Raw genomic sequence first — 40,972 nt, forward strand, 5'->3', positions numbered from 1 at the left:
GGCCGCGCGGCTTCCCGACGCCGCTCCTCGACGGCGGGCGCCGACGGAACCGGTCCGCGACCGGCCCGCCACGCCGCGCTCCGCTACGCGCCAGTCGCCATCGTCCTTGGGGCCGGCCTCGCGATCGGTGGAGCGGTTCCCGCGCAGGCCGAACCGACGGTAGACGTCATCGCCGGTGAGGCGGTCGTCCTCACCTCGATCGGCGACCCGTCGGCCATGCGGTCCCTCACCCCTGGTCGATCGACGCCGTGGGAGGTCGGCATCAGGACCAAGCCGGAAGCCACACCGGGGTCCATCGACGTGACCATGGTCGGCTCCGGCTCTCCCGAGCTCGGGCTCGTCATGGTGGTCGACGCCTGTTCCGTCCGGTGGACAGCGGCCGGATGCGTCGGCACCGTCGCCCACCTGTTCGACGAGATGGCGGTGCCCGTCGACGGCGTCGAGCGCGCGGTCCTCTCGATGCGCAGCTCGGAGGCGTGGTGGCTGAAGTTCGACGTGCGGATGCCGTCCGGCGCAGCAGTTGCGAACGCCTCGGTCGCCCTCACGGTCACGGCCGAGGGCATCGGTGACGACGTCTCGGTCTCGCCCGGGCCGATCACCACGCTCCCCCGGACCGGTGCGAGCATCGAGTTCGCCGTGTGGACCGCTGCCGGCGCGATCCTCATCGGCCTCGTCGGCGCGTGGTTCGGCGCGCTGCGTCAGCACTCCCGCTCGGCGAGGGGCGCTTGATGAAACCAGGTCGGTCGAGACACGTCGCGGCGGTCGTCCTCGCGACCGCTGTCGCGCTCGTCGCGGCTCCTGCTCCGCAACCGGTGGAGGCCGCATGGCAGGACGCCGAGTCGGGTGCCGCGACGTTCGCCGCACTGAGCATCCCCAAGCCCGCCTACCTCGCCGGAGCAAACGGGTGCTCCATCTCGACGACGTCGGTGCTCGGCGTTGGACTGGTCATCAACTCCTACACCCTGACGTTCACCATGCCGGAGGGGTATGGCGCGGCGGACATCCAAGTCGGCGGCGGGAACACGTCGACCACGATCGCCCTCGCCTCGGCGGCGGTCACACCGGCCGCGACCTCGCCGACGCCGAACCCGACGAGGCAGTACTCCGTCACGTTCAACCGCGGTCTCCTCGACGGACTGCTCACCGGGCTACTCGGCGGAACCGGCTATCTCGGCGTCCGCGTAGCTCCATCGAGCCTGATCGTTCCGCCGCTCGCCCGAGACACGATCTGGACGTCGCCGTGGGCCGTCGTGCAGGTGGGGACGGGCCTCCTCGGCACGAACCCGACGTGCGCCGTCATCGGGTGAGTCGCGCCGGACCGGACGATTCTCTGACGATCAGCTCGAACCCGGCGCGCACCCGCCGCCCCGGACCGATGTGCCCGGCCACGCGTTCGACCAGCATCGCGACGGCCTCGCGGGCGATGGCCTCCTTGTCGGGCGCGACCGTCGTCAGTGACCGCATCGCGTACCGGCCGTCCTCGATGTCGTCGAAGCCCACCACCGCCAGGTCGCGCGGGATGTCGACGCCGCGATCCCACGCGGCGCGCATCGCGCCCAGCGCCATGAGGTCGTTGAAGCAGAACACGCCGTCGGGAGGATCGCCGGCGTCGAGCATCCCGCCCATGACGGCCGCCCCGCTCGCGCGATCGTATTCCCCTTCGGCCATATACCGGTTCGGGTCGAGTCCGGCCTCCTGCATCGCGCGAGTAAACCCGTCCACGCGCTGCTTCGCGGTGCCCGTGGAATGGGCCTGCCGACCGATGGCGCCGATGCGCGTGCATCCCTGTTCGATCAGGTGCCTGGTCGCCACGTAGGCCGCCTCGGTACCGTCGATGGCGACGTGGTCCGCGCTCGCGCCGTAGTCGCGCTCGCCGAGCAGGACGATGGGCTGGGTCGCGGCGGCTGCCTCGACGTCGGCGGCCGTGAGGTTGAGCGCGTTGAGCAGCACGCCGTCGAAGGTCGAGGACACCGCTCCCCCGGTGAGCACGGCACGCTCGCGTTCCGGGTCGCCGTTCGTCTGATCGACGACGAGGGTGAGCGAGCGCTTCGTGAGTTCAGGGATGAGGCAGCGGGCGAGGTCGGAGAAGTACGGAACGTCGAGCTCGGGGACGACGAGCGCGATGAGTCCACTGCGGTTGTTGCGGAGTCCTCTCGCGTGCGGATTGGGCCGATAGCCGAGTTCGTCGATGACCGCCTGCACGCGTTTGCGGGTCTCGGCACCGACCCGTCCCGGCAGGTTCACGACGTCCGACACCGTGCGCTGGGAGACGCCGGCCGCCTGCGCGACATCCCGTGCGGTCACTGCCATCCGTGCCTCCCCGTCGGTCGCGCGCGCTCCACCGTGCGTCGGTCCTGACGCAAGCGTACCGACTCCACGCCCGTCGGACACCGGCGGCAACCGATTTCCAAGTCCGTCTTGTGCTACGTAGCACAAGCGGTTAGCGTGTCTCCCTGTCAGCACGGTCGCAGCGAGTCGAAGGAGATGCGCAGCATGTTCGAGAGCCCACCACCCATCATCCGAGCCGCCACATGAGCGCGCTCAACGAGCTGCGAGCGCTGCGGACGCCGAAGGGGGCGGTGAAGCATCGCGACGCCTCCGAGTTCCGCGACAACCGCGCGGCACTCCTCTTCCTCGGCCCCTGGATCATCGGTTTCCTCGTCATCACGCTCGGGCCCGTGCTCGTCTCGCTCTACCTGTCGTTCACCGACTACAACCTCCTCCAGAACCCGAACTTCACCGGGCTGGAGAACGCGCAGCGGATGGTGGAGGACCCCCGCCTGCACCAGTCCCTCGGGGTGACCATCACCTACGTCCTGGTCTCGGTGCCATTGCAGCTCATGGTCGCCCTCGCGATCGCGGTCCTCCTGGATCGCGGCCTGCGCGGGCTCTCGTTCTACCGGTCGGTGCTGTACCTACCGTCGCTCCTCGGCGGCAGCGTCGCGATCGCCGTCCTGTGGCGCCTCGTCTTCGGTTCGAGCGGCCTCGTCAACGCGCTGCTCGCCGTCTTCGGCATTCAGGGGCCCGGTTGGATCTCGGAACCCGACACCGCGCTGTCGACGCTGATCATCCTGCACGTATGGACGTTCGGCGCGCCGATGGTGATCTTCCTCGCGGGCCTCCGGCAGATCCCGCGGCAGTACTACGAGGCGGCGTCGACGGACGGTGCCGGCCGGTGGACCCAGTTCCGGTCGATCACCCTCCCGCTGCTCAGCCCGATCATCTTCTTCAACCTCGTGCTCGGCATCATCGGCGCGTTCCAGTCGTTCACGCAGGCCTACGTGGTGTCGAACGGATCGGGCGGGCCGTCCGACTCGACGCTGTTCATCACGCTGTACCTGTACCAGAAGGGCTTCGGCAGCTTCCAGATGGGGTACGCGTCGGCGATCGCGTGGCTCCTGCTCATCATCATCGCCGCCGCCACGGCCATCAACTTCTGGGCCTCGAAGTATTGGGTGTTCTACGATGACTGATCTCAAGACCCGCCCCTCGTCCGAGGACGGCCTCTCGCCCGATGCGGCCGCCCGTCGCGAGCGGGGCGACGCACAACGCGCCAAGCTCCTGCGCCGACAGCGGATCTCGAGCATCGGCAAGCACGCGCTGCTGATCCTGCTCGGGCTGCTGATGCTCTACCCCGTGCTGTGGATGGTGGTGTCCTCACTCCGTCCGAACGGGTACATCTTCGACAACCCGGGCCTCGTGCTCGACACCTTCGAGGCGTCGAACTACACGAACGGCTGGAACGCTCTGGCGCAGCCGTTCGGCAGCTACCTGGCGAACTCGGCGATCGTGGTCGTCGGGTCGATCATCGGCAACCTGCTCACCTGCTCACTCGCCGCGTACGGCTTCGCCCGGCTGCGGTTCCGGTTCAAGCGCTTCGCCTTCGCGGCCATGCTGCTCACGATGATGCTGCCGATCCACGTGCTGATCATCCCGCAGTACGTCATCTTCGCCCAGCTCGACTGGATCAACACCTACCTGCCGCTCATCGTGCCGAAGTTCCTCGCGACGGACGCGTTCTTCATCTTCCTCATGGTGCAGTTCATCCGCGGCATCCCCCGCGAGCTCGACGAGGCGGCGCGCATCGACGGCGCCGGACACCTGCGGATCTTCGTGCAGATCATGCTCCCGCTCATGACCCCGGCCCTTGCGACGACGGCGATCTTCACGTTCATCTGGACGTGGAACGACTTCTTCGGCCAGCTGATCTTCGTGACCGACCCCGACAAGTACACCTCGTCGGTCGCCCTCCGCTCGTTCGTCGACACCCAGTCGCAATCGGACTACGGCGCCCTCTTCGCCATGAGCGTCGTCACCCTGTTGCCGGTGTTCCTCGCCTTCCTGTTCGGTCAGCGCTTCCTCCTCCGAGGCATCGCGACCACCGGAGGCAAGTAGCCCCGGGGCCTGAGCCACAACCCGTTCCCCCGGTCCCTAAGTCCCCAACCCGGTCCCCGAGTCCCCAACCGGTCCCTGAGCTTGTCGAAGGGCCAACCGATCCACCCCATGCAAAGGAGCATCATGCAACGCCAACCACGATCCCGGTCCCGCCTCCTCGGCTTCGCAGCCGCAACCGCCATCTCGGCGCTCGCCCTCAGCGGCTGCGCCGTCGGCGGTGGGAACGGCGATGCCGCGCTGAGCGACGAGGACGTCACCATCACCTTCAACTGGTGGGGCGCCACGGCCCGCGACGAGCGCACCCGCGCGGCCATCGACCTCTTCGAGAAGAAGTACCCCAACATCACCGTGAAGGGCCAGTCCACCGAGTGGGGCGGCTACTGGGACAAGCTCGCCACGACGGTCGCCGGCGGAGACGCCCCCGATGTCATGCAGTTCGACCAGCTCTACCTCGCCTCCTACGCCCAGCGCGGCGCCCTCGCCGACCTCGGTGCACTCGACGAGTTCCTCGACACCTCCGACCTCAGCGCCGAGGTGCTCGACCAGGGCAAGGTCAAGGACGAGCTGTACGGCGTGCCGATCGGCGTCGGCACCGTCGGCCTCATGGTCAACCGGTCCATCTTCGAGCAGTACGGGATCCAGCTGCCCGACGCGACGACCTGGACGTGGGACGACCTCAACGAGGTCGCCCTGCAGGTGACCGAGGCCTCGGGCGGCGCCGTCCACGGGATGTCCCCCTTCGGCGGCGACATGCCGACCCTCACGCTCTGGGCGCGTCAGCACGGCAACGACATCTACGACAAGGACGGCAAGGTCATCCTGAAGCCCGAGGTCGTGGAGAGCTACTGGCAGTACGCGCTCGACCAGATCGAGAGCGGCGCGGCCCCGAGCGCTTCGCAGCTGGCCGAGGGCAACGGTGTGGCGATCGACCTCATGGACATGAGTACGGGCAAGGTCGCGATGACCTTCCAGCCGTCCTCCGTGCTCACCGCCTTCCAGGCCGCTGCACCCGACCACCAGCTCGACCTGCTGCCGTTCCCGGCGAGCGAGGATTCGTCCGAAGGGTTCCAGTACCTGAAGCCGTCGATGTACTGGTCGGTCTCGTCGAAGTCCGAGCACCCCGCTGAGGCGGCGTTGCTGGTGGACTTCCTCACGACGGACACCGAGGTCGCGAAGCTGTTCGGCACCGAGCGCGGCATGCCCGCGAACCCGGACTTCCAGCAGGCGATCGACCCCGACCTGACGCCGACGGACCGCATCGTGGCGGGCGTCGTCGACGCCGCGCGCGAGGAGTCGGGCACCCCGCCGGCGATCACGCCCGTCGGTGGTGGCGACAGCGAGAAGATCCTCGGCCGCTACAACCAGGACGTCCAGTTCGGCAAGACCACCCCCAAGGAGGCCGCCGAGGCCTTCGTCGCCGAGCTGACGAAGGCGGTCGACGACGCCCGGTAGTAACTCCCCCGCCCTTCGACAGGCTCAGCCCCCTCGGTCCCTGAGCTCACCCCCGGTCCCTGAGCCCCACCCCCGGTCCCTGAGCCTGTCGAAGGGCCCCGACGACACCTCCACCCATCACGACGCATCGGAACGACACCCATGACGCACCCTCTCCTCTTCCCCACCCCGTTGCCGAGCGGCCGCGCCGACTCCACGCCGCAGCCACGCCCGGAGTACCCGCGGCCACAGCTCGTCCGTGACGGCTGGGTCAATCTCAACGGCCTGTGGGAGTTCGAGATCGACGCCGGCGACAGCGGGCTCGAGCGCGGGCTCCTCGGCCGCGAACTGACCGACCGCATCCTCGTCCCGTTCGCGCCGGAGTCGGCTGCGTCGGGCGTCGAGCACACGGACTTCATGGAGGCCGTCTGGTACCGCACGCGTTTCACCGTGCCGGCCGGCTGGCAGGGGAAGCACGGCGTGCTGCACTTCGGCGCCGTCGACCACGACACGACCGTGTGGGTGGACGGGGTCGAGGCGATGCGGCATCGCGGCGGCTTCACGCCGATCCGGGTGCCGCTCGGCGCGGTCGAGCCGGGGCAGGAACTGGAGATCGTGGTGCGCGCCCGCGACACCCGCCACGAGCCGAAAGCCGGTGGGAAGCAGGCGACCTGGTACGGCAACACCGACTGCTACTACACCCGCACAACGGGGATCTGGCAGACGGTCTGGGTGGAGGCCGTCGACGAGCTGCACCTCCGTCGGTTCACCGTGGTCCCCGATGCGGACGCCGCGCGCTTCGACTGCACGCTCATCCCCAGTCGGAATGCCGCGGGGGCGATTGCGACGGTGACCCTGTCCGCAGACGGCGTCGTCGTCGGGAGCGAGACGGCGCAGCTCGGGTCGACGATGTCGCCGTCGGTGCGGCTCGAGGTCCCGGCGGACCAGCAGCGGCTCTGGAGCCCTGCCGACCCGTTCCTCTATACCCTCGACATCGAGATCCGCGATGGTGCAGGCGATGTCACCGACCGCGTCTCGAGCTACGCGGGGCTGCGCAGTGTCGCGATCGACGGCACCGCGGTGCTGATCAACGGCGAGCACGTCTTCCAGCGGCTCGTGCTCGACCAGGGGTACTGGCCGTCCTCGCTCATGACCGCGCCGGACGACGACGCGCTCGTGGCCGACATCACGCTCGGGATGGACGCCGGGTTCAACGGTGCGCGGCTCCACCAGAAGGTGTTCGAGGAGCGGTACCTCTATCACGCGGACCGGCTCGGGTACCTGGTGTGGGGCGAGTTCGGCGATTGGGGGGTGTCCGGCGCGGGCACGGTCGGTCACAACCAGGGCCCGACGGCGTCGTTCATCACGCAGTGGGTCGAAGCGTTGGAGCGCGACGTCAACCATCCGTCGATCATCGGCTGGTGCCCGCTGAATGAGACGCACCAGACGCTGCACGACCGGGTGACCGTCCTCGACGACGTCACGCGGGGCATGTTCCTCGCGACGAAGCTCATCGACCCGAGTCGACCGGTGATCGACGCCTCGGGCTACGCGCACCGGGTGCGGGAGACGGACGTGTGGGACGCGCACTCCTACGAGCAGGACCCGGCGGCGTTCGCCGTCGAGCAGGGCGGGATCGCGGACGGTGAGCCGTTCACGAACCTCGAGGATGGACGCACCATCTCCCTGCCGTACGAGGGGCAGCCGTTCTTCGTGTCGGAGTTCGGCGGCATCTGGTGGAACGCGAAGCTCGCGGCGGCGGACACCGGCGGTGACTCCTGGGGCTATGGCGCGCGGGTGGCGTCGGTCGAGGAGTTCCACGAGCGCTTCGCAGGGCTCGTCCGGGTACTGACCGACGACGAGAACATGTTCGGCTACTGCTACACGCAGCTCACCGACACGTTCCAGGAGCAGAACGGCATCTACGACTTCGATCGCAGGCCGAAGTTCGACCTCGCCCGCGTGCGTGCGGTGCTCGCGGCCGACGCCGCCTACGAGCGCCGAGTCCGACCCTCCGCCTCCTGACCGATCGTCCGGTCCCAGAACCTGTCGAAGGGCCCATATCCCCAACCAGCCGACCCCCGCCGGTCCCTGAGCCTGTCGAAGGGCCCACGGGCTCCCCGCTTCGCCCAGGGACCGGTGCCCGGGTCAGCTCCCGCTGCGTGCCAGCGTCAGCAGGACCGTGAAGGTGTTGAACCACACGTGCGTCCAGATGCCCGGTCCGAGGCGACGGGTCGTCGCGGCGTAGACACCGTTCACCGTGCCGAGCACGAGGATGGTGAGCCCGAGCGTGACCATGGTGACCGGGCTGCCCCAGCCCTCATAGAGGTGGACGATCGCGAAGATCAGCGCGCTCGCTCCCACCGAGACGATGGCCGCCGTGCGGCGCCGGGCGGTCGTGGGCGTCGCCGCACCTCGACGCACGCCGTTCGTCGTCCGCCCGCGGAGGATCGAGTTCCGGAATCCGCGCAGCAGGAGCCCGCGGAAGAGGAGTTCTTCACAGAACGGCGCGACGATCGCCGTGGCGAACACGGTGTTGACCAGCACCCAGACGAGCTCTGGCGACGGCGGGGCGATGTTCGACTTCGGCGTCTCGCCGGTGAGGGCGATGACGAACTGGCCGATCATGCCACCGATCAGCTGGATGCCGACGGCTGAACCGAGCCCGATGAACACGTCGAACCAGCGGAAGCGGAGTCCGAAGTCCTTCGCCCAAGACCCGCTTCCCCAGGTGCGGCAGACGATCGCGAGGGCGACGAGGATGCCGCCGTCGAAGATGATCCACATGATCATCGTGCCGACCTCGCCGGACAGGACGCCGAAGGTCCGCGCGAGTTCGACGACGACGAGGAGCGCGATGATCGCGACGAAGGTCACCAGCGCGGTCGGGGTACCCCACCGGGTGTCAGGCGAGGGGGCGTAGGGCAGGCGCGCCTCGGCGCGGCGGGCTTCGGCACGTTCCTGGCGCGAGCCCGGGCGCAGGGCGGTCTCCGCCGGTGCAGCGGAGTGGTCGCTCATCGCTTGTTCGCGGCGAAGTACTCGCGTGCTGCCGGCACGTACATCTGGACGATCGCGACGATGGTCACGATGACGAAGATGAAGGAGAGCGGGTTGAGGGCGATCAGCCCGGTGATCGAGCCGAGGACGGAGAGGATGCCGACCACGGTGAGGACGATCCGAGCCCAGTTGCGACCCCGGAGCATGAAGAAGGCGAACAGCACGTGGAGTGCGCCGACGATGAACGCGCCGACGGCGGTCGAGATCAGGAGCACGCTCGAGGAGAGCACGCCTCCCGAGGCCGACTGTTCGGCTGCGGCCTCGGCGACGGTTCCGGCCGACATCGCGGCGGTGACGCCGGAGATGACGGAGAGGACGGCGGAGACGACCCACAGCCAGAAGGAGATGACGATCGGCGTGGGGGCGGTCTTGGTACCAGCGGTCATGGCCATGATGCTCGTTTCGGTCGTGGAGGATCCGACGACCGGACCCTGGTTGCTCGAAGGGTATTGCCGCACCCCTGTCCCCCGGAAGGGAGGTATGTCCCGGCCTATCCGTTTTCCGCAAGAACCGCCGCGCCACCGGTCCCTGAGCCTGTCGAAGGGCCCCGCTCCCCGGGCACTCCTCCCGGTCCCTGAGCCGCCCCACCGGTCCCTGAGCCTGTCGAAGGGCCCGGTCCCAGAGCCAACCCACCGGCCCCTGAGCCTGTCGAAGGCCCCGCTCCCTGAGCACTCCTCCCGGTCCCTGAGCTTGTCGAAGGGCCCGAAACCGCCGCCCAGGCACCCTGTCAAGCCCGCTCACCCGCGATCCCGTACCTCTTAACCTGTTCCCCATGACGAACGACACGAACGACACCGACCAGAACAGCAGCGAGGGAACGCCGAAGCCGGGCGGCCTGGGCGAGAACCAGACCATCCCCAACAGCGAGGACGGCCTCGCCGTCGGTCACGACCCCGACGCCTCGAACTTCAACCAGGAGGAGGACCCCGACCACCCGAGCGACGACGCGTAGGGTTCGGGAACGACGAAACGGCGGCCGGTGCAGAAGCACCGGCCGCCGTTTCGTGTGCGGCGTGAGCCGCTATGTGACTAGGCCGCGAGCGAAGCGCGCTGGCGGCGAACCATGACGAGGACTGCGATGAGCGCTGCGCCGAGGGCGACTGCGCCGGCTGCACCCCAGACGACGAACGCCGGAGCGCCGAAGCCGGTGTCAGCGAGGTCGTTGTCGTTGTCGCCCGAACCGCCCGCGCCAGCAGCGGTGACGGTAAGGGTTGCGGTGCCGGGCGTGCCGGAGGTCAGGCCGACTGCTGTGACGGTGTAGGTACCGGTGGCGTTGCTCGGAAGCGTCACGTTGAGGTTGACGGCGCCAGCGGCGGACGCCGCCTTCTCAAGTGACTTCGAGTCAACGGCGGCGAGCGTGGCGCCGGAGGCATTCTCGCCAGTCAGCGTGAAGGAGACGGTCTCTCCAGGCTGGAAGGCCCCGTCACCGAAGGCGACAGTGCTCGTCCCGCCGGGCGTAACACTGCCACTGACGGAGGTTGAGCTGTTCGGAACGTAGGAAGCGTTGGCGGCAACAGGTGCGACGAACAGGCCTGCGAGGGCCAGCGCGAAGACCGCGGTGATTTTCTTGATCATGTGATGTCCCCTTGAAGGCTCTGCAGGTGTGCTCGTGCAATGACAGTGCTGTAACCGACCGCCTTGACGATGTCGTCGAGCGGCGGAAGTAGAGCGTGCCTCCCCGACACCCCCCGAAAACGGGTCAAGAGCGACAACAGTCCTTACTGTAGAGCAAATTCACAGTTAATGGACGCCTGTTGTGTTTCAGAGAGATGAACTTTCGGCGTGGCCACGACTTCCGGGGCTCCCGATGCGTCATATGCCGTCACGCCGAGGTCGACGGTCGTGCTCTCCCCCGGAGCCAGCTCGATCTTGAACTGCGTTACCGGAAACTCGCCGTCGGTGGCCAACTGCGACGGAAGGTCGACACCGTCCCTCTGGACCCCGCCGGGCATGGAACCAGGTGGGGCGTACACGGCAATGTTGAAGCGGAAGTTGCCTGGCGTAACGCCATGATCTCCGCGTCCGGTGACATAGTCGCTCAGTGTCGAGGCCGCATCCAAGGGTGCCGTGTTTGTCAGCGTGAGCTGCAACCCGAGCAACCGCCCACTTGCACCACACGTGGCGACACCAGTCGCCGCCTGCAAGTCGAGGTAGTAGCCCATCTTGCTGCCGGTGGCGTCGTTGACGTACACGCCGAATGCATCATGCGCCTGCTCAGCCGTCGGGAGCAGATCGGTCAGCGTGGTTCCCTCGAGCACCGCCTGCTCCGCCTCGGCCGCATTCCAAATCAGCACACGCCGCTCAGTGCCGGCCTTCGCCAGTGCACCGATGAGCTTGGCCGGATCGAAGCTTCCGGATGCCACCCGGTCGAACACCGCCCCGGATGCCGCCGCGAAGAACGCGTCCTGGTCGACCGGGCTCGGATAGCGGTTGTAGACCTCGCTCAGCAGCAGCGCGCTGGCGTTCTTGCCGGTCAGTTGGTCACCGGTCGGAAGGTCGATCGGCCCGGTGGCGTCGAGCAGGTATCCGAGAGCGATGGGATCGATGCTGAGCACACCGTCCACGCGCGTCCCGAAGCGTTGGAGCCACATCTCCGAAGCGAGTTGCGCCGTCTGCTGGAACCGAGGCGTCAACGTGACGTCCTGCATGAATCGTCCGGTGATGTTGCCGTAGATGCCTGCCGTCTCCACCGGCAGCGGGAGCACGGGCTCGGGGAACCGCGGGAAGTCCGCGGTCGACGCCTGCTGCAACAACGAGATGCGTCCGCTATCGGTCCCGATGAGCGCGAGCGCGCCGGGGTTCCCGCCGCTCGCCCGCGGCTCGGCAGGGTTCTGGAACATCACGAGGTAGGTACGGGGTCCTTCGGCGCCGAGCATCGCGGGCATCAGGTCGATCGCGCGCCTCGCGGCGTCGACCGTGTCGGCGGTCTCGGTGAGGACGGGGCGGAGCTGATCGACGGCTCCGCGGACCTGGCTGATGAGTGGGCCTTGATCGATCGTCCGCACGCGTTCGGCGGCACCTTCCAGCGCGTCGTCTGCCTTGCGCACGTCCTCCTGTGCATCAACGATCGGTTGCAATGGCACCGCGCCGTCGACCGGCTTGAAAAGTTCCGGGCGAAGAGACCCGGCGAGGTTCACGAGCGGCGTGATGGCGCCGACGGCGACGTCTTCGGTCGCCCCGGCCAGCTCACGGACGGCGGTGAGGTTCGGCCCGACCCATGGGACGACCTCGGCGGCTCGCCATATCGGATCACTCGTCAGGCCGGCGGCCGATCGAGCATGCGCAGCCAGCTCGCGTGCGGTCTTGCCGGCCGCGCCGGGATCATCGGCGACGACCTGCTCGCGAACCGTCTGCGCCAACGGGACCGCCGCCTCGAGCTCGCCCTTGGCGAGGAAGGCGCGCACGCCGATCCAAGCCACGGCGGCGACGAGGACGAGGACGAGACCACCAACGATGAGCAGCGTCCTGCGACGGCGCACCTTCAGGCGTTCGTCACGCGCGCCCTCCCGACGACGGGCCCGCGAACTGGCGCTCGACCTCCGGCGGGAGCCGTCAATGCGGCTCGATCCCTCGGACCGTCGGGCGGCGGGGCGATCGCCGGAAGATGAACGACGGTCGTCGGATGGGGACGGCATGGGCGCTATTCAATCACGACGCCTGTTCCACCGGTCACTGCGGTCACACCGAGCACGAGGACCGAGGCGTTGAAGACGATGTGCGTCACGATGGCCGGACCGAGTCGCCCGGTGAGCACTGCGGCTGTGCCGGTTCCGAGGCCGACGAGGAACGTCCCGACACCGGTGACGAGTGCTTCCGACGGCCCGCTGGCGACCACCAGGTGGAGCGACGCGAACAGCGCTGCGGAGATCACGACGGCGATCCAAGCGGCCCGGCCGGGCAGACTTCCGCGCACCGATCGCAGCACGAGCCCCCGGAAGAACAGCTCCTCGACGACGGGGGCGATCACCGTCGCCGCGAGCACCGCGACGATGAACGAGGCCACGATGAGCGCACTCCCGGCCGGCACTCCGCCACCGGCCGTCGACGGCAGTGAGCCGTAGACGACCACCTCGAGGACACTGACGAGGATGCGGAGGAGGAGCCCCGCGGCCAGCCCCCAGAGGAGGTCGATCGGTCGGAAGGAGAGGCCGAGCACGGGCGCACTTCCACGAGGGGACGAGACGGCGAACCGGGCGAGGAGCACCGCACCGAGAAGCGGGACCCACACGAGTACGTAGCCACCGAGGGCGTCGAACGGCTGCGGGATCTGCACCCCGGCACGGATGGTCGCGGCCAGGAGCGCTGCGACCGCGAGCCCGATGAGCGCGATGGTCACCCTCGTCCTGGCGCGTCGCGTGTCCGTGCTCGAAGGGGTTCCTGGGTCGTCCGTCACGGTCGCAAAGCTACGCCACGCGTCGACCCGCTCGATCACGACGCTCGGGAACAGCTGACGGTTTGTGGCACCATGGCTCACAACCCCCTCTTCGGGGCCGCCTCCAACCGAGGTGCCATGCTCTCCCCTCTGACTGATCGGATGCCACCGCGTGGAGCTTCGTGACTATCTCCGTGTCCTTCGCAAGTACTGGGTGCTGATCGTCGCGCTCTCGCTCCTCGGGGTCGCGATCGCGGCGACCTACTCGCTCATCAAGACGCCCGAGTACAGCTCATCGGCCAAGGTGTTCGTCTCGACGCAGTCCAGCGAAAACGTGCAGGAACTGGCTCAGGGCAACACCTTCACGCAGCAGCGCGTGAAGACCTATGCGGACCTCGTCACCACGCCGATCGTGCTCCTCCCGGTCATCGGCAGCCTGCAGCTCAACATCACCTCGGCCCAACTCGCCGAACAGGTGACGGCCTCAGCGCCGCTCGACACCACCTTGATCGAGATCACCGTGTTGAGCCCGGACCCGGTGCTTGCGGCCGAGATCGCGAACACCACCGCCGAGAGCCTCACGAACGTGGTGTCCAAGATCGAGACCCCGGAGGACGGCGCGTCCAGTCCGGTCAAACTCACCCGCGTGCAGGAAGCCGACGTTCCGAACGTTCCAATGAGCCCGAACGTTCCGCTCAACATCGCGCTCGGCCTGCTCGTCGGTCTCGCGCTCGGTGTCGGTTTCGCGGTGTTGAAGGAGACGCTCGACACGCGCATCCGCAACGAGCGCGACGTCGAGGGCGTTACGGACATCCCGCTCATGGGCGGCATCGCCTGGGACCCGAAAGCGAAGCAGCGTCCGCTCATCGTGCAGGCCGACCCGAAGAGCCCGCGCGCCGAGTCGTTCCGCAGCCTCCGCACGAACCTGCAGTTCCTCGACGTGACCGACCAGCCACGCAGCTACGTCATCACGTCCTCCATTCAGAGCGAGGGCAAGAGTACGACCGCAGCGAACCTGGCGATCGCCCTCGCCGATGCCGGCCACAAGGTTGTACTGATCGACGCGGACCTCCGCCGCCCCAAGCTCGCGAACTACTTCGACATCGAGGGCGCCGTCGGCCTGAGCGACGTCCTCATCCGGCGCGCCACCCTCGACGACACGATGCAGCCATGGGGTCGTGGGTTGCTGCAGATCCTGCCGGCAGGCGCCATCCCGCCGAACCCGAGCGAGCTGCTCGGTTCCGTCGTGATGCAGAAGCTGATCCGTGGGCTGGAGCAGCAGTTCGACTACGTCCTCATCGACGCACCGCCGCTCCTGCCGGTCACCGACGGCGCGCTCCTTGCACGTCACACCGGCGGCGCCCTGGTCGTCGTCGCAGCGGGTCGCACCCACAAGAACCAGTTGAAGGGCGCCATCGAGTCGCTCGCCCATGTGAACGCCTCCATCGCCGGCCTCGTGATGACGATGGTGCCCACCAAGGGCCCTGACGCCTACGGGTATGCCCGGTATGGCTACGGCGCCGGCTACGGCTACGCCGAGGACGTGAAGAAGTGACCGGTTCCTCCGGAACCCACGATCGACCGTTCTCGGTCCTCTTCGTCTGCACGGGGAACATCTGCCGCTCGGCACTCGGTGCGCAGATCCTCACCGCGAGGCTCGCGGCCGCCGGCGTCACCGCGGGTGGGCGGCCGATCGCCGTGTCGAGCGCTGGGACGGGCGTCGGCCAGGGCCTCGAGATGCCTCATGAGGTCGTCGAACAGTCGCGCCGCTTCGGTGGCTCACCCGAGGGCCACATCCCCACGCCGCTCGACCGCGACCTCGTGGCCGAAGCCGACCTGATCCTGACGGCGACCCGCGAGCACCGCAGCGTCGTGGCACGGCTCCTCCCCCGCGCCTCCCGCGTCACGTTCACCGTGCCGCAGTTCGCGAGGCTCGTCGCAGAGACCCACGTCGTCTCCGACCCCTGGACACTCGTCGACGAGGTCGCCGCGCAGCGCGGCTCCGTCCCGCCGCCCGAGGACCCGGAGGACGACGACATCGAAGACCCCTACCGCCGGAGCGCGTCCACCTACGCGCGGGTCGGCGACCAGATCCACGACCACGTGTCCGTCATCGCGGAGCGACTCGCTCAGGCAGGCGACCGAGCGTGACGCCCAAGCAGAGCAGGTCGACCTATCGCGCGGGCGATCGCAAGGAGACCTTCTGGGATCGGCTCGGCTCCAAACGTCGGACGCTGGCGATCATCGGGCTGCTGCTGTTCCTCATCGCCGACGTCGTCCTCGTGGGGCTCGCCCTCACGGCCAACGGCCGCAGCACTGATGAGCCCACGCAGCGCCCGATTCCGACGTTCGGCGGGACGCCGTCGGACACTGCCTCGCCGGAGGTCACCGAGGAGCCCGTTGCCGCTCAGTCGACCGAGCGGTTCATGGCTGCTGGGAACGCCTCGGTCCTGTGGCGTGCGACGCAGGGCACCTGCGAAGCGCCCGCCGTCGTCGAGCGCAGCGAGGACGCGGGGGTCACCTGGGCGGCGATCCCGACCGCCCAGGCGTTCGACCTCCGCGTCGTCTACGCCCTCACGGCGACGAGCGAGGACGAGGTGCAGCTCGTCGGATCAGCCGGCGCGGAGTGCGCGGTCGGCGGATTCTCGTCGACCGACGCCGGCGACACCTGGGACTCCTCGCCCGAGTTGCTCTCGACCGTCGCGTACCAGACACCGGCTGCAGCCGATGGCTCGAGCGCTGTTGTGCTGGCTGGTCAACCAGTCGCCGCACCGTGTCCAGGGGTCGAGGCCATGGCGACGGGGTCCGAGCGCACCGTAGCCGCCTGTTCAGCTGTGCTCGCAGAGTGGGACGCGACGACCGGATCATGGTCGGCGATCCCGTTCGCCGGTATCCACGCCCTCGATGTCCAGGCCGAGCAGATCGTGTTCGCCGCCCGAGGCGTTCCGGGGTGCGTAGGACTTGGCGTGCTTCGCGTGTCGGGCGCCACGCTCACCTCGGCATCCTCAACTGAGAGCATCGGCTGCGTTTCCGACGCCGACCTCGCGGCACCGGCGGCACTCGCCTCCAGCGACGGCGCGAGCTGGCTCTGGGTAGGCGACGCGCTGTTCACCACGAGCGACGGCGGGGTCACCTGGACAGCGCTCGCGCCCTGACCCACTCTTCAGAAGCCAGTCGCCGTAGGGTTTTCCCTACATTTGTCGCTCTCGTGGCCCAAATGGGTGACATCCACCAAAAAGGGGACAGATGTTGCGTATCTTGACCGCTAGTCTCAACAACACCGATACAGCCGCGTATCGAAACAGCGATTCCGCCCATCGTCATCAGTACTAACTACGTGTTCCACCACGGAGACCGCATGCTGTCGCAGCCTTCCGTGCCGCTGCCAACTACGGCTGCGAGCACTGCCCCCGCCCCAGCTCCTGTCGCCGTGCGCGATTGGCGCCGGGTGTATGCGAACCGTCTCGCCTTGACGGATGCGTTAGTGCTCATCTGGGTCGTCTTTGGTACGCAGATGGTGTGGTTCGACTTCGAACAAGCAACAACTTCTGTCGACTTCGATGCAGCTCGCGTAGCGGTGAGTTACACCGTCATCTCAGTGGCATTGATCGGCGCGTGGATGATCGTCCTGCGGGTCTTCGGAACCAGGGAGGCGCGCCTAGTCGGTAGCGGGAACGCGGAGTACAAGCTCATAGCGGACGCCAGCATTCGATTGTTCGGGCTCGTCGCCATCGTGGCATTTCTCGTGAAGATAGATATCGCCCGCGGATACATTCTGATCGCATTTCCCGTCGGTATCCTTGTGCTCCTGCTATCGCGCTGGATGTGGCGGCAGTGGTTGTCGGTGCAGCGCGCTCGCGGAAAGTACTCCTCGCTCGTCCTACTCGTCGGGTCCGTGGACTCAGCCGAGCACATCGCGGCCGAGCTGGGTCGATCGACGGATGCCGGCTACCGCGTCGTCGGTGCCTGCGTTCCGACCGGCAAGGTCGGCGGCACGCTCGGGTCGACGACGATCCCGGTGTCCGGCACCGTCGACACCGTGCTGCAGGCGCTCGAAGCGACAGGTGCGGACACGGTGATCATCACGAGTTCCGACGAGCTCACGCCGGTACGGGTCAGGCAGCTCAGCTGGAGCCTCGAGCCCGGTCGCCAGCACCTCATCGTCGCGCCGAGCCTCACCGACATCGGTGGACCGCGCATCCACACGCGGCCGGTGGCCGGCCTGCCGCTGATCCATGTGGAGACCCCGCGTTACGAGGGCCGGAAGCGGTTCTCGAAGCGGTTCTTCGACATCCTCGGTTCCGGCGCGATCTTGCTCGTCGCGTCGCCGATCCTCCTCGTGGTCGCACTCCTCGTGAAGCTCACCAGCCCCGGACCGGTGCTGTACCGCCAGGAGCGGGTCGGGCTCAACGGCGAGCCGTTCAACATGCTGAAGTTCCGCTCCATGCGGGTCAACGCCGACGCTGAGCTCGCCACGCTGCTCGCAGCGCAGGGCACCAGCGACCGGCCGTTGTTCAAGGTGCAGAACGATCCGCGCCTGACGCGCGTCGGCGCCACTCTGCGAAAGTTCTCGCTCGATGAGTTTCCGCAATTGTTCAATGTCTTTCGCGGCGACATGAGCCTCGTCGGCCCACGCCCGCAGCGTGAGGAAGAGGTTGCGCTCTACGACTCTGCAGCGAAGCGTCGCCTCATCGTGCAGCCCGGTATGACCGGGTTGTGGCAGGTGAGCGGTCGCTCGGCCCTCAGCTGGGAGGACGCGATCCGTCTGGACCTGTACTACGTCGAGAACTGGTCGCTCATGGGTGACGTCGTCATTCTTTCGAGGACGATTCGAGCAGTAGTCGCACCCGGAAACGAGGCGCATTGACCGCTCATCACCAGCTGCTGCCGACTAGGTCACCAGCGTCGCCCAAGTGAAACCTCATGAGAGTGCAGCAACCATGACTGACAAATCCGTGCCGTGTTCGGCGATCGTGGTCGCATACGACCATGGTGAAAGTATCCTTCCAACCCTTAGGGCATTAGCCACAGCCGACATCGACGAGGTCATTGTATGGGACAACTCCACTAACCCAGCTACCCGAAAAGCAATTGAAACCGACTCAGTAAACGCCTCAGTGAGGATCGAAACCGATGGCCAGAATCATGGCTTCGGGGGTGGCATCAACCGTGCATCTTTATTGGCCAACCCTGAAGCAGACCTTCTGCTCATTAATCCCGACTGCATCATTGATACCGATACACTCCTTTCACTAAGACAGACGCTGTCGAGCGACTCGAATATCGGCGTTGTAGCACCCCTCATGCGATACCCTAGCGGCGAACTTGGTATCTCGGGCGGACAGAGGCCATCGAGCGCAAAGGAGCTGCTCGCCTTCATCAACGTGGACGCTCTGATCCCAACGCGCCTTCGACCTAGAGCCATGCGCGCGTTCGAGCGACTGAGACGGAGGCCGGGAGCAGGTATGTCGTCTAGTCTCTCCTTTGGAGAGCCTGTGGACGTTGAATGGGTTTCCGGGTTCTGCATGCTACTTCGCCGCGAGGCAGTGGCGGAGGGGAATCTTTTCAATGAAGCCTTCTTTATGTACTTCGAGGATGTGGATATCTGTCGGCGACTTGCAGACCAGGCATGGAGATGCGTCCTCGATAGACGCACCTCGGCGCTCCATTTTGAAAGTACCAGTATGACCAGTTCGGGCAAGAACCGTCACTACTACGACGGACTTGCGACATACATGACGATTCACGGAAACCGAGCCGATAGGGCAGTTGCCAACATTCTGAAGAAAGCGGCGCGTTGAGGATACTAGCGGTAGCACCATGGGTACCAACGGAACGTCGGCCTCGATCCAGAGGGCTCCTGAGGCTACTCGCCAAGAACCATGAGGTCCGGCTGCTATGCGTAGCGTGGACAACTGCCGAAGCCGCTGAAGCGGTGTCTCTCGATGGCATAGATATCCGGGTCATCAGAGTGTCTAAAGCTGAAGGCCTGCTCGGGGTTGCTCTCGCATTGGCTACTGGGAGATCCCTTCAACAAGGATACGTTCCCACTCGCATTCGTCGGATTGTTTCTGAAGAGATTCAACGTTACCGCCCGGATATCTGCTATTTCAACGTGATTCGATCTGCGCACCTAGTCCCGGCACGTCGTCGCGACGAGCCACGGATGATTCTCGACATTGACGAGCGGAGGAGCGACTACTACGGCCTACTTGCCGCGGAATCCAAGAGCCGACTCTGGCGCCTAATCTCCCGCATAGAGAAACCGCGGATGCGCCGTGCGGAGGTTCAGGCAATGGACCGTTATGAGACAGTGATCGTCTCATCGCCAGACGATCGAGTAAAACTTCCGGACACCACCCTGGTGCGCAGCCCTACTCTGCAAGCGATCTCCAGCCAGTCGAGCCTAGTTGCGAGAAAAGGCTATCGACACGGGGTCGTCTTTGTCGGTCGACTCAGCTACTACGCTAATATCGAGGCGATTGAGTGGTTTGCACTCAGAGTTTGGCCGCTTGTCCGAGCTCGCGAACCTGAGGCAATCCTCACGATCGTCGGCGAGGATCCGCCGGAGAGCCTCAAAAGGCTGGCGGACGAATCGATAGTAGTGACAGGGAGAGTTGAGCGGGTCGCTCCGTACTATCAAAGCGCACTAGTTTCGGTAGTTCCAGTCGAGTACGCCACAGGGGCCCAGATGAAACTAATCGAGTCAATGCAGCTCGGAGCGGCAAGTATTATCACTCCGCGGGTCGCAACAGGCATGGGCCTTCTCAATGGCACACACGCCTTGGTCATAGAGCGAGATCCAGCCGCATGGGCCACCGCCGTTTTCTCTTTGCTCCGCGACCATCGGAAAACTGATCAACTGAGAATGGCCGCGGCTCATTGGGTTAAGGAGAACTACTCTGACGACGCGATCCTTTCCTCTATCTCGCGGATCGTCGACCGAAATCAACCATAGGAAAAAGATGCTATCCACCCTAGACCGTGATTCGTTGTCTCAGTGGCTGAGGCGTTCAACTACGAACTTGGTGCTATCGCCCAGAATTGTACCGCGCCGGGTTCGCGCCCAGGGACTGCGCCTCCTCGGCGTGCCGTTGGGACAATCACTCATCCAACATCGCGTCTACATCGAAAACTTTAACCTCGAAGTCGGCGACAATGTCAAAATCGGGCACGGAGTGCGAATCCTTGGAGCGGGGCGAATAGAAATCTCTGACAACGCCTCGATCAGCGATTATGTCACTATTGACACGGATCGCCACCTCGGTGAGAACAGCGTTTGGTCAGCACCTCTTAGAATTAGCGGCACGATTCCTCCAGGTTCGACGATCGGTCCACGCTATGCATCCTGGCCGCAGCTATCCGTATCTCTTGGGCCCGAAAGTTGAGAGAAGCTTCCGTCAATCGCGGCATAATCTCGAACCTTTCGGCCGGATCGGTACTGATCGGGGTCAACCTCGCAGCGATTCCGGTTTCGATTCTGATCGCGGGAGCGAGTGACTACGGGGCTTGGGCCGTCTCGTATGGCCTTATTACATTGCTTGTTCAGACGGACCTCGGACTGGCCTCCGGTCTAGTCAGGCAATTGGCGCACGCCCGACACAAGGACGGCGCGGAAGAGGAAGGCAGATTAGCGACCGCGGGCCTGCTTCTCTTTATCGCACTTGCCGTCACCCTTGGTCTGCTATCCCTTTTTGTTCTGCCCATCTATTACTCGATGGCGGTGGATCCAATACCACACGAGTTGGCCCAGCAGATGACTCTCACTGCCGCAGCTTCAGTCGTAGTCGGGCTTGCAGGACGCTACTACATCGCGATAGCCCAGAGCTACGGGCAGTTCGGAACGGAGCGGCTTGCGGCGGTTATCGGTCAGATAGCACGACTCGCCATATTACTAGTCGCTGTCGCAGCTTCGGGAAATATTTTCGTGGTGCTCATCGCGGACTTGATCGGGCTCACACTGTTACCGCTGGTGCTTGCGCCCATCCTGTATATCCGGCGGTATCTATCTCGACCGCGAATTGCGGATCGGGCGCTCGGTGATTCAGGTAGATCTCTGGTTAGATTTAGCATTCCGACATTCATTTCGAGCTTCAGCACTCTTGGTGCGATCCAAGCACCTTTGTATATCGTTGGCGCCATTCTCGGATTTAGCCAAGCTGCTGGCTTCTCCGCAATCATGCGACTATACCAGAGCGCTCGAACTATGACTGGGTGGATTACTGGGCCCTCCCTACCTGCGGCTTCTAAAGCATCCGCGCGCTCCGACCGCGAGGCCTTGAGGAGTCTTCATTGGGACAGCCTGTCTACCTCATACCTCTTCGCGCTCGTAATCGCGGCTCCATTGCCATTCGTAGCTCAGAAAGTGCTAACTCTATGGTTAGGTGAAGGCTTCTCGGACCAGAGTATGGCTCTAATGCTGGTGGGACTCACCATTCTGATCAATTCTGTTTACGCACCTGGGGTAGTCGTTGCGACAGGAGCCGGACGTCCTGGGATTGTCGCCGGCAACAACGTCATCGTGCTCGTGCTCACCGTCGCTCTGTCCTGGTTGGGAGCAACATTGGCTGGCGTGACCGGGGGTGCTGCTGGATTGCTTCTCGGGACAGCGTTAGTCTTCCCATTCAGCCAGGTCCGTACCACCCGGGTCACTGGTCTGAAGATGACACGCGTCTACCTTCTTTTGGCGCCCCTCACCGCGATCAGCCTGGTGCCGGGCTGGGTTCTCTCGTTCACGCCGCTCGATCGAGCTCCAACGGTCTCCGTTGCAGCTTCCTACGGATTGACCGGCATCATTATTTGCGCCCTCGCGCTACTGCTTCGTCGGAGAGCCAAGGCTTGGGTGCTAAAGACACCCTGAGCCGCGGACGCGATACCTACGACAAGCCAGAAGAACGAACTGTACTGCGTAATCATCGCGACCGTCATGATTGTAGGTACCTGACCAACGAGGGCAATAAGGGCGGGGTTGCGAGAACCCCTGAACACCCCGATAGCGATGAACAGAATGGCCATGACAGCTAGGCCAACCGCCAACCATCCCATGTTAAGTCCCAAGAGAACAAAACTGTTATCGACAGACCGAGCCGCTCCACCTGCGTACGCACTTGATAGATACCCCATTTGTCCATCGTACAATTGGACATATGTTCCTGAAGAGCCGAATATCCTGATCGTCGGCAAGAGTGACAACATAAGCAACCTGTAGTTGCTACTATCAGATACTTCGTCTCCGGCCGCGGAAAAGGACTCTGCTATCATCGGCAACACCAGAATAGACGCTAGTACCATCACGGAAACGACCAGGATTCGCAACCCGGTGCGTATTGTGTGAGCTCGGAGAATGAGAATAGACAGACCTAGGGAAAGCACAGCCGCGAGAAGCGCGTTACGGGACAGCGTGGCGCCGGTCCCGATTAACATGAGGCCCACGAGTGCAGCCGTGGCCGGAGTGCGGAATCCCGCGAAAATGGCGAATGGTATTCCCATAGCCAATATGTTCCCAAGAGCAATCGAATGCCCGAACACCCACTCGCTACGCGGAGTTCCCCCTCTGTATTGGATCCACGCCCAAGTTCTGAATGTGAATGAGTCCGCGAATGTAAGAGCGGTGAATGGGTGCCAATCCAAGGCAAGCTCCACCACGGCGCACGCCGCCACTAGCCCGACCGCGATAGCAACCATTCTTGCGATCTGCGCCATGCCGAGATCCAAGAAGAGAGCACGCCCTACAAAATAGGGAACAACCCACTGTCCAAGCAATACCAGCGCGTCGTTGAGGTCCGCAGCACCGGTCGCCGCTGCTACTCCCGCGACAACCCCCAACCCAATCAGGCACCAGTCTGAAGGTCGAAACCGAACATGACGTCTGCGTAGTGTTGACAATGCGACGACACCTGTCACGATGACGAGGAGTGGTACAAATGGAGTGGTAGGCGCAGAAAGCCAGTAGGGAACGAAGCAAGCCACGGCGAGCCAGAAGGTGAGCGCGGCCTGGGAACGATGGCGAAAGATTGAAATCGCGGCCAGTACGAAACATATCCCGAGGAACGCTGCGGTGGCGAGGACGACGGAGTCCACGGCTAGATCGTTTTCACTCGCACGGCATTGTTCATTGAACGATCCATCCATAAAGAATTCGACTCGTACGCCGCCTGCCACGCATTCGAGAAGTCCGTTGGCTTCGATAGACGTCGCAGGACGTCCTCCGTATCCGCATCTTCCATTAGGACATCACTTACGCCGATTTGCTCCAGCGAAGGTCGCACCTTTCCGCAGTAGGGAACACTAACCGTTGGTATACCCAAGGCTGTGCCTAACAAAGCGGGATGCATGCGCACGCTAAGTATGGCGTCAGCGGATCCGATCGTTGACACCAGATCTCCGACTGAATGGGGTGTCACAAGCTCCATAGGCGGTAGCGTTTTCATGAAACGATAGTCTCCTCCGCCGATCACGAGACCCACTGCTCTGCCGTCGAGATGTTCTATCAATTCGCGGCAGAAATCTGCCCATCTAGATATATCAACCTCGGCCTCGTGAGCATCGTTTCGACTATTGATGTCCAGAAGATTGAGAAGAACTTTCCCTCTCAATTCAGGTAGCTCAGTTCGGTATTTCGCGAGGCGTGGATAGAGAAACGAGATGCCGTCTGGCTGAACATCGGGCCTAGGCAGGCCCAATCTCTCCAGCTCAGTGGCCGACTTGTCATCGCGGACGGCAACGATCGCATCGCGCAGCAGCCGTTTTGCCAGCTCGCTGTATCGCCCGCCTGCCAAGCGGCGTACCTCTACTCCATGAACTACCAAAGGCGCATTGCCTCGAGCAGCGATGAGGCGTCGAAGTTTGCCACCAATCTCACGTCGCCAGTTTCCGTTGAGAAAGCCGCCGCCGGCGAGCACGGTCAGGTCAGCAGTTCGAGCCCGCGACTCGGTCCGTCGCTCCGACACGTAGTCGATGCCCGAATCGACTTGAGCCGATCGCGTGCGAGCAGGATCAACACTCAGCACCCGATCGACGCGCCGCGCCGCAAGCTCTTCCAAGTAACCAGCCAAGATCGCCTCGTCGCCGAGGTTGTTGTAACCCCAACCGCCCGCAAGCTGCAACATCGAGTCCCCAGTCCAGACGTACAGTGTGTGATGCGACGTCTCCAGGAGGAGACTATCGCGAAAGTGGCGAACTGTACGCTGCGCTGCAGTCGAGCGGGTCAGACGCGGCCTTGGTTCACAAGCGTTCGACTGGTTCTAGGAGGCCGCGGCTCGCATCCTCTCTCGATCTCGCATCTCGCTATGCTTCAGTCCGGAACGGTCATTCCTTCGCCTCCCCCAGGCCGCCGAGAGAGATGGCCCGACGTTGCCCGCGGAATCTCCATTTTGTTAGCAGTCCTGTTACATATGCACATCTAGAACTTCGTTACCGTGGTGGATGACCCCGCGGTCTCCATCTGGGATGTCGTCATTCGGGGCACTGCGTCGGCGCGAATGCCGCGATTTTGCCATTTCTGGCGTTCTGACGGCTCGTGCAATATTACGGCCGTGGCGTACACTCTGAGATCGCAGATTGTCGGACGCTACTATCCCTATGCTATCTGGCTACTGATCTTCAGAATGTTCTTCGTCATGATACCCCTGGGAGACCAGCCGCGTCGCATGGCCAGCTTCAGCGATGGATTTTCTCAACTAATGTGGCCCGATCCGACTATTTGGTACCTCTTCGCGTTAGTGCTCTTTTTCGTTATGGCGAAAGTGCTACTCCGCGTCCTCGGACATTGGTCCTCGCGTCCGTCCTAGTATTGAGCATCGTGTCTCGCATGCTGGAACTGGACCTGGCTACGGAGTCGATGACCAGAAGTTCTTTCTATCTGGCCGGAGCACACTACCCACAGGTAGTCTTATTGTTCGCGAAGCGCACAAGTTGGGACAACGCTGCTGTATGCTTGTTGATTTACCTCGCCTCGATCTCACGAATGCTCCTTTTAGGAGAAGATCGTCCCGGTGTTTTTGTGCCCGCCAGTATTTCCGCGGTCGCAGCAGGGGTCACTTTAGCCAAACTCGTCGGCGCGAGGAGGTTCGCGCATCCCATTGGTTTCCTCGTCGACACACATTGCCTGTATTTCTCCTGCAACCCTTGCTCGTGATCGGTCTGAATCTCGTGCGCGCGCCAATGAACCTCCCGACTTCACCGGTGTGGTCCTTCTACCCAGCACTTGCTAGCATCATCATTGCGCCAGTCTCTTTCGTGACGCTTTACGCCGCCCGCGTCACGCACCTAGGCTGGCTGTTCGGAGTGCCACCCGGAATAGGGCGAGGCCGGCGGATATCGTTTGGGTCAGGTCTGGCGGGAAGTTAGCTAGTTGTCGCCCGGCGCAGGAACCCAATCCGGTGGAAATTCTGTATCCCTGAAGTTAGGCGCCGGTGGTGTCGCTCCGATTGCAACGGACCTGATCTAGGTCCGCCGCCTCGAACTCGTCGACGAGGCGAGCGAAAATGTGGAAGCGCCGCAAGTCTGACAGGATCAGTCCAACTGTGGTGTGAACGGCGTGACGCGATCTACATCGTTTCGGCGAGTATCCAGCTACTGTGCGAGGAGCAATGTGGTGCGTCCTGGCAGTGCTCTCCAGCGCAAGTGCGACAGCAGGCGAGTACACCATACGCGCTTCAGGCGATTGCCGGCGCGATGTACGGAATTCGTCTCGCGTCATCATCAGACTCCGATTCCGATTCCGTCGAGATCGTTCCGGGCGCATCGGCAATCATCCGGAACCGCGTCGAATAGCCTGGTCTGAGTGTTCCTGACCTGCAATAATCGTTAGCCCTGAGTGGATCGTCGGATCGCCGCTCGGGCAGATACTGCTGATGCTCGTCCGCACGCGCTCGGTCCGCGCGGCTCGCGCCGCAGCGAACACCGCCGCACCGCGCGCCTGGTCACCGTCACGGCAGCTGCCGGCAGGCTCGCGTCACTCGGAGCAGCCCGCCGGCTTCGTCGTTTGCGGGGGTGGTCCCGCACACCGGTGCAGCTCGCCCAGAGCAGCACGGCGAGGCGGGAGCAATCCCCCACTCACCCACAGCACGACATCCGTCGCGCGTCTACGCTAGGCAGCACAGCGGCGACCCTCGACCAGGTGTCGCCGCCGATCAGGGGGAGACTCGAGTGGCACGCAACGAGGAATCACGTCCGGATTCCGGTCATGAGGCTGAACCCATTCCCGGACCCAAACGCCCCACCTCCCGCCGCGACTTCTTCCGCGCCGCGGGCTTCGGCGTCGCGGGTCTCGCTGCCGGCGGTGCGGTCGCCGGCGGGATCGCAGCCGCCACCGCGTCCAACCCGCAGGAGGACTACGGCTTCACGCCGCTCCCCAAGCGCAGCGAACCGGGGTTCGACCACGTCGTGGTCGTGATGTTCGAGAACCGCTCCTTCGACCACATGCTCGGCTGGCTGTACCCCGCGGGTGGAGAGCCCGCCGGCCAGACCTTCGACGGCCTCGCCCAGGGCGACTACAGCAACCCCGGCGAGTCCGGCGAGGCCGTCCCCGCCCACGTCTACACGGGTCCCACCGACCAGATCATGGCCCAACCCGATCCGGACCCCGGCGAGTTCTACCCACACGTCAACACGCAGCTCTTCGGCACCATCGACCCCGAGAGCAACGGCGACCTCCGCAACCCGCTGCAGCCGCCGTGGAACCTTCCGGCTGACACCTCCTCCCCCAAGAACGACGGCTTCGTCAAGGACTACATCGTCAACTCGACGCTCGCCCGCGGCCGCAAGCCGACGCCCGAGGAGTACTCCACCGTCATGGGCGGCTTCTCCCCCGAGATGCTGCCGGTGCTGTCCACGCTCGCCAAGAACTTCGGCGTCTACGACCACTGGTACGCGGCGGTCCCCTCCCAGACCTTCTGCAACCGCTCCTTCTTCCACGCGAGCACCTCCCACGGGTACGTCACCAACATCGAGGGCGACGGCATCGGCAAGTGGCTGAGCGCACCGGCCGTCCCCACTGTGTTCAACCGCCTCGAGGAAACCGGCAAGACCTGGCGTGTGTACTACGACGCCCAACAGGTCGTCTCCCTCACCGGTCTCCTGAGCGCGCCGTCGATCGAGCAGTACTGGAAGAGCAACTTCCGCAGCATGGAGCAGTTCCACGAGGACGCGGCGAACGGTGATCTGCCCGACTACGCCTTCGTCGAACCACGCATGGTGTTCGACCACAACGACATGCACCCGCCGGTCGTCCGTCCCGACAACCCGGGCCGCGATGACGTCGACCCGGAGCTCGACTCGGCCTACTCCGACATGCGCGCCGGCGAGCAACTCCTCGGCGAGGTCTACACGGCGATCAAGCACGGGGCGTCGACCACCGGCTCCAACGCGATGAACACGGTCATGCTCGTCACCTTCGACGAGCACGGCGGCATCTACGACCACGTCGCACCACCAAAGGCGACCCCGCCGTCAGGCAAGCCGGAGGCCGGCGAGATGGGCTTCACCTTCGACCGCCTCGGCCTGCGGGTGCCGACCATCGTCATCTCCGCTTACACGAAGGCCGGCAGCGTCATCAACGAGGAGATGCACCACGGCTCACTCATGAAGACCCTCGCCGAACTGCACGGACTCGACCCGCTGACCGAACGAGACCGCACCGCCACGAGCATCTTCAACGCCGTGAACCTCACGTCCCCACGGCAACCGGTGCTGTGGCCGACGGTGACGCCCGCCTACGTGCCGCCGAACCCCGAGGCGAACGCGCGGGCCGACAAGGACAAGGACCGCAAGCGACCACTCACGCCGCCGGCGCTCGGACTCATCGGGATCCTCCTCGCGAAGTACGAGCCAGGAGCGCCGCTGCCGGACAACTACGCCGACGCCTACGAGGTGCTGACGAGGCACGGTGAAGGGCTGTTCGGCACGCGGGACTGAGGGGGCGGGGCTGCCCTTCGACAAGCTCAGGGACCGAACCGGACCGCGACGGATGCGAACGCTTCGGTTCTTCGCACCGCTCCCGCCCCCTGAGCACCCCGACGGCCGCTGAGTACCCCGCCGGTCCCTGAGCGCCGCCCCCGGTCCCTGAGCACCCCCACCGGTCCCTGAGCCTGTCGAAGGGCTGCCACCTCCGTCGAGGTGCGACCTCAGAACTCGACGTCCGCCACCAGCGGGAACTCGGTGATCGGCTCATCGCCGAACGGGGCGAGTTCCAGGTACGTCGGCCGGTCGTCCTCGATGAAGAGGAGCAGGAACGCGTTCGCGGTACTCGCCTCGAGGACCGTCTGACGCGTCGGGGCCGGCCGGCCGCCGCTGTCGCCAATCAGGTCGATCGACGGACAGGTACCGCACCCGCACGTCCCGTGCACCATGACGCCCGGGAGTTGTCCCGCCCACCGTTCTCGATCGGAGGCGGCGATGGCCCGGTCGGCACCCGGCTCCGTACCGCGGGCGATCAGGGCGACGATGAGGTCGCGCTCGCGGTCGGACAGGGGGCGCATATGGCGAGTGTACGCGGGCGACGCGAGAACTCCCTCGCTGCTCGCAGAGCCCGGCGAGGCATTTGCGCGCAACAGATGTTGGCTAAATATCCCAGGTCAGCGGAAAAATCGGTCGGCGTTCGAATGTCAGAGGCTCATGTTTGGATGGTCCCATGTCCAGCAGCCCACGCGTTCCCCTCGGTCCGGTCTCCGCCGACCCCTTGGGCACGCTCGGCGAGACGGTGTCCGAGCTCCTGCGCACCTGGTCGGGTGCGCTCGACCCGATCCGGCCGGGCGACGACGCCATCGAGCAGCTCGCCGGCATGAACGACGCGGGCGTGGTCCGCGTCCTCGACCAGCTGGGTGCGGTGCAGCACGTGGTCGAGGTCCTGGCAGCACGTGTCATGGGCTCGGTGTCCGAGCGCTCCCGCGGCGGCATCGTCGGCCACGACCCGTTGGCCCGCAGCCACGGGTATGCGACGCCGGCCGTCATGCTCTCGGAGCGGTGGCGCATCCCTCGCGGACGCGCCGCCACCATCACCTCGGTCGCCCAGGCGATCACCCCCAAGCGCGCCCTCACCGGCGACGTCATCGAATGCGACCGCCCCGAGATCGCCGCGGCCATCGAACCCCGGCCCGCCGCCGACGCCCCCTGCCTGCCGCTGTCCGAAGGCGACAACTCGACCTGCACCGTCGACCACGACGAGGCGGCCGCCCCATCCGGCTTCGTCCGATCCGCACTCAGCGTCGAGGGCGCGGGCATCCTGCTGCGCGAGCTGCGACTGGTGGGCTCCGGTGTCGACGACGAACGCGTCCACCGCGCCGTCAGCGCCGGCATCGAGCACTGCGACGGTGCACCGCTCGCCGAGGTCAGCAGCCTCGCCAAGCTCGTCCGCACCAGCCTCGACCAAGACGGCCCCGTGCCGCGCGAGATCGCGCTCCGGAAGCAGCAGCGCTGCACCCTCCGCGAACTCCCCGACGGTATGACCGAGCTCCGCGCCTTCCTCGCGCCCGAGGCGGCGGGATGGGTCCGCGCGACGATGGACGCCGTCGTCGGCAAACAGCTGCGGCAGGTCCGGTTCGTCGATCCCTCCGATGAAACGGCCGCGGCGGCAGCAACCAACAGTGAGCTGCCCTCAGCCGATCCCCTCGACGACGCCTACGTTCCGGCCGCAGAGATGCCAGACACCCGCACGATGGACGAACGCCGGGTCGAGGCCCTCGTCGGGGTCTTCCGTCACGCCGCGGGTTGCGAGTCGGCCGTCATGGAACTGGCGCCCGTCTCCCTCATCATCCGCATGGACGAACCCGATCTGGCCGACGACGGCCAATGGTCCGACGGCAAGGCCTACATCGACGGCGTCTCTGAACCGATCTCCGCCGGCACCGCACGGTGCATGGCGGCCGATGGCCGGGTCATCCCGATGGTGCTCGGCGGGCCTTCGCAGGTACTCGACCTCGGAGTTGGCACACGGTTGTTCACCAAGGGGCAGAAGATGGCCCTCGCCGAGCGCGATGGCGGGTGTGCCTGGACCGGCTGTACCCATCCACCGTCGTATACCGAGGCCCATCACCTCGTCTGGTGGTCACGAGGCGGACCGACCGACCTGTCCAACGGCATCCTGCTGTGCAGCTTCCATCACCATCGCATCCACAACGACGGATGGGAGGTCATCGTGCGCGACCACGTGCCCTGGTTCATCCCGCCCGCGCACATCGATCCGCATCGCATTCCACGACGCGGCGGCAAGCCGAGGCTGCGCGCTGCGTGACGTGCTCAGCACGACCGGACGATTATCTTGACGTCAACCCAATCCACGCGGCCGGACGCTCCGAAGCACTGTTTCCGGTCATTTTCGTTACCCGAACGCGCAAATGGCCGGCGCGCATGGCCTGGGCCAAGCGGTCCCGGCACGTGCGACCGGGCGGAGTGCAGCAATGGAGCTGCCGCTCCGCCTTCCTCTCCCGCTGGGCTCGAACGAAGAACTCTCCCGTAAGCCCTTCGACGAGCTCAGGGACCGGCGGGGCGGTATCGGTCACTGAGCCTGTCGAAGTGCACACGAGAAACCTTGCCCTTCGACAAGCTCAGGGACCGGGGAAGCGCTCAGGGACCGGGGGAAGCGTTCCGGAACGGAGACCGGTCATTGAGCTTGTCGAAATGCACCACGGACGACCTTCCCGATCGGACCAGTCACCCGGAAGACTCTTCGACAAGCTCAGGCGCGTCAGGGCACCCGGCGGCAGCACGAAGCCCCGCCCTCGACCGGAGTCGAGGACGGGGCTTCGCAGGGTGAGACTAGGCCGTGACCTGCGCGCCCTTGCGGCGAGCAGCTGCGAACAGCATGCCCGCAGCACCGAGGAGCAGCAGTGCGGCGGCGCCACCGACGAGGACACCCGAGTCCGAGCCGGTGTCAGCCAGCGTCGGGACCGGAGCGCCAGCGGCGACCGGGTCAGCGATGACGGCGATCGCGTCCTCGGCGAAGACACCCGCGCTGTCAGTTACGCGGAAGGTGTACGTACCGACCTGGATGCCCTCGCCCACGAAGGTGAGGTTCTCAGCGGCAAAGCCACCGTCTGCGCCGGCGATGACCGTGTCGCCACCGTCAGCGGAGCCGAAGACCTCGCCGTTGGGGTCGATGACGGCGATCGTCAGGGTGTCACCCGGGGTGAAGCCCGTGACGGTCACCTTGAAGCCTGCACCACCGGGACGGACGTCGGAGAAGTAGATCGTGTCGGGGTCGACGACCACCAGGGGGTCGAAGACCGGAGCGACGACCGGAGCGGCGAAGTTGTAGTTGTCGCCGTTGAAGGAGATCGTCTGGACGACGTCGTCGCCACCTGCGATGACGAGCACACCGAAGGCGAGCAGGTCGAAGCTTCCGAGCGCGGTGCTCAGGTCAGCGATGGACGTCGGCGTGTTCGCGGCGATGCCCGCGATGTCATCGCTGCTCGCGACCCAGTTGCCGGTGAGGCCCGCTGCGCCCGGGTTCTCGGGACGAAGCGTGGTGAAGCTCGTGGTCACACCGGTCTCGGCGTAGACCGGGATCTGGAAGTAGGCCAGGTTGTTCGTCGACACGACTCCAGCCGTCGCCGCGATCGTCGCGAAGGTGGCGGTCGTCCCGTTGACGGCCAGCGGAGCTGCGAGGCCGTTGATGATCTGTGACGGACCGGTCATGTCGAGCCCGGCCTCGGTGACGACTGCGTCAGCGCCGGGCGGGGTGGTCGAGCCGGGAAGGCCGTAGCCTTCGTGCCAGCCGGTGTACACCGTCTCGTTGGCAGCGACCTGGTCATCGGTGACCTGGATCTCAGCTGCGGACGCGGGTCCGGCGAGGAGGAGGGTGGATCCGGCGACAACTGCGAGGCCGGTGGCGAGAGCCGCAGCGCGGCGTGACGTCTTCAAATTCACTGAGGTGAGTACTTTCGTCTAGGGGTCCGACAGGCGCGACGTACCTGTTGGTTTTCTGAGACTAAGTGGATTCTCAGGGAAAGTTAATAGGGGGAACCACTCATTCTTTTGTCCTCAGGAGGGGGGACATGAGAACGAGAGTTCCTCGACCGCCCTTCGACAAGCTCAGGGACCGGGAGAGGGACTCGCGGAACAGGAGCGGGCGACGAACACCGGTCACTGAGCCTGTCGAAGTGCACACGAGAGCCCCTCCCTTCGACAAGCTCAGGGACCGGCGAGGGTGGCTCAGGGACCGGCGGAAGGACCCAGGGAACAGCTTCGGTCACTGAGCCTGTCGAAGTGCGCGCGCGGAAGTCCGCCGATCGAACAGGTCGCCCGTGGGCCCTTCGACAAGCTCAGGGACCAGCGGGGTCGCTCAGGGACCAGCGAGGTCGCTCAGGGACCGGAGGCGGGACTCAGCGACGAGACGAGTCGGAGCGCCGGGACTACGCCAGGGCGGCGACCGTCTGGCGGGCGATCTCGAGTTCCTCGTTCGTGGGGACGACGAGGACGGTCACCGGGGAGTCGTCCGTCGAGATCACCCGGATGCCACGCGCACGCTCAGCGTTGCGGTCCTCGTCAAGGATGATGCCGAGCCCCTCGAGCCCCTGCACCGCACCCGCACGGATCAACGGCGCGTTCTCACCGACACCGGCGGTGAACACGACGACGTCGAGACCACCGAGGACCGCGAGGTATGCGCCGAGGTAGTGCCGCAAGCGGTGGACGGTCACGTCGAGCGCGAGCTGCGCCGCTTCATCACCCTTCGACGCCGACTCGGTGACGTCGCGCATGTCTCCGGTCCCCGACAGCCCCAGCAGACCACTGCGGCGGTTGAGCAGCGTGTCGAGCTCGTCGAACCCGAGCCCAGCCTTGCGATGCAGGTGGAACAGCACCGCGGGGTCGAGGTCGCCGGAGCGCGTCCCCATGACGAGTCCTTCGAGCGGCGTCATGCCCATCGACGTGTCGACCGAGCGGCCGCCGTCGATCGCGCACGCCGACGCACCGTTGCCGAGGTGGAAGACGATCTGCTTCAGCTCACCGAGCGGACGGTCGAGGAACGCCGCAGCCGCCTCCGACACGAACTTGTGCGACGTGCCATGGAAGCCGTACCGACGCACGCGGTGCTTCGCGGCGAGCTCCGCATCGATGGCGTACGTGTACGCCGCTGCCGGGATGGTCTGGTGGAACGCCGTGTCGAACACCGCCACGTGCGGGACGTCGGGGAACGCGACCTGTGCCGCGTTGATGCCCTGCAGGTTCGCCGGGTTGTGCAGCGGAGCGAGCTCGGAGATGTCCTCGATGTTGATCTTCACGAGGTCCGTCACGACGGTCGGCTCGAAGAAGCGCTTCCCACCGTGCACCACCCGGTGGCCGACCGCGATCGGCGCATGCTCGTCGAGCGACGGCCCGTGCTCGGCGAACGCGTCGAGCATGACCCGGAACCCGGCCGTGTGGTCGGGGATCTCACGCTCGATGACCCAGCGTTCCTCGATGGGCGGCGCCGTCGCGCCGGCCGCGTCCGGGAGGTAGGACCGGTGCTCGGCGGCACCCGTCGCGTCGCCGATGCGTTCGACGAGTCCGCTGGCGAGCGTCCGCTCCGTCTCGACATCGATGAGCTGGTACTTGAACGACGAGGAACCGGAGTTCACCACGAGGACGGTGGGCATGTGTGTCTGAACCTATTCCTGTTCCTGCGCCTGGATGGCGGTGATCGCGACGGTGTTGACGATGTCCTGCACGAGCGCACCGCGCGACAGGTCGTTGATCGGCTTGTTGAGCCCCTGCAGCACCGGACCGATCGCGACGGCACCCGCGGAACGCTGCACCGCCTTGTACGTGTTGTTGCCGGTGTTGAGGTCGGGGAAGATGAACACCGTCGCGCGGCCGGCGACCTGCGAGTCGGGCATCTTCGTCGCGGCGACCGCGGCATCGGCGGCGGCGTCGTACTGGATCGGCCCCTCGACGAGGAGGTCAGGCCGACGCTCGCGCACCTGCCGGGTCGCTGAGCGGACCTTCTCGACGTCGGCGCCCGCACCGGAGTCACCGGTGGAGTACGACAGCATCGCGATGCGCTGCTCGATCCCGAACTGCTCCGCCGTCTCGGCCGAGGAGATCGCGATGTCGGCGAGCTGGGCGTCGGTCGGGTCGGGGTTGACCGCGCAGTCGCCGTAGACGAGCACGCGGTCGGCGAGCGCCATGAGGAACACGCTCGACACCACGGAGACGCCGGGCTTCGTCTTGATGATCTCGAACGACGGCCGGATGGTGTGCGCCGTCGTGTGGGCGGCGCCCGAGACCATGCCGTCGGCGAGCCCGAGGTGCACCATCATCGTGCCGAAGTAGGAGACGTCGGTGACGGCGTCGCTCGCCATGTCGATCGTGACGCCCTTGTGGGCCCGCAACCGGGCGTACTCCTCGGCGAACTTGAGGCGCAGGACCGCGTCGAAGGGGCTGACGATGGTCGCCTTGCTGAGGTCGATGCCGAGCTCGATGGCGCGTGACCGCACCTCGATCTCCTCACCGAGGATGGTGAGGTCGGCGACCTCGCGGGCGAGGAGGGTGCCGGCCGCGCGGAGGATGCGGTCATCGTCGCCCTCGGGCAGCACGATGTGCTTGCGGTTCGACCGCGCACGCTCCAGCAGCCCGTACTCGAACATGAGGGGCGTCACGACGTCGGCACGCGCCACGTTGAGCAGCTCGAGCAGGAGCGGTGCGTCGACGTTCTGCTCGAACAGCGCGAGCGCGGTGTCGTACTTCCGCTGCGAGTCGGCGGCGAGACGGCCACGGGTGTTCATGACCCGGACCGCGGTGTCGTAGGTGCCGAGGTCGGTGCTGACGATCGGCGGGATCTCACCGAGACCGGAGATGAGTTCCTCCACGACCTCGGGGAGCGGGAACCCGCCGTTGAGCACGATGCCCGCGATGGACGGGAACGTGCCGGAGGCGTTGGCCATGAGCGCGGCGAGCAGCACCTCCGTGCGGTCTGCCGGGATCACGATGACGGATCCCTCGGTGATGCGCGGGAGCACGTTCACCATGGACATGCCCGCCACGACGACGCCGAGCGCCTCGCGTGTGAGCAGCTCCTCGCTGCCCTTCACGAGGGTGCCGTCGACGGCCTCGAGGATGCTGTCCATCGTCGGGGCGATGAGGAAGGTGTCTTCGGGGATCGCCCAGACGGGGACCATCGCGGCACCGGCGGCGTGGCCGGCCGGGGCGACAACGGACCCGTTCGCGGAGCCGTTCGGGTGGATCGCGTCGCTGATCGCGGCGGTGATCTCGAGGAGCTTGTCGGGATCGGCGCGGTTCGCGACCACGGCGAGCAACTGGGCGTGCGCGTCGGCGAGCTCCCCCAGGGCGAGTTCGGCGATGTTGCGCATGTCGTCGGGGGTGCGCGCGACGGACTGGCCGAGCTGCTCCCCCGCACCCTGACCGGCCCGACCACCGAGCACGAGCAGGACGGGTGCGCCGAGGTTGGTGGCGATCCGCGCGTTGTAGCCGAGTTCCGTCGGGCTGCCGACGTCGGTGTAGTCGGACCCGAGGATCACGACCGCGTCGCACTGCGCCTCGATGTGCTTGTACCGCTGGACGATGCGCGAGAGCGCCGCCTCGGGATCGGTGTGCACGTCGTCGTAGCTGACGCCGATGCAGTCTTCGTAGGCGAGGTCGACGCCGTCGTGCTCGAGCAGCAGCTGGAGCACGTAGTCGGGTTTCGTGGTGGACCGTGCGATGGGGCGGAACACCCCGATCCGCTCGATCTGATGGCTCAGGGTGTCGAGGACCCCGAGGGCCACCGTCGACTTCCCGGAGTGTCCTTCGGCAGAGATGATGTAAATGCTTCGCGCCACGGTTTCCAGCCTACGGGGGCGGGCTCTGCGGGGGCTGGGTAAGCGCACAATGTCGTGGTGCTCTGGCGGACGGGCGCGAGAGCAGGAGATCGGCGCGAGCGCAGGAGGATCCGGCGCCGGACGTCCTGCTGCCGGGCGGATGTCCTGCTGCGGCGGCGCGGGGCCGATCGTGCAGGGCCGGAGACAGACACCGCAGGCACCGCGGGCACGAAAAGACTCCCCGCGCACCCGCCAGAGCCCGGTTACCCTTGCTGCGTTTCCGCCCTGGGGGAGTTGGCCTGGATGGCGCCACGCGGGGAGCCGTCACCTAGTGTACCCGAGCCGCGACCGGGTTGCGTACGCCCCGGTTGAGGCGTTGACTGGCGGATCTGGGACCACTGGCCCCAGACCACCGATCGACCGCCGTCCCCACGAACGGGCGGCGCTTCGACCAGGACCGCATCGAACGAGAGGACTCACATGACCGACGTCGTCATCGCCGGAGGACACGGACAGATCGCCCTGCACCTGCAGCGACTGCTCGCCGAAGCAGGACACTCCCCCGCCGGCATCATCCGCAACCCCGAGCAGGTGGGCGAGCTCCAGGGCATCGGCTCCCGCGCCATCGTCCTCGACCTCGAGCACTCCTCGGCAGCCGAACTCGCCGACGAACTCGCCGGAGCCGACGTCGTCGTGTTCGCGGCGGGAGCCGGCCCGAACAGCGGCGCCGACCGCAAGCTCACCCTCGACCGCGACGGCGCCATCCTCCTCGCCGAGGCCGCCGAGCTCGCCAAGGTCCCGCGCTACATCATGGTGTCCGCGATGAGCACCGACGACTTCGACCCGGAGTCGGACGACGTGTTCCAGGTCTACCTGCGGGCGAAGTCCGAGGCCGACGCCGACCTCCGCGGGCGCGACCTCGACTGGACGATCGTCCGTCCGGGCGGCCTGACCGACGACGCCCCGACCGGCACGATCACCGCCGCGACGACCACCGACCGCGGCTCGATCCCGCGCGCCGACGTCGCCGCCGTGCTGTTCGCGTTGATCGAGTCGGGCGCTGCGTCCCGCACGCAGTTCGAGGTCATCGGTGGCGAGACCCCGATCCGCGAGGCGCTCGCGTCGCTGTAGGTCCCTGTACCTCGACAGGCTCGGTGAACGGATCCCCGTTCCCGGGCCTGTCGTCGTCTCCGTCAGACCCGGTCCCTGAGCCTGTCGAAGTGCACACGGGACACCCCACCCTTCGACAAGCTCAGGGACCGTGGAGGGCTTCAGGGACCGGAACGGGGACGGGCAACGAACACCGGTCACTGAGCCTGTCGAAGTGCACACGGGACACCCCACCCTTCGACAAGCTCAGGGACCGGACAGGGTTTCAGGGACCGGAACGGAGCCGGGCAACGAACACCGGTCACTGAGCCTGTCGAAGTGCACACGGGACGCCCTGCCCTTCGACAAGCTCAGGGACCGGAGAGGGTTTCAGGGACCGGAACGGAGCCGGGCAACGAACACCGGTCACTGAGCCTGTCGAAGTGCACACGGGACGCCCTGCCCTTCGACAAGCTCAGGGACCGGAGAGGGTTTCAGGGACCTGAGAGGGTTTCAGGGACCGGAGAGGGTTTCAGGGACCGGAAGACGTCTCACCGACCGGGTACGTGCTCAGTGCTCGGGCCCACACAACCGATGCGGGTGCGGGCTCCGAAGAGTTCCCTGACCCGCACCGGCACCGTGTGCGCGCGACCTGGCGCACATATGGAGTTCCTGTGGGCGACACGTCCAGGGGTGTTACCTGTTCGTTATCAGTCCTAGGATCGGGCAACGGGTTCCGGCCCGGACGATGTACGCAGCGCGACGGAGGCCGACGATGGACCAACGCTACGACCCCGCGTTCCAACGCGGACACACCGACGAGCGCACGCGCCCGAACGTCGGTGACAGCGGCCGCCGCAGCCACCTCGCCTCGCTCGAGGAGATCGCCCCGCAGCTCATCCAGCCGCCCACCGACGGTCGCCCCGTCCGCCCGCCGACCGACGACCGGTTCGACGACGGCCCGCGCGCCCAGCCGTCCCGCGGCATGCCCTCGCAGACCGACCGTCGCGTCCACCCGTTCGAAGCCCGGACCGGCGACGCCGCCGCGGTCGCCGATCAGCCTGGGGTGGCAGGTCCCGACGCGCAGCAGACCCAGCTCGACCAGCAGCGGTACGAGGAGTACCTCGACGCCGTCGACGCCCATCGCGTCCGCGCCGTCGTCTGGGAACGGGTCCTCTGGATCGTCGGTGTCGTCTTCACGCTCGGCGGCGGCGTGGGGCTGTGGCAGTCGTTCACCCTGCTCTACCGCGGGTTCGTCGGCGACAGCGGCCCGACCGACAACTACCTCTGGATGCAGTTCCTCGGAGCACTCGCCCCGACCCTCATCACGATCGGCCTCGCCACCATCGTCGCGCTGCTGTTCAAGCGCATGCTCGACCACGACCGCAGGAGCCGACCATGACCGAGCAGAGCAACACGAGCCGCGCCCCACGGGACACCGTCGCCGAACTGAAGCCGGCACTGAACGCCGAGGAGTTCCAGGTGCTGGCCGAGCGCATCCTCGACAACGTCGAGCGCGTACTCGACGGCAAGCCGTTCGCCGCGAGGATGGCCCTCATCGTCATGCTCGCCGAGGGTCACCTGCTCATCGAGGACGTGCCCGGCGTCGGCAAGACCGTCCTCGCGAAGGCCCTCGCCGCGTCCGTCGGCAGCACCGTCCGCCGCATCCAGTTCACGCCCGACCTGCTCCCGTCCGACGTCACGGGCGTCTCGATCTTCAACCAGGTCGACCGCGAGTTCGAGTTCAAGCCCGGCGCGGTGTTCGCCAACATCGTCATCGCCGACGAGATCAACCGCTCCTCGCCGAAGACCCAGTCGGCGTTGCTCGAGTCGATGGAGGAGCGTCAGGTCACGGTCGACGGCGAGACGCACGCCCTGCCGTCGCCGTTCACGGTCGTCGCCACGCAGAACCCGCTCGAGATGGAGGGCACCTACGCCCTGCCGGAGGCCCAACGCGACCGCTTCATGGCGCGCATCTCGATGGGATACCCCGACGCGTCAGCGGAACTCGCGATGCTCCGCCAGCGTGACACGGTCAACCCGCTCGACACCATCGGACCGGTCGCCTCACGCGGCGACGTCGAGCGCCTCATCGCCTGGGCCCGCGGTGTCTTCGTGTCGCCGATCGTCGAGCAGTACTGCGTCTCGCTCGTGCAGGCGACCCGCGTGCACCCCGAACTCCGGCTCGGCGCGAGCCCGCGCGCCACCCTGCAGCTCGTCCGCGCGGCCAAGGTGCTCGCCGCGCTCGACGGCCGCGAGTTCGTCCTGCCCGACGACATCGACCAGCTGCTCGCACCGGTCCTCGCCCACCGGCTCATCCCCACCCGCCGCGCGGTGAGCGCCCACGACCGCTCAGGCGTCCAGGCGGTCTCCGAGGTGCTCGTCGAGCTGCTGGAGCGGACGCCCGTGCCGCACTCCGGACGCACCGAGCTGAGGTCCTGATCCGATGGCCCCGCACCGCGACCGCCGGATCGCCGTGATCCGGCACCGGAGGTCCTGAGCCCATGAAGCGTCGCGTGCCGTTGACGAGACGCGCGGTCGGCGTGCTCATCGCGGCCGGCATGTGCCTGATCTTCGCGCGCGGGATCGGCTCGCCGGAGTTGCTCGCAGCGGCCGGCCTGCTCGTCGCGCTCGTCGCCGCCAGCTTCGGCGCGGTCTACCTCGAGCGACCGTCGCTCCGGGTCGATCGCACCACCCGGCCCGACCTCGTCGCGGTCGGCGGCCGGATCTCCGTCGAGGTCACGATCGCCGAGACGAGCGCGCTCCCCCACGTCCACACGGAGTGGAAGGACCGCGTGCCGGCCGGGCTCGCCGGCAGCCCCGAGGGGACCCTGCCGAGTACCGGCGTCGCGGGCATCGGATCGCGCCGTCGGACGGCCGAGTACACCGTGACGGCGCTGCGTCGAGGAGAACACGACCTCGGCCCGCTCGGGCTGACCGTGAGCGACCCGTTCGGACTCGTCGTCCGTCGTCGCGACGTGGGCGGGACGCATGCGGTCGTCGTCCTGCCGGAGGTCGTGGTCCTGCCGGAGATCCCCGCACTCACGGCCAGCCGCGACGGTTCCACGCGCCCGTCGTCGCTGCACGTCGGCGCCGGCGAGGACGACATCATCGCCCGTCCCTACCTGCCGGGGGACGCGATCCGCCGACTGCACTGGCGGGCGAGCGCGCACCACGGTGAGCTGATGGTGCGGCAGGAGGAGCAGCGCAACGACCCCGAGGCGACCGTCCTCCTCGACACCGCCGCAGCCCACTGGGCCTGGCCCGACGACGATCCGTCGTACCTGCCGGCGTTCGAGCAGGCCGTGTCGCTGGCGGCCTCGATCACCGCCCACCTCGTCGACGCCGACTACCGCGTCAATCTGGTCGGTGCCGGCACCGAGGAGCTCTCACGCGAGATCAGTGCGAGATCCACGGCTGGTGGACTGCGGTCCACTCCGGTGGGCGACATGGGCGACGCACTCGCCCGCGGCGGACAGCACCTCGAGGAGGACGACCTCGACGCCGCCCTGCTCGACCTGGCCCTCCTGCGTCCGTCGGTCCGGCCCGATCGGTTCCTCGACCTCTCACCCGTCATCGCCGCGCGCCGGTCGCAACCGGTCATCGCGATCCTCGGCGACGTCGAGGAGGGCGACCTCGGCGAGCTGACCGCGGTCGCGCACCTGTCACCACTCCCCGTCGCACTCCTCCCGGCCGGCGCGCGGCGTCGGTCCATCGAGCTCCTGAAGTCCGCGGGCTGGCGCTGCCACGTCGGCGAGCGCGGCGCATCGTTCCAGGCGCTGTGGTCCGGCACGAGCGGTCCGGCGACCACCACGCTGGCTCCGCAGTCGGCCGGCCGTGGTGGTCGGGGCGGCCAGGGCGGCCGCCGGGGTGCCGGAGGTGCGTATGTCCGTCG

General features: G+C 66.2%; 33 protein-coding genes and 1 other RNA gene. 21 read left to right on the plus strand and 13 right to left on the minus strand.

Annotation, left to right across the window (positions count from 1 at the left end; all coding sequences use genetic code 11):
* The coding region (locus tag IFT89_RS12525; protein WP_202939105.1) for a hypothetical protein at nt 1-729 on the plus strand (729 nt) is incomplete at its 5' end.
* Nucleotides 729-1,307: a hypothetical protein gene (locus IFT89_RS12530; protein WP_191941662.1), complete on the plus strand. Its 579-nt coding sequence runs from the start codon at nt 729-731 to the stop codon at nt 1,305-1,307. The genes IFT89_RS12525 and IFT89_RS12530, both read left to right, overlap by 1 nt.
* On the opposite strand, the gene IFT89_RS12535 is transcribed toward IFT89_RS12530, so the two are convergent.
* Nucleotides 1,297-2,310 (minus strand): LacI family DNA-binding transcriptional regulator, encoded by a 1,014-nt coding sequence (locus IFT89_RS12535; RefSeq protein WP_202939106.1) that lies wholly within the window; start codon nt 2,308-2,310, stop codon nt 1,297-1,299. The genes IFT89_RS12530 and IFT89_RS12535 overlap by 11 nt on opposite strands.
* A gap of 221 nt (nt 2,311-2,531) precedes the next feature.
* Between IFT89_RS12535 and IFT89_RS12540 the strand changes: the two genes are divergently transcribed.
* The 4 genes from IFT89_RS12540 to IFT89_RS12555 all read left to right on the plus strand — a co-directional run bounded on the left by IFT89_RS12540 (nt 2,532) and on the right by IFT89_RS12555 (nt 7,851).
* Entirely contained in the window at nt 2,532-3,473 is a 942-nt protein-coding gene (locus tag IFT89_RS12540; protein ID WP_085512502.1) for a carbohydrate ABC transporter permease, read from the plus strand.
* Nucleotides 3,466-4,395 (plus strand): carbohydrate ABC transporter permease, encoded by a 930-nt coding sequence (locus IFT89_RS12545; protein ID WP_085512504.1) that lies wholly within the window; start codon nt 3,466-3,468, stop codon nt 4,393-4,395. The genes IFT89_RS12540 and IFT89_RS12545 overlap by 8 nt, the downstream gene beginning before the upstream one ends.
* 123 nt (nt 4,396-4,518) lie before the next feature.
* On the plus strand, nt 4,519-5,847 hold the full coding sequence (locus tag IFT89_RS12550) for an ABC transporter substrate-binding protein (RefSeq protein ID WP_202939107.1): 1,329 nt from the start codon (nt 4,519-4,521) through the stop codon (nt 5,845-5,847).
* Nucleotides 5,848-5,988: 141 nt separating this feature from the next.
* Nucleotides 5,989-7,851, plus strand: a complete 1,863-nt coding sequence (locus IFT89_RS12555) for a glycoside hydrolase family 2 protein (RefSeq protein ID WP_202939108.1) — start codon at nt 5,989-5,991, stop codon at nt 7,849-7,851.
* Between the two features lie 123 nt (nt 7,852-7,974).
* Here the strand turns inward: IFT89_RS12555 and IFT89_RS12560 are convergent, their stop codons facing one another.
* Together IFT89_RS12560 and IFT89_RS12565 are read right to left on the minus strand one after the other, a co-directional pair.
* Nucleotides 7,975-8,844 (minus strand): CPBP family glutamic-type intramembrane protease, encoded by an 870-nt coding sequence (locus tag IFT89_RS12560; RefSeq protein ID WP_202939109.1) that lies wholly within the window; start codon nt 8,842-8,844, stop codon nt 7,975-7,977.
* Nucleotides 8,841-9,269: a hypothetical protein gene (locus IFT89_RS12565; RefSeq protein WP_202939110.1), complete on the minus strand. Its 429-nt coding sequence runs from the start codon at nt 9,267-9,269 to the stop codon at nt 8,841-8,843. The genes IFT89_RS12560 and IFT89_RS12565 overlap by 4 nt, the downstream gene beginning before the upstream one ends.
* A gap of 386 nt (nt 9,270-9,655) precedes the next feature.
* Here IFT89_RS12565 and IFT89_RS12570 point away from each other — a divergent pair, with 386 nt between their 5' ends.
* Complete coding sequence (locus tag IFT89_RS12570; protein ID WP_064296076.1) at nt 9,656-9,835, plus strand: hypothetical protein; 180 nt, start codon at nt 9,656-9,658, stop codon at nt 9,833-9,835.
* Nucleotides 9,836-9,912: 77 nt separating this feature from the next.
* On the opposite strand, the gene IFT89_RS12575 is transcribed toward IFT89_RS12570, so the two are convergent.
* Both IFT89_RS12575 and IFT89_RS12580 read right to left on the minus strand, forming a co-directional pair.
* Complete coding sequence (locus IFT89_RS12575; protein ID WP_202939111.1) at nt 9,913-10,458, minus strand: hypothetical protein; 546 nt, start codon at nt 10,456-10,458, stop codon at nt 9,913-9,915.
* A 143-nt stretch (nt 10,459-10,601) separates the two neighbouring features.
* Nucleotides 10,602-12,020: a DUF4012 domain-containing protein gene (locus IFT89_RS12580; protein WP_202939112.1), complete on the minus strand. Its 1,419-nt coding sequence runs from the start codon at nt 12,018-12,020 to the stop codon at nt 10,602-10,604.
* 141 nt (nt 12,021-12,161) lie between these two features.
* Here IFT89_RS12580 and IFT89_RS12585 point away from each other — a divergent pair, with 141 nt between their 5' ends.
* Complete coding sequence (locus tag IFT89_RS12585) at nt 12,162-12,491, plus strand: hypothetical protein (RefSeq protein ID WP_202939113.1); 330 nt, start codon at nt 12,162-12,164, stop codon at nt 12,489-12,491.
* 32 nt (nt 12,492-12,523) lie between these two features.
* Here IFT89_RS12585 and IFT89_RS20795 read toward each other — a convergent pair whose 3' ends face one another.
* Nucleotides 12,524-13,276, minus strand: a complete 753-nt coding sequence (locus tag IFT89_RS20795; RefSeq protein ID WP_202939114.1) for a CPBP family intramembrane glutamic endopeptidase — start codon at nt 13,274-13,276, stop codon at nt 12,524-12,526.
* Nucleotides 13,277-13,427: 151 nt separating this feature from the next.
* Here IFT89_RS20795 and IFT89_RS12595 point away from each other — a divergent pair, with 151 nt between their 5' ends.
* From IFT89_RS12595 to IFT89_RS12625, 7 genes are all read left to right on the plus strand, one after another.
* Nucleotides 13,428-14,810 carry a polysaccharide biosynthesis tyrosine autokinase gene (locus IFT89_RS12595; protein WP_202939115.1) on the plus strand — a complete coding sequence of 461 codons (1,383 nt, stop codon included), beginning with the start codon at nt 13,428-13,430 and terminating at the stop codon, nt 14,808-14,810.
* On the plus strand, nt 14,807-15,406 hold the full coding sequence (locus tag IFT89_RS12600) for an arsenate reductase/protein-tyrosine-phosphatase family protein (protein WP_202939116.1): 600 nt from the start codon (nt 14,807-14,809) through the stop codon (nt 15,404-15,406). Before IFT89_RS12595 ends, IFT89_RS12600 begins: the two co-directional genes overlap by 4 nt.
* Nucleotides 15,403-16,410, plus strand: a complete 1,008-nt coding sequence (locus IFT89_RS12605; protein ID WP_202939117.1) for a hypothetical protein — start codon at nt 15,403-15,405, stop codon at nt 16,408-16,410. Before IFT89_RS12600 ends, IFT89_RS12605 begins: the two co-directional genes overlap by 4 nt.
* A 314-nt stretch (nt 16,411-16,724) precedes the next feature.
* Nucleotides 16,725-18,122, plus strand: a complete 1,398-nt coding sequence (locus IFT89_RS12610; protein ID WP_307783501.1) for a sugar transferase — start codon at nt 16,725-16,727, stop codon at nt 18,120-18,122.
* Between the two features lie 73 nt (nt 18,123-18,195).
* Nucleotides 18,196-19,056: a glycosyltransferase gene (locus IFT89_RS12615; RefSeq protein WP_202939119.1), complete on the plus strand. Its 861-nt coding sequence runs from the start codon at nt 18,196-18,198 to the stop codon at nt 19,054-19,056.
* Nucleotides 19,057-19,421: 365 nt separating this feature from the next.
* Entirely contained in the window at nt 19,422-20,213 is a 792-nt protein-coding gene (locus IFT89_RS12620) for a glycosyltransferase family 4 protein (RefSeq protein WP_202939120.1), read from the plus strand.
* 426 nt (nt 20,214-20,639) lie between these two features.
* Nucleotides 20,640-22,115, plus strand: a complete 1,476-nt coding sequence (locus tag IFT89_RS12625; protein WP_202939121.1) for a lipopolysaccharide biosynthesis protein — start codon at nt 20,640-20,642, stop codon at nt 22,113-22,115.
* Here the strand turns inward: IFT89_RS12625 and IFT89_RS12630 are convergent.
* Both IFT89_RS12630 and IFT89_RS12635 read right to left on the minus strand, forming a co-directional pair.
* Entirely contained in the window at nt 22,031-23,335 is a 1,305-nt protein-coding gene (locus tag IFT89_RS12630) for a hypothetical protein (protein ID WP_202939122.1), read from the minus strand. The two genes, IFT89_RS12625 and IFT89_RS12630, sit on opposite strands and share 85 nt — an antisense overlap.
* Before the next feature lie 2 nt (nt 23,336-23,337).
* Complete coding sequence (locus tag IFT89_RS12635; RefSeq protein ID WP_202939123.1) at nt 23,338-24,363, minus strand: polysaccharide pyruvyl transferase family protein; 1,026 nt, start codon at nt 24,361-24,363, stop codon at nt 23,338-23,340.
* A 2,041-nt stretch (nt 24,364-26,404) separates the two neighbouring features.
* Here IFT89_RS12635 and IFT89_RS12645 point away from each other — a divergent pair.
* Nucleotides 26,405-28,171 (plus strand): alkaline phosphatase family protein, encoded by a 1,767-nt coding sequence (locus IFT89_RS12645; protein WP_202939125.1) that lies wholly within the window; start codon nt 26,405-26,407, stop codon nt 28,169-28,171.
* 209 nt (nt 28,172-28,380) lie between these two features.
* Here IFT89_RS12645 and IFT89_RS12650 read toward each other — a convergent pair whose 3' ends face one another.
* Nucleotides 28,381-28,734, minus strand: coding sequence for a hypothetical protein (locus IFT89_RS12650; RefSeq protein ID WP_192019518.1), 354 nt, complete (start codon nt 28,732-28,734; stop codon nt 28,381-28,383).
* Nucleotides 28,735-28,886: 152 nt separating this feature from the next.
* Between IFT89_RS12650 and IFT89_RS12655 the strand changes: the two genes are divergently transcribed.
* Nucleotides 28,887-30,485 carry an HNH endonuclease signature motif containing protein gene (locus IFT89_RS12655; RefSeq protein WP_202939126.1) on the plus strand — a complete coding sequence of 533 codons (1,599 nt, stop codon included), beginning with the start codon at nt 28,887-28,889 and terminating at the stop codon, nt 30,483-30,485.
* A gap of 524 nt (nt 30,486-31,009) precedes the next feature.
* Here IFT89_RS12655 and IFT89_RS12660 read toward each other — a convergent pair.
* From IFT89_RS12660 to ffs, 4 genes are all read right to left on the minus strand, one after another.
* Nucleotides 31,010-32,113, minus strand: a complete 1,104-nt coding sequence (locus tag IFT89_RS12660; RefSeq protein WP_213014265.1) for a hypothetical protein — start codon at nt 32,111-32,113, stop codon at nt 31,010-31,012.
* A 491-nt stretch (nt 32,114-32,604) separates the two neighbouring features.
* Nucleotides 32,605-33,828 (minus strand): acetate/propionate family kinase, encoded by a 1,224-nt coding sequence (locus IFT89_RS12665; RefSeq protein WP_202939128.1) that lies wholly within the window; start codon nt 33,826-33,828, stop codon nt 32,605-32,607.
* Between the two features lie 12 nt (nt 33,829-33,840).
* Nucleotides 33,841-36,009 carry a phosphate acetyltransferase gene (gene pta / locus IFT89_RS12670; RefSeq protein WP_064296374.1) on the minus strand — a complete coding sequence of 723 codons (2,169 nt, stop codon included), beginning with the start codon at nt 36,007-36,009 and terminating at the stop codon, nt 33,841-33,843.
* A gap of 208 nt (nt 36,010-36,217) precedes the next feature.
* Nucleotides 36,218-36,314: signal recognition particle sRNA small type (gene ffs / locus IFT89_RS12675), an RNA gene on the minus strand.
* Between the two features lie 154 nt (nt 36,315-36,468).
* Between ffs and IFT89_RS12680 the strand changes: the two genes are divergently transcribed.
* The 4 genes from IFT89_RS12680 to IFT89_RS12695 all read left to right on the plus strand — a co-directional run.
* A complete protein-coding gene (locus IFT89_RS12680; RefSeq protein WP_202939129.1) occupies nt 36,469-37,119 on the plus strand; it encodes an SDR family oxidoreductase in 651 nt (216 codons plus the stop codon).
* Between the two features lie 733 nt (nt 37,120-37,852).
* Complete coding sequence (locus IFT89_RS12685) at nt 37,853-38,479, plus strand: hypothetical protein (protein WP_137243760.1); 627 nt, start codon at nt 37,853-37,855, stop codon at nt 38,477-38,479.
* Nucleotides 38,476-39,519, plus strand: coding sequence for an AAA family ATPase (locus IFT89_RS12690; protein WP_086475010.1), 1,044 nt, complete (start codon nt 38,476-38,478; stop codon nt 39,517-39,519). Before IFT89_RS12685 ends, IFT89_RS12690 begins: the two co-directional genes overlap by 4 nt.
* 62 nt (nt 39,520-39,581) lie before the next feature.
* The coding region (locus tag IFT89_RS12695) for a DUF58 domain-containing protein (RefSeq protein WP_202939130.1) at nt 39,582-40,972 on the plus strand (1,391 nt) is incomplete at its 3' end.

This window comes from Plantibacter sp. CFBP 13570 (assembly GCF_014841395.1).
GTDB classification, from domain to species: domain Bacteria; phylum Actinomycetota; class Actinomycetes; order Actinomycetales; family Microbacteriaceae; genus Plantibacter; species Plantibacter auratus.

Coding starts and splice junctions, on each gene's coding strand:
- IFT89_RS12530 (WP_191941662.1), top strand. CDS start 729: ATGAAACCAGGTCGGTCGAGACACGTCGCGGCGGTCGTCCTCGCGACC.
- IFT89_RS12535 (WP_202939106.1), bottom strand. CDS start 2,310: ATGGCAGTGACCGCACGGGATGTCGCGCAGGCGGCCGGCGTCTCCCAG.
- IFT89_RS12540 (WP_085512502.1), top strand. CDS start 2,532: ATGAGCGCGCTCAACGAGCTGCGAGCGCTGCGGACGCCGAAGGGGGCG.
- IFT89_RS12545 (WP_085512504.1), top strand. CDS start 3,466: ATGACTGATCTCAAGACCCGCCCCTCGTCCGAGGACGGCCTCTCGCCC.
- IFT89_RS12550 (WP_202939107.1), top strand. CDS start 4,519: ATGCAACGCCAACCACGATCCCGGTCCCGCCTCCTCGGCTTCGCAGCC.
- IFT89_RS12555 (WP_202939108.1), top strand. CDS start 5,989: ATGACGCACCCTCTCCTCTTCCCCACCCCGTTGCCGAGCGGCCGCGCC.
- IFT89_RS12560 (WP_202939109.1), bottom strand. CDS start 8,844: ATGAGCGACCACTCCGCTGCACCGGCGGAGACCGCCCTGCGCCCGGGC.
- IFT89_RS12565 (WP_202939110.1), bottom strand. CDS start 9,269: ATGACCGCTGGTACCAAGACCGCCCCCACGCCGATCGTCATCTCCTTC.
- IFT89_RS12570 (WP_064296076.1), top strand. CDS start 9,656: ATGACGAACGACACGAACGACACCGACCAGAACAGCAGCGAGGGAACG.
- IFT89_RS12575 (WP_202939111.1), bottom strand. CDS start 10,458: ATGATCAAGAAAATCACCGCGGTCTTCGCGCTGGCCCTCGCAGGCCTG.
- IFT89_RS12585 (WP_202939113.1), top strand. CDS start 12,162: ATGCGCAGCCAGCTCGCGTGCGGTCTTGCCGGCCGCGCCGGGATCATC.
- IFT89_RS12615 (WP_202939119.1), top strand. CDS start 18,196: ATGACTGACAAATCCGTGCCGTGTTCGGCGATCGTGGTCGCATACGAC.
- IFT89_RS12620 (WP_202939120.1), top strand. CDS start 19,422: ATGATTCTCGACATTGACGAGCGGAGGAGCGACTACTACGGCCTACTT.
- IFT89_RS12635 (WP_202939123.1), bottom strand. CDS start 24,363: ATGTTGCAGCTTGCGGGCGGTTGGGGTTACAACAACCTCGGCGACGAG.
- IFT89_RS12650 (WP_192019518.1), bottom strand. CDS start 28,734: ATGCGCCCCCTGTCCGACCGCGAGCGCGACCTCATCGTCGCCCTGATC.
- IFT89_RS12655 (WP_202939126.1), top strand. CDS start 28,887: ATGTCCAGCAGCCCACGCGTTCCCCTCGGTCCGGTCTCCGCCGACCCC.
- IFT89_RS12665 (WP_202939128.1), bottom strand. CDS start 33,828: ATGCCCACCGTCCTCGTGGTGAACTCCGGTTCCTCGTCGTTCAAGTAC.
- IFT89_RS12680 (WP_202939129.1), top strand. CDS start 36,469: ATGACCGACGTCGTCATCGCCGGAGGACACGGACAGATCGCCCTGCAC.
- IFT89_RS12685 (WP_137243760.1), top strand. CDS start 37,853: ATGGACCAACGCTACGACCCCGCGTTCCAACGCGGACACACCGACGAG.
- IFT89_RS12690 (WP_086475010.1), top strand. CDS start 38,476: ATGACCGAGCAGAGCAACACGAGCCGCGCCCCACGGGACACCGTCGCC.